Origin of the sequence: Glycomyces buryatensis (assembly GCF_004912275.1) — a bacterium.
Classification (GTDB): domain Bacteria; phylum Actinomycetota; class Actinomycetes; order Mycobacteriales; family Micromonosporaceae; genus Glycomyces; species Glycomyces buryatensis.
In genome coordinates, this window is sequence record NZ_STGY01000057.1 from 56,904 (window position 1) to 111,921 (window position 55,018).

General features: G+C 68.3%; 55 protein-coding genes and 3 pseudogenes (2 of these 58 only partly in view). 31 read left to right on the forward strand and 27 right to left on the reverse strand.

From position 1 onward, the window contains the following. The 3 genes from FAB82_RS15875 to FAB82_RS15885 form a co-directional block, all read left to right on the forward strand. On the forward strand, positions 1-438 hold the 3' portion of the coding sequence (locus tag FAB82_RS15875; protein ID WP_136535519.1) for a MarR family winged helix-turn-helix transcriptional regulator. It extends 48 nt beyond the left edge of the window; the window shows 438 of its 486 coding nt (coding positions 49-486); its start codon lies off the left edge, out of view; its stop codon occupies positions 436-438. After that, the gene (locus FAB82_RS15880; protein WP_136535520.1) at positions 435-1,139 is read left to right on the forward strand and encodes a CE1759 family FMN reductase; all 705 of its coding nucleotides are present in this window, start codon (positions 435-437) and stop codon (positions 1,137-1,139) included. Before FAB82_RS15875 ends, FAB82_RS15880 begins: the two co-directional genes overlap by 4 nt. 454 nt (positions 1,140-1,593) lie before the next feature. Then, complete coding sequence (locus tag FAB82_RS15885; protein WP_136535521.1) at positions 1,594-2,808, forward strand: cytochrome P450; 1,215 nt, start codon at positions 1,594-1,596, stop codon at positions 2,806-2,808. A 114-nt stretch (positions 2,809-2,922) separates the two neighbouring features. Here the strand turns inward: FAB82_RS15885 and FAB82_RS15890 are convergent, their stop codons facing one another. Then, positions 2,923-3,774, reverse strand: a complete 852-nt coding sequence (locus FAB82_RS15890; protein ID WP_136535522.1) for an ABC-2 transporter permease — start codon at positions 3,772-3,774, stop codon at positions 2,923-2,925. Further along, on the reverse strand, positions 3,774-4,679 hold the full coding sequence (locus FAB82_RS15895) for an ABC transporter ATP-binding protein (RefSeq protein WP_136535523.1): 906 nt from the start codon (positions 4,677-4,679) through the stop codon (positions 3,774-3,776). The genes FAB82_RS15890 and FAB82_RS15895 overlap by 1 nt, the downstream gene beginning before the upstream one ends. A 316-nt stretch (positions 4,680-4,995) precedes the next feature. Between FAB82_RS15895 and FAB82_RS15900 the strand changes: the two are divergent. Beyond that, a pseudogene (locus FAB82_RS15900) lies at positions 4,996-5,886 on the forward strand (MFS transporter); the annotation flags it as partial. Between the two features lie 198 nt (positions 5,887-6,084). Here FAB82_RS15900 and FAB82_RS15905 read toward each other — a convergent pair. Together FAB82_RS15905 and FAB82_RS15910 are read right to left on the reverse strand one after the other, a co-directional pair. Then, entirely contained in the window at positions 6,085-7,191 is a 1,107-nt protein-coding gene (locus FAB82_RS15905) for a cellulose binding domain-containing protein (RefSeq protein WP_136535524.1), read from the reverse strand. Between the two features lie 272 nt (positions 7,192-7,463). Then, complete coding sequence (locus FAB82_RS15910) at positions 7,464-8,096, reverse strand: FMN-dependent NADH-azoreductase (protein WP_136535525.1); 633 nt, start codon at positions 8,094-8,096, stop codon at positions 7,464-7,466. A gap of 125 nt (positions 8,097-8,221) precedes the next feature. Here FAB82_RS15910 and FAB82_RS15915 point away from each other — a divergent pair, with 125 nt between their 5' ends. The 3 genes from FAB82_RS15915 to FAB82_RS15930 all read left to right on the forward strand — a co-directional run bounded on the left by FAB82_RS15915 (position 8,222) and on the right by FAB82_RS15930 (position 10,067). Continuing rightward, entirely contained in the window at positions 8,222-8,734 is a 513-nt protein-coding gene (locus FAB82_RS15915) for a MarR family winged helix-turn-helix transcriptional regulator (protein WP_136535526.1), read from the forward strand. 90 nt (positions 8,735-8,824) lie between these two features. Beyond that, positions 8,825-9,343: an acyl-CoA thioesterase gene (locus tag FAB82_RS15920; RefSeq protein ID WP_136535527.1), complete on the forward strand. Its 519-nt coding sequence runs from the start codon at positions 8,825-8,827 to the stop codon at positions 9,341-9,343. A gap of 361 nt (positions 9,344-9,704) precedes the next feature. Further along, entirely contained in the window at positions 9,705-10,067 is a 363-nt protein-coding gene (locus FAB82_RS15930; RefSeq protein ID WP_136535529.1) for a hypothetical protein, read from the forward strand. Between the two features lie 140 nt (positions 10,068-10,207). Here the strand turns inward: FAB82_RS15930 and FAB82_RS15935 are convergent, their stop codons facing one another. The 3 genes and pseudogenes from FAB82_RS15935 to FAB82_RS15945 all read right to left on the reverse strand — a co-directional run bounded on the left by FAB82_RS15935 (position 10,208) and on the right by FAB82_RS15945 (position 13,186). After that, positions 10,208-10,987, reverse strand: a complete 780-nt coding sequence (locus FAB82_RS15935) for a class I SAM-dependent methyltransferase (RefSeq protein ID WP_136535530.1) — start codon at positions 10,985-10,987, stop codon at positions 10,208-10,210. A gap of 88 nt (positions 10,988-11,075) precedes the next feature. Beyond that, a pseudogene (locus FAB82_RS15940) lies at positions 11,076-12,341 on the reverse strand (IS701 family transposase). 164 nt (positions 12,342-12,505) lie between these two features. Beyond that, positions 12,506-13,186 carry a hypothetical protein gene (locus FAB82_RS15945; protein WP_136535531.1) on the reverse strand — a complete coding sequence of 227 codons (681 nt, stop codon included), beginning with the start codon at positions 13,184-13,186 and terminating at the stop codon, positions 12,506-12,508. An 84-nt stretch (positions 13,187-13,270) separates the two neighbouring features. On the opposite strand from FAB82_RS15945, the gene FAB82_RS28910 reads away from it, so the two are divergent. Both FAB82_RS28910 and FAB82_RS15955 read left to right on the forward strand, forming a co-directional pair. After that, complete coding sequence (locus FAB82_RS28910) at positions 13,271-13,507, forward strand: HAD family hydrolase (protein WP_136535584.1); 237 nt, start codon at positions 13,271-13,273, stop codon at positions 13,505-13,507. A 170-nt stretch (positions 13,508-13,677) separates the two neighbouring features. Then, on the forward strand, positions 13,678-14,400 hold the full coding sequence (locus FAB82_RS15955) for a hypothetical protein (RefSeq protein ID WP_136535532.1): 723 nt from the start codon (positions 13,678-13,680) through the stop codon (positions 14,398-14,400). Here the strand turns inward: FAB82_RS15955 and FAB82_RS15960 are convergent. The 3 genes from FAB82_RS15960 to FAB82_RS15970 form a co-directional block, all read right to left on the reverse strand. Then, on the reverse strand, positions 14,366-15,190 hold the full coding sequence (locus FAB82_RS15960; RefSeq protein ID WP_136535533.1) for an alpha/beta fold hydrolase: 825 nt from the start codon (positions 15,188-15,190) through the stop codon (positions 14,366-14,368). The genes FAB82_RS15955 and FAB82_RS15960 overlap by 35 nt on opposite strands. Positions 15,191-15,635: 445 nt before the next feature. Further along, positions 15,636-16,031, reverse strand: coding sequence for a hypothetical protein (locus tag FAB82_RS15965; protein ID WP_136535534.1), 396 nt, complete (start codon positions 16,029-16,031; stop codon positions 15,636-15,638). Positions 16,032-17,226: 1,195 nt separating this feature from the next. Beyond that, positions 17,227-17,616 carry a hypothetical protein gene (locus FAB82_RS15970; RefSeq protein ID WP_136535535.1) on the reverse strand — a complete coding sequence of 130 codons (390 nt, stop codon included), beginning with the start codon at positions 17,614-17,616 and terminating at the stop codon, positions 17,227-17,229. A gap of 247 nt (positions 17,617-17,863) precedes the next feature. Here FAB82_RS15970 and FAB82_RS15975 point away from each other — a divergent pair, with 247 nt between their 5' ends. The 3 genes from FAB82_RS15975 to FAB82_RS15985 are packed head-to-tail and all read left to right on the forward strand — an operon-like array spanning position 17,864 to position 19,211. Next, complete coding sequence (locus FAB82_RS15975; protein ID WP_136535536.1) at positions 17,864-18,727, forward strand: helix-turn-helix domain-containing protein; 864 nt, start codon at positions 17,864-17,866, stop codon at positions 18,725-18,727. Beyond that, complete coding sequence (locus tag FAB82_RS15980; protein WP_136535537.1) at positions 18,724-18,975, forward strand: DUF397 domain-containing protein; 252 nt, start codon at positions 18,724-18,726, stop codon at positions 18,973-18,975. The genes FAB82_RS15975 and FAB82_RS15980 overlap by 4 nt, the downstream gene beginning before the upstream one ends. Then, positions 18,972-19,211: a DUF397 domain-containing protein gene (locus tag FAB82_RS15985; RefSeq protein WP_136535538.1), complete on the forward strand. Its 240-nt coding sequence runs from the start codon at positions 18,972-18,974 to the stop codon at positions 19,209-19,211. Before FAB82_RS15980 ends, FAB82_RS15985 begins: the two co-directional genes overlap by 4 nt. Before the next feature lie 101 nt (positions 19,212-19,312). Here the strand turns inward: FAB82_RS15985 and FAB82_RS15990 are convergent, their stop codons facing one another. From FAB82_RS15990 to FAB82_RS16020, 7 genes are read right to left on the reverse strand one after another with little or no spacing between them, the layout of a single operon-like run. After that, positions 19,313-20,314, reverse strand: coding sequence for a sugar phosphate isomerase/epimerase family protein (locus tag FAB82_RS15990; protein WP_136535539.1), 1,002 nt, complete (start codon positions 20,312-20,314; stop codon positions 19,313-19,315). After that, positions 20,307-21,152: a sugar phosphate isomerase/epimerase family protein gene (locus FAB82_RS15995; protein WP_136535540.1), complete on the reverse strand. Its 846-nt coding sequence runs from the start codon at positions 21,150-21,152 to the stop codon at positions 20,307-20,309. The genes FAB82_RS15990 and FAB82_RS15995 overlap by 8 nt, the downstream gene beginning before the upstream one ends. Then, on the reverse strand, positions 21,149-22,345 hold the full coding sequence (locus FAB82_RS16000; RefSeq protein WP_136535541.1) for a substrate-binding domain-containing protein: 1,197 nt from the start codon (positions 22,343-22,345) through the stop codon (positions 21,149-21,151). Before FAB82_RS16000 ends, FAB82_RS15995 begins: the two co-directional genes overlap by 4 nt. A gap of 17 nt (positions 22,346-22,362) precedes the next feature. After that, entirely contained in the window at positions 22,363-23,358 is a 996-nt protein-coding gene (locus FAB82_RS16005; protein WP_136535542.1) for an ABC transporter permease, read from the reverse strand. Further along, positions 23,355-24,371 (reverse strand): ABC transporter permease, encoded by a 1,017-nt coding sequence (locus FAB82_RS16010; protein ID WP_136535543.1) that lies wholly within the window; start codon positions 24,369-24,371, stop codon positions 23,355-23,357. Before FAB82_RS16010 ends, FAB82_RS16005 begins: the two co-directional genes overlap by 4 nt. Beyond that, on the reverse strand, positions 24,368-25,870 hold the full coding sequence (locus FAB82_RS16015) for a sugar ABC transporter ATP-binding protein (RefSeq protein ID WP_136535544.1): 1,503 nt from the start codon (positions 25,868-25,870) through the stop codon (positions 24,368-24,370). Before FAB82_RS16015 ends, FAB82_RS16010 begins: the two co-directional genes overlap by 4 nt. Further along, positions 25,867-26,964, reverse strand: coding sequence for a Gfo/Idh/MocA family protein (locus FAB82_RS16020; RefSeq protein WP_136535545.1), 1,098 nt, complete (start codon positions 26,962-26,964; stop codon positions 25,867-25,869). Before FAB82_RS16020 ends, FAB82_RS16015 begins: the two co-directional genes overlap by 4 nt. 124 nt (positions 26,965-27,088) lie before the next feature. Here FAB82_RS16020 and FAB82_RS16025 point away from each other — a divergent pair, with 124 nt between their 5' ends. The 3 genes from FAB82_RS16025 to FAB82_RS16035 all read left to right on the forward strand — a co-directional run bounded on the left by FAB82_RS16025 (position 27,089) and on the right by FAB82_RS16035 (position 29,894). Next, positions 27,089-28,285: an ROK family transcriptional regulator gene (locus FAB82_RS16025; protein ID WP_246039671.1), complete on the forward strand. Its 1,197-nt coding sequence runs from the start codon at positions 27,089-27,091 to the stop codon at positions 28,283-28,285. A 2-nt stretch (positions 28,286-28,287) separates the two neighbouring features. Next, positions 28,288-29,214 carry an aldo/keto reductase gene (locus FAB82_RS16030; protein WP_136535547.1) on the forward strand — a complete coding sequence of 309 codons (927 nt, stop codon included), beginning with the start codon at positions 28,288-28,290 and terminating at the stop codon, positions 29,212-29,214. A 71-nt stretch (positions 29,215-29,285) separates the two neighbouring features. Beyond that, positions 29,286-29,894 carry a dihydrofolate reductase family protein gene (locus FAB82_RS16035; protein ID WP_136535548.1) on the forward strand — a complete coding sequence of 203 codons (609 nt, stop codon included), beginning with the start codon at positions 29,286-29,288 and terminating at the stop codon, positions 29,892-29,894. 13 nt (positions 29,895-29,907) lie between these two features. Here the strand turns inward: FAB82_RS16035 and FAB82_RS16040 are convergent. The 5 genes and pseudogenes from FAB82_RS16040 to FAB82_RS16055 form a co-directional block, all read right to left on the reverse strand. Continuing rightward, positions 29,908-30,075: pseudogene (locus FAB82_RS16040) on the reverse strand (nucleotidyltransferase domain-containing protein); the annotation flags it as partial. A 62-nt stretch (positions 30,076-30,137) separates the two neighbouring features. Beyond that, positions 30,138-30,551: a hypothetical protein gene (locus FAB82_RS16045; RefSeq protein ID WP_136535549.1), complete on the reverse strand. Its 414-nt coding sequence runs from the start codon at positions 30,549-30,551 to the stop codon at positions 30,138-30,140. A 140-nt stretch (positions 30,552-30,691) separates the two neighbouring features. Continuing rightward, complete coding sequence (locus tag FAB82_RS27165) at positions 30,692-31,096, reverse strand: peptidase inhibitor family I36 protein (protein WP_168801628.1); 405 nt, start codon at positions 31,094-31,096, stop codon at positions 30,692-30,694. 254 nt (positions 31,097-31,350) lie between these two features. Next, the gene (locus FAB82_RS27170; protein ID WP_168801629.1) at positions 31,351-32,661 is read right to left on the reverse strand and encodes a hypothetical protein; all 1,311 of its coding nucleotides are present in this window, start codon (positions 32,659-32,661) and stop codon (positions 31,351-31,353) included. A gap of 17 nt (positions 32,662-32,678) precedes the next feature. Then, positions 32,679-33,593: a hypothetical protein gene (locus FAB82_RS16055; RefSeq protein WP_136535551.1), complete on the reverse strand. Its 915-nt coding sequence runs from the start codon at positions 33,591-33,593 to the stop codon at positions 32,679-32,681. Between the two features lie 52 nt (positions 33,594-33,645). Here FAB82_RS16055 and FAB82_RS16060 point away from each other — a divergent pair, with 52 nt between their 5' ends. Together FAB82_RS16060 and FAB82_RS16065 are read left to right on the forward strand one after the other, a co-directional pair. After that, complete coding sequence (locus FAB82_RS16060) at positions 33,646-34,482, forward strand: class I SAM-dependent methyltransferase (RefSeq protein ID WP_136535552.1); 837 nt, start codon at positions 33,646-33,648, stop codon at positions 34,480-34,482. A gap of 204 nt (positions 34,483-34,686) precedes the next feature. After that, positions 34,687-35,505: a phage antirepressor KilAC domain-containing protein gene (locus FAB82_RS16065; protein ID WP_136535553.1), complete on the forward strand. Its 819-nt coding sequence runs from the start codon at positions 34,687-34,689 to the stop codon at positions 35,503-35,505. A 59-nt stretch (positions 35,506-35,564) separates the two neighbouring features. Here FAB82_RS16065 and FAB82_RS16070 read toward each other — a convergent pair whose 3' ends face one another. Next, a complete protein-coding gene (locus tag FAB82_RS16070) occupies positions 35,565-35,975 on the reverse strand; it encodes a Rid family hydrolase (protein WP_136535554.1) in 411 nt (136 codons plus the stop codon). Positions 35,976-36,057: 82 nt separating this feature from the next. On the opposite strand from FAB82_RS16070, the gene FAB82_RS16075 reads away from it, so the two are divergent. The 5 genes from FAB82_RS16075 (at position 36,058) to FAB82_RS16095 (ending at position 40,209) form a co-directional block, all read left to right on the forward strand. Beyond that, the gene (locus FAB82_RS16075; protein WP_136535555.1) at positions 36,058-36,438 is read left to right on the forward strand and encodes a winged helix-turn-helix transcriptional regulator; all 381 of its coding nucleotides are present in this window, start codon (positions 36,058-36,060) and stop codon (positions 36,436-36,438) included. Positions 36,439-36,521: 83 nt separating this feature from the next. Then, the gene (locus tag FAB82_RS16080; protein ID WP_136535556.1) at positions 36,522-36,950 is read left to right on the forward strand and encodes an SRPBCC family protein; all 429 of its coding nucleotides are present in this window, start codon (positions 36,522-36,524) and stop codon (positions 36,948-36,950) included. 144 nt (positions 36,951-37,094) lie between these two features. Further along, entirely contained in the window at positions 37,095-38,222 is a 1,128-nt protein-coding gene (locus tag FAB82_RS16085) for an alpha/beta hydrolase (protein ID WP_136535557.1), read from the forward strand. A 90-nt stretch (positions 38,223-38,312) separates the two neighbouring features. Further along, positions 38,313-39,494, forward strand: a complete 1,182-nt coding sequence (locus FAB82_RS16090) for an erythromycin esterase family protein (protein WP_168801630.1) — start codon at positions 38,313-38,315, stop codon at positions 39,492-39,494. A 97-nt stretch (positions 39,495-39,591) separates the two neighbouring features. Then, entirely contained in the window at positions 39,592-40,209 is a 618-nt protein-coding gene (locus FAB82_RS16095) for a class I SAM-dependent methyltransferase (protein WP_136535559.1), read from the forward strand. A 77-nt stretch (positions 40,210-40,286) separates the two neighbouring features. Here FAB82_RS16095 and FAB82_RS16100 read toward each other — a convergent pair whose 3' ends face one another. Continuing rightward, positions 40,287-41,420 carry a sulfite oxidase gene (locus tag FAB82_RS16100; protein ID WP_136535560.1) on the reverse strand — a complete coding sequence of 378 codons (1,134 nt, stop codon included), beginning with the start codon at positions 41,418-41,420 and terminating at the stop codon, positions 40,287-40,289. 278 nt (positions 41,421-41,698) lie between these two features. On the opposite strand from FAB82_RS16100, the gene FAB82_RS16105 reads away from it, so the two are divergent. After that, positions 41,699-43,648 carry an endo-1,4-beta-xylanase gene (locus FAB82_RS16105; protein WP_136535561.1) on the forward strand — a complete coding sequence of 650 codons (1,950 nt, stop codon included), beginning with the start codon at positions 41,699-41,701 and terminating at the stop codon, positions 43,646-43,648. Positions 43,649-43,858: 210 nt separating this feature from the next. Further along, on the forward strand, positions 43,859-44,815 hold the full coding sequence (locus FAB82_RS16110) for an NAD(P)-dependent alcohol dehydrogenase (protein ID WP_136535562.1): 957 nt from the start codon (positions 43,859-43,861) through the stop codon (positions 44,813-44,815). Here FAB82_RS16110 and FAB82_RS16115 read toward each other — a convergent pair. Continuing rightward, entirely contained in the window at positions 44,799-46,028 is a 1,230-nt protein-coding gene (locus FAB82_RS16115; RefSeq protein WP_136535563.1) for an MFS transporter, read from the reverse strand. The genes FAB82_RS16110 and FAB82_RS16115 overlap by 17 nt on opposite strands. A 59-nt stretch (positions 46,029-46,087) precedes the next feature. Between FAB82_RS16115 and FAB82_RS16120 the strand changes: the two genes are divergently transcribed. Further along, positions 46,088-47,251, forward strand: coding sequence for an ROK family transcriptional regulator (locus FAB82_RS16120; protein WP_136535564.1), 1,164 nt, complete (start codon positions 46,088-46,090; stop codon positions 47,249-47,251). Between the two features lie 62 nt (positions 47,252-47,313). Here the strand turns inward: FAB82_RS16120 and FAB82_RS16125 are convergent, their stop codons facing one another. After that, complete coding sequence (locus tag FAB82_RS16125; protein ID WP_281276920.1) at positions 47,314-47,739, reverse strand: winged helix-turn-helix transcriptional regulator; 426 nt, start codon at positions 47,737-47,739, stop codon at positions 47,314-47,316. Positions 47,740-47,956: 217 nt separating this feature from the next. Here FAB82_RS16125 and FAB82_RS16130 point away from each other — a divergent pair, with 217 nt between their 5' ends. Continuing rightward, positions 47,957-49,438 carry a zinc-binding dehydrogenase gene (locus FAB82_RS16130; protein WP_136535565.1) on the forward strand — a complete coding sequence of 494 codons (1,482 nt, stop codon included), beginning with the start codon at positions 47,957-47,959 and terminating at the stop codon, positions 49,436-49,438. Between the two features lie 93 nt (positions 49,439-49,531). Here the strand turns inward: FAB82_RS16130 and FAB82_RS16135 are convergent, their stop codons facing one another. Then, positions 49,532-50,482, reverse strand: a complete 951-nt coding sequence (locus FAB82_RS16135) for a GlxA family transcriptional regulator (RefSeq protein WP_136535566.1) — start codon at positions 50,480-50,482, stop codon at positions 49,532-49,534. Between the two features lie 70 nt (positions 50,483-50,552). On the opposite strand from FAB82_RS16135, the gene FAB82_RS16140 reads away from it, so the two are divergent. From FAB82_RS16140 to FAB82_RS16160, 5 genes are all read left to right on the forward strand, one after another. Beyond that, positions 50,553-51,392, forward strand: coding sequence for an alpha/beta fold hydrolase (locus tag FAB82_RS16140; RefSeq protein WP_136535567.1), 840 nt, complete (start codon positions 50,553-50,555; stop codon positions 51,390-51,392). Between the two features lie 181 nt (positions 51,393-51,573). Next, positions 51,574-52,575, forward strand: a complete 1,002-nt coding sequence (locus FAB82_RS16145) for an ABC transporter substrate-binding protein (RefSeq protein WP_136535568.1) — start codon at positions 51,574-51,576, stop codon at positions 52,573-52,575. Beyond that, positions 52,572-53,642 (forward strand): FecCD family ABC transporter permease, encoded by a 1,071-nt coding sequence (locus FAB82_RS16150; protein WP_246039672.1) that lies wholly within the window; start codon positions 52,572-52,574, stop codon positions 53,640-53,642. Before FAB82_RS16145 ends, FAB82_RS16150 begins: the two co-directional genes overlap by 4 nt. Then, on the forward strand, positions 53,639-54,427 hold the full coding sequence (locus tag FAB82_RS16155) for an ABC transporter ATP-binding protein (protein ID WP_136535569.1): 789 nt from the start codon (positions 53,639-53,641) through the stop codon (positions 54,425-54,427). The genes FAB82_RS16150 and FAB82_RS16155 overlap by 4 nt, the downstream gene beginning before the upstream one ends. A gap of 164 nt (positions 54,428-54,591) precedes the next feature. Next, positions 54,592-55,018: the 5' end (the start) of an extracellular catalytic domain type 1 short-chain-length polyhydroxyalkanoate depolymerase gene (locus FAB82_RS16160; RefSeq protein WP_136535570.1), read on the forward strand. The gene runs 899 nt beyond the window's last position; the window shows 427 of its 1,326 coding nt (coding positions 1-427); it begins with the start codon at positions 54,592-54,594; its stop codon lies beyond the right edge, outside the window.

The window sequence follows — 55,018 nt, forward strand, 5'->3', positions numbered from 1 at the left end:
CTCACCGCCCACGCGCGGCTGATGAAGGGCTTCGCCGCCGAGGACATGTGGGATGACATCTCGATGCGCGAGTACGACGTCCTCTACACGCTGTCCAAACACGACGGACCGATCCGGCCGGTCGAACTGGGCCGCGACGTCCTGCTCAGCCAGCCCGCCTTGTCTCGGATGGTCGAGCGCCTGGTCGACCGGGGCCTGGTGGCGCGGGCCGCCGATCCGGTGGACGGGCGCGGCGTCAGGCTCTCGTTGACCGAGGCCGGACGCGGGGCGCAGCGCCGCATCGGCGGGCGGCACGCCGTCGACGTCTCGCGTGCGGTCAAGCGCGCGCTCACCGAATCCGAGATGCACCAGCTAGAGGCGCTCTGCCGCAAGCTCGCCGCCGGCGAGCGACTCATTCAAGACGACCACTTCAAGTCCGAACAGGAGCCACAACGATGAACGACCCCGCAGGCCAGGCCGCCACCGAACGCTTTCGTCTCGTCGTCGTCTCCGGCGGCACCAGCGATCCGTCCTCCACCCGGCTGCTCGCCGACCGGATCGCCTCTCGCACCGGCGAACTCGCCGCCGACCGCGGCGAGAGCGTCGAGGTCGGCGTGATCGACCTGCGCTCGCTCGCCTCCGAGATCGCCACCGCGATCGTCTCGCAGCACATTGGCCCGGGTCTGACCCGCGCGGTCGAGCTGCTGGGCGCCGCCGACGGCATCGTCGCCAGCGCGCCGGTGTACAAGGCCGCGCCGAGCGGGCTGTTCTCCTCGTTCTTCCATGTGCTGGACAACGATCTGCTCATCGCGAAGCCGGTGGTGTTGGCCGCGACGGCCGGGACGGCGCGGCACGCGCTGGTCGTGGACGAGCAGATGCGGTCCCTGTTCGCCTACATGCGCACGCTGACGGCGCCGACGTCGGTCTTCGCCGCCAGCGAGGACTGGAACGACAAGGCGCTCGGAGGGCACGTGGAGCGGGCCGCGATCGAGCTGCTGCTGCTCATGGAGAGCGGCTTCGCCCGCCAGATCCGGGACGAGTCCTGGAAGAGCTACCAGCACGAGTACGGCAGCGCGGGCGGCACCGAGCTCGACATCGATTTGAGTTCGGACCTGATGCGGCTGGCCACCGGCGGAAAGTCGGTGCCCAGGCAGCGCTGACGCAATGCGCGAATCAGCCCGCCCGTCGCCCGCCACCGTCTGAGCCCGAGCGCGGACTGGTCCGCCCGTCGACATCGCTCCTCGGGGAGCGGATCCTCGGGATCTTCGGCAGAGCGTTTCCCGAAGCGGGATGCGTGAACGCGCTCGCAATTCCTGCCGCTTTCCCGCCGGTCCACCGCCTCGCAATCGCTGCCTTCGACTGCTGTACTTGACTTTCGAACACCGCGGCGGCTTCCGTCGCCCGAATGACTGGAGTGAAAATGGCACTGATCAAGGCATTCATGCTCAACGCTTTCGGTGGGAGCGTCAAGCCCGCCAGCTACCCGCTGCCTTACCCGAAGTAACCATGGATCGCAACGGTCGCGGTGCCGACATGCGGACCTCGCCCGCAGCCCCAGACGGTTCGCGGGAGTCGACAACACTTCCCCCAGGACCGGTGCCGCGACCGTTGGGATTGCCCCCCAAAGACTTCGACCGTGACCCGATCGCATGCCTGGCGCGACTGCGAGACGAGTACGGCGACGTGTGCTCCTTCGCCGCGGGCAGGGTCCTGCTCGCCCGTCCCGAGTGGACAAACTGGGCGATGGCCCGCAGCAACAGCGCGACCGTCGCGGATCAGACCGAGGAACCGCGGCAGTTCAGCCGCCCCGACCTCATCCGTGACCACGTCGAGACCTGGATGGCCGCCCGCCGCACTGCGCAGTGGCACCGGCTCGGCCGCGACGTCGCCGAGCGGACGGCCCCGGCCATCCGCCTGCGCCTCCGGGAGTTCATGGACGCCTCGGGGGATTCCCCGGCCAGTCTGACTGATTGCCAGCTCGCCGTGCTCGACGCCGCCGGAAGCGTGTTCGTCCGGGATCTGGAGGGCCCGCTGCGAAGTGTCCTCATCTCCGCCGCGGACCTGCTCCAGCAGGAGAGCATGGCGTCGTTCACGCTGCCGTACTGGCTCTCCTCCCGGGCGCGCCGCCGCCTGCGCGTCAACACCGTCTGGATCGAAGCCCTCGTCGCGCACGTCGGGGAGCGCCGCGCTGCGCGGGATGCCGCTGAACCGCCCTCGGACCTGCTCGACCTGCTCCTCGACGCCCGCGACGACGACCGTCCGGCGTTCACCGATCTCGAAGTCGCGCAGGCGCTGTCGATCAATCTCGGAAACCTCTACACGGTCGGCGGGACCGGCTTGGCGTGGCTGCTGACGGCCTACGGCGAACACGACATCGTCCGGCCCGAGGCGGTCGGCGCCGAAGACTGGGCGCGCGCCGTAGTGAAGGAGACCCTGCGGCTGTATCCGTCGGTTGCGCTCACCAGCCGAATCCTGACGGAGGACGCCAAGTTCGGGGACGTCACGGTCCCCGCGGGCGACTCGGTCTTCCTCAGTCCGCTGCTGCTCCATACCGACCCGCGCTGGTGGCGCGAGGACCCGAGCCGGTTCGATCCGACGCGGTGGCTCGCCGAGGAGGTCCACGACCCGCACGCGTACCTGCCCTACGGCGCGGGCCCGCGGATCTGCACCGGAGTCCACATCTCGAACGCGGTGCTGGAGAGCGCCGCCGACCTGCTCGCGAACCGAGCGGTGACGGGGAATTCGGGCCTCCCCAGGCGTCGGTGGGGTTCGGTCACTCAGCCCCGAAAGCTCCGCGTCCGCATCGGCCGAGACACCAAGACCGGCTAACTCCCGGCCCCCACACTGGGAACGTGGCGGGCGCTCCCCGGTCGGGAACTCCCACCGCGGCCGGGCGCCCGCCGGCACGTTGCCGACGGGCGGTTCTCAGCGTGTCCAGAAGGGTCAGGCGACGTCGCGGCGCTTGATCAGGATCAGCGTCCCCACCAGGAAGACGACCAGGTAGATCCCCAGCAGGCTCGCGGCGGTCGGTCCGGTGAGCGCGTCGAGCACGCCCGGCGTCGCCTCCGATCCGCTCGACGCCGCGCCCAGTGCCCCGGCGAGCGAACCGGCGCTCGACCCGGGCAGCACGTCCGTCACCGCCGAGAAGCCGTCGATCAGGTTGGCCGCGCCGCGCAGCAGGTTCTCCACCGCCAGCGTCCACAGCAGACCCAGCCCGACGCTCAGCGCCGGTCCGCGAGTCAAGGCGCCCAGGAACAGTCCCGCCGCCGCCCACATGCCCAGCACCAGGCCGGTGCCGCCGACCGCGACGCCCAGGTCGCCCCAGTCGGGCCACACGATGTCGCGCGATTCGATGACGGCGATCAGCGACGACATCCCGAGCGTGACCGCGGTGCTGATCGCGATCAGCCCGGCCAGGCACACCCCGATGGCCGCGGCCATGCCGCCCATGGTGGTGAGGCGCCCCGGGCCCTGCGTCAGGGTGGTCTTCCAGGTGCCCCAGTTGTAGGTGCTGCCCACGGCCAGAGCCGCGAAGATCATGACGATCGCGCCGCCGAACATGGGCGTGCCCTGGATCATGATCGTCGGGGCCTCGGGCGGCAGCATCGAGGCCAGCAGCTGGTCGCTGGGGCCGCCCTGGAACGCGTCCGGGTCGTTCGAGCGGTAGGCGATGAACGGGAACGCGTAGGAGAACATCAGCTGGAGGGTGATCCAGATGCCTCCGAGGACCCAGGTCGCGGGCCACAGCAGGATTCGGCGCAGTTCGGCGCGGGTGGTGTTCAGCAGGGCGGTCATCACTTGGCCTCCGTCATCGTCAGGAATACCTCTTCGAGGGAGCGTTCGTTCACCGAGACCGAGTGGACGTCGACGTCCTCGGCCACCAGTTCCCGGATCAGGGCCGGGATGTCGACGCCGCGGGCGTCGGCGGTGAGTGTGGGCCGCCCGTCCTCGTCGTCGGCCAGGTCGGCCCCCGACGCCGTGGCGCCCTTGAGGACCCGCATGGCCCGGTCGATCGGGTCGGCGTGCAGCCGCAGCACCCGGGAGCCGCGCAGCTCGGACACGGTGCCCTCGTAGGCCATCTTGCCGCCGACGATGACGCCGACGCGGTGGCAGAACTGCTGCACCTCGGCCAGGAGGTGGCTGGAGAGCAGGACGGTCTGGCCGTCGTCGCTCAGGCTCTGGATCAGCGAGCGCATCGACGCCATGCCGGCCGGGTCGAGACCGTTGGTGGGCTCGTCGAGGATCAGCAGGTCAGGGCGCCCCAAGAGTGCGGCGGCGACGCCGAGCCGCTGTTTCATGCCCAGCGAGTAGGTGCGGAAGCGGTCCGAGCCGCGCGAGGTGAGTTCGACCCGTTCCAGCGCCTCGTCGGCGTCGCGGCGGCCCAGGCCCCGGTAGCGGGCGATGACCCGCAGGTTCTCCAGGCCCGACAGGTAGGGGAAGAACCCGGGCCCCTCGATGAGGGATCCGGTGCGCCGCAGGGCATCGGGGCTTCCGGGCGCCAGGCCGTGCACGCTCGCGGTACCGCCGGTGGGCCTCACGAGGCCGAGCAGCATTCGCAGGGTGGTGGTCTTCCCGGCGCCGTTGGGCCCGAGGAATCCGTAGACCTCGCCGCGGCGCACGCTCAGGCTCACCTGATCGACGGCGGGGTGGTCGCCGTAGCGTTTCGTCAACCGGTCGGTCGACACGATGTTGTCATCCATGACTACATCGTCCGAGCCGTAGGCCCTGACTGAATCAGCGTGCGAACGTATCTTCGCCTACTCGCTGGGAGGTACCCCGGGGGAGAGGCCCCCGAATCTACTTGACGCCCGGCAAGCGGTTGACGCAGACTTGGCGGCGGTGCGCGCCCGTCCCGGCCCGCTTCGGCAACACCCCGCTGAGAGGACTCCCCGCGTGTCGACCCTGACGACCCCGGACCGAACATCCCCTGCCGCGTACTCCAAGCGGCGACGCGCCCTCGCGATCGGAGCGCTCGCCTTGGGTGCGTTCGGGATCGGGTTGACCGAGTTCGTCGTCGTGGGCCTGCTCGGCCCGCTCGGCGAGGACCTGGACGTCTCCATCTCCACCGCCGGTCTGCTGGTCACCGGCTACGCCGCATCGGTGGCGATCGGCGCGCCGATCATGACCGCCGCCGGCACCCGCCTGCCGCGCAAGACGATGCTCATCGTCCTGATAGGACTGTTCATCGCCGGGAACGTCGTCGCCGCCGCCGCGACCGGCTACGGCATGCTCATGGTCGGACGCGTCGTCTCGGCCCTGTGCCACGGCGCGTTCATGGGCATCGGCCCGATCATGGCCGCGAGCCTCGTCGCCCCCGAACGGCGCTCGCGTGCCATCGCGCTCATGATGACCGGCCTGACATTGTCCACTGTGGTTGGTGTCCCCTTCGGTACCGCGCTGGGGCAGCAGCTCGGATGGCGTGCCGCGTTCTGGGCCATCGCCATCATCGGCACCGCCGCGCTGGCCGCGATCGTCGCGTTCGTGCCCGCCCGCCCGAACGAGCCGGGCGCCGGTCTCCGCGGCGAGCTGGCGGTGTTCCGCCGCCTCCAGGTGTGGCTGGTCCTGACGGTCACCATGCTCGGCTGGGGCGCCGCATACGCCGCGATCACGTTCCTGGAGCCGATCCTGACGCGCGTCTCCGGCTTCGACGCCGCGGCGGTGCCGTGGCTGCTGCTGCTCTTCGGCGCCGGGCTGACCGTCGGCAACCTGCTCGGCGGCCGGCTCGCCGACCACGGGCTCACGCGCGCGATGTACGGGACGATGATCTGCGCGATCATCGCGCTGATCGTCTTCGCCTTCGCCGCGCAGCAGCAGGTCACGGCCGTGATCATGGTGTTCATCCTCGGCGCGGCCAGCTTCGCGATGGTCCCGGTCTTCCAGACGCGCGTGATGGAGCAGGCGAAGGATGCCCCCTCCCTCGCCTCCTCCACCAACGCGTCGGCCTTCAACGTCGGCATCGCCATGTCCGCCTGGCTGGGCGGGCTCGCGATCGACGGCGGCCTGGGGATGATCGCGCCGGTGTGGATCGGCGTCGCCCTCGGCCTCGCGGCCCTGGGCGTCGCCCTCACCTCCGGCGCGATCGAACGCCGCTCCGGTCCTCGGTCCTTACGAGAGGATCGGGTCCAGGGCCTCGAACCAATTGGCGGCCATCTTGACGTAGCCGTCCTCGTCGGGGTGGACGCCGTCGTAGGTGTCGTCCGCCGGGACCCAGCCGGTGTGCTGGTCCACCACGGTGATCGGCGATTCCTCGGTCGTCTGCTCGGCGGCCCAGGCCGGGATCTCGGCATTGAAGTCGATCGCCCGCTGCGGGCAGTCGGTGCAGCCGCCCGACGGGTCCGGTTCGAGCGGGATGATCTGCGCGACCAGGATGATCGCGTCCGGGTTCAGCTCGCGCAGGTCCGCCACGAGGGTCGTGTAGGCGTCGAGGATCTGGGCCGGCGGAATGTTCGACCAGACGTCATTGGTGGCGAAGTGCATCATCAGCACGTCGGGGGTGTTCTGCTCCAGCCAACTGCGCACGTCGCCGTTCGCGACCGACTGCGTGACCTGGAAGCCGCCGTGGCCCTCGTGATCGGGATCGGAACCGGCCGGGTTGCAGGCCTGGGAGAGCGACCCGACGAAGTCGACCTCGTGGCCGGCCTGGGTCAGCAGGTCCCACAGGTTCCCGCGCCAGCAGCCCGGGCTGCCGGTGATGGAGTCGCCCAGCGGCATGATCGACACCGCCTCGGCGGGTGGATCGGTGGGCTCGTCGGTTGGCGGATCGGTCGGGTCCGTGGGCGGGTCGGTCTGGTCGACCTGGCCCTCGCACAGGTCCCCGTTGACCGTGATGTTCGTGGGTTCATCGGTACTGCCGGAACCGATGAAGCCGAAGACCTCGCGGCTCTGCCCGGAGGAGATGCCGGCGTTCCAACCGACGTCGGCGCCGGTGAAGGTACTGCCGCTCTGGTCCCAGTCGACGTTCCACGCGCTGCTGACGGTGGTGTCGGCACCGAAGTCCCAGCTGATCTCCCAGCCGTCGATGGGTTCGTCCGCGGTGATGGCGACATTGGCCTGGAAACCGCCGCTCCACTCGTTGCCGATGATGTAGTCGACCTGGCAGCCCTCTTCGGCGAAGGCCTGGCCCGCCGACAGGATGGTCGCCGTGCTCGCGGCGAGCGCCACGACTGCGGCCCCGGCTATCGCCAGTCGCCCACGTCTACGAGTTATTTGCATAATTCGATGTCCTTTGTCCGGTTGGGCCGCTGCGCGGACCGCTCGTGAGGGTGCGGTAGGGGACCGTCGATGAAGGCGAGCGCACGGAAGTGGGGAACATTGGGGTGAGCGCTCCCACGGATGGTAGCAAGTTCCGTCTTACATAGTCAAGATGATGAATATGTTTTCGTAAGGCCGCTCAACGAATTCGTGGCCGGGCGCCGCTTTCGTTCGCGGGCAATGGAAGGGGCGAGCCGCCGAGCAAATCGCTCGGCGGCTCGTTCGACCGTGAATTAGGAGGCCAGGGCGCGACCGGCCTTGACCGCCGCCTCTTCGGCGTCCTGCTTCACCTGTGCGGCGACGTCCAGGAAGGCGTCCATGGCGGGGTTGACGCCGGCGAGGGTGAACTCGCGCTCGATGACGGTGAGCTCGGCGCCCCAGACCTCGCCGAGAATGCGGGAGATGTAACCGATGTTGTGGTCCCAGCCCTCCTTCGGCGTGCCCGGGCCGTACGCGCCGCCGCGGGTGGTCAGCAGCACGGTGGGCGTGCCCTCGAGAAGCTTCTCGCCGGGCGCGGTGCCGCCGGCGATCGCGAGGTCGATCCAGGTCTTGACGTGCTGCGAGACACCCCAGTTGTACAGCGGCAGGGCCATGACGGCGTGGTCGGCGCCGCGCAGTTCATCGGCCAGTTCGGCGGCGATCGCGAGGGCGGCGAGCCCTTCGGGGCTGCGCTGGTCCTCGGGCGTGTACGCGGCGCCGATGGCGTTCGGCCAGGCCTCGGACGGCAGCGGCTGCTGGGCGAGGTGGCGGGAGACGATGTCCACGCCCGGCTTTGCGGCGGTGAACTCCGCGACGACCTGGTCGGCCAGCTGAGTGCTGGCCGAGTTGGGGCCCTGGATGCTGGAGTCGATGCGCAGCAGTGTCATGGAAGTGAGCTCCTAGTGGATTGTCCGGCGAGGATCCGCCGCCGGGACGGCTACATGAATGTTCAACTCCGACGGTAGCGCGTTTGATTTGAACATTCAAGTCCATGTTCTGTAGACTTCTCTATATGGCCCGCGAAGCATCGACCGACGACGTCCCGTGGCTCACTCCCGCACAGTTGGAGGAGTGGGTCGCACTGGCGACGCTGATCACCACGCTGCCCTCGGCTCTCGACGCGCAGCTCAAGCGGGATGCCGGGCTCAACTCGTTCGAATACCACGTGCTGGTGCGATTGTCCGACTCCCCGCACGGCGTCGTCCCGATGAGTGACCTCGCGGTCATGGCGCAGGGTTCGCCCTCCCGGCTCTCGCATGCCGTCACCCGGCTCGAACGCGCCGGATACGTCGAGCGGATGGCGTGCAAGGAGGCCGACCGGCGCACCGCCGCGGTCCTCACCGAGGCCGGCCGGAAGAAGCTCGAGGAGGCCGCGCCCGGCCACGTCCGCGAGGTGCGGCGCCTGGTCGTCGACGTATTGACGCCGGAGCAGCTCGCGGCGCTCGGCGACGCCGCCCGCGTCATCGTCAAGATGACGGCCCCCGAGGTCGCCGATGTCATCTTCTCCCGGAAGCGTCCGGGTTAGCCTCCGCGGCACCGTCGCCCCCAGGCCAACTTGCTACTCTCGAGTAACCCCAAGTTCAGGGGCTCGAATCCAACGATCGGAGGCGATTCGGTGAACCTCTACGTCCGATTGCTGGTGTTGTGGTGGCGGTCCCGGAGGCAGGAGCGGGTGGGCCTGTGGGACACCACTCGGACGCCGTTCCGGGTGCTGCCGACCGACCTCGACGTGTTCCGCCACATGACCAACAGCAAGTACTTGGCGATCATGGACCTGGGCCGGATGGACCTGATGATGCGCTCCGGATTCTGGAAGAAGCTGAAGGAGCGCGCCTGGTACCCGGTCGTCGCCGGGCAGACCATCACCTATCGCAAGTCGCTGCAGCTGGGCCAGCGCTTCGACGTCGATACGCGGGTTCTCGGCTTCGACGAACGGTGGATCTACATCGAGCAGACCTTCTGCGTCGGGAAGACCGTGTACGCGCAGGCGTATGTGCGCAGCCGCTTCCTCAAGCGCTCCGGGGGCTCGGTGGAGCACGACGAGCTGGAGGAACTCGCCGGCGGAATCCCCGACACCCTCGAAGTGCCCGAATGGCTTCGCAAATGGACGGTCGAGTCCCGCATCGACTCCTAGGGGTTCTTAATCCGGGACCGCGCGCCAGGTCGTGCCGTTCCAAGTGCGCCAGAGGATCCCGGCGATGATCCGGCGATGGTCGGGCTTCGGAGCCGAGGACTGAAAGTGACACCGCTCAGGAAGTCGTCTTCTCCGTTGGCCGCTCTGGCGATCTCCCTGGCCGGCGGTCTGGCCTTGGGGGTGCTGACGCGAACGGACTGCGGCAATGAGCGCTCCGTGTCCGCGCAGGCGAATGCGCCGGAAGCGCATCCGATGTTGCTGCGGCATTGCCGTTTCGGTTTACGCCCGCGCAACGGGGCGCGCGGTGAACTGGTTCTGTCGGGCCGAATCCCTCCCGGCCGCAACGAAAGGACGAAACCTGATGGACACCCTCAAGAAGATAGCGATGTGGACAGGAATTGTCATCACCGGATTGTGTGGTGTTGTGCTGCTTGGCGGTGGCAAGGTGGGATCAGGAACGCTACTGATTGCTACGACCTTCATCATGGTTCTACCGGTCAGGCAGCACAAGCTCCCCCGTTGGGCTCGCGTCGGACTGATCTGTGCCGTTTTCGGTGTCGTGATATGGAATATATCCACCACCGACCTTCCGGATCCCTCGAATGTCATGGTGGCGGCTTGCGGTAATGAAGCCGCTGATACATACACGCCAACCGGGTTCAAGTTCTGGGACCAGGTGACGTACATCTTCAGCGGCTTTCTAGCTCAAGCGGCGCCTTCCTAAAGCTTGTCCCGTTATTGGCGCTGTTGGTCGCTGCGCGGTTTCGACCGGTGGTTGCGACATCTCGGTCTTGACGGTGTTGATTGGCAGGTCAGCGGATCGTCCGGTACCCGGTCTGCTCAGTGAGCAGCGCGCGTGATGGTTCACAGCCGCCGGACGCGCAGCACGGCGGTCCGCATCGGCAGGGTGAACTCGCCGTCGGTGGTCTCCGGTCGGGTCGCCAGGAACGCGCGGATGCGGCCCAGCGTGGCCTCTCGTTCCGGGTTCGGCATGACCAGCATTCCCGCCCTCGTGGCGAGAGTTGCGACGAGCGACTCGGCAGTGCGGCGCTGTCCGTGCGGGAACTCCGCCTGTTCCGGTGAGCCGAACCGAGCGGCCGCGCCGGTCTTCGGTAGGTGCATATCGGCCGTCTCGGCGCGCCAGCTGGCGGGCGTGTCACGCGGGCCGATGGCCGCGCTTCCGCTGACTCGCGCGAGCCCGGCAACCCACTCGACCTGGTCGTCAATGACGTTCCACAGGCCGGCCAGGATCCCGCCGGGTGCCAGGACCCTGGCGATCTCGGAGCCCGCGACGGCCATGTCGAACCAATGCATGGCGTTGCCGGCCAGCACGACATCGACGGAGGCGTCCGGCAGCGGAATCGCCTCGGCACTGCCCGACTGGGCACCGACAGCTGGCAGCGATCGGCGCAGCTCGGACAGCATCGCCGGATCGGGTTCGACGGCAACGACATCGACGCCCAGCCCAATCAGCGTGGCGGTCAGCTTGCCAGTCCCGGCGCCAAGATCGAGCACGCGTGGTCCGGGCGCGGGCTCAAGCGCCCAACGCACTGCGGCCTGCGCGTAGTCCGGACGATGTTCGGCATACGCGCTCGCCGCTACACCGAACGACAAGGAGTGACGCAGCCGTTCATTCTGGTCCATGCGGTCACCCTATAGGATGTCCGATTATTCTTTGTGTCCCAACGGTTCACGAGACTCGCCCTAGTACTCCAGTTGTAAGTTCGGGTTTTCATGCGGCGAAGGCGTGTTGTCGCTGGTAGTGGAGCTGTTTCGCGGTCGGTTGGTGGCGGCGGCGCCAGGTCGACCAGTGGAGCCGGTGCCGCCAGTCGAGGCTGGGCGTGATCACGGTGACCAGGAGGTGGCGGATCTCGTTGCAGGTCAACGGGATCATGCCGGGCTCGCCCGGTTCGGGTTCACGGGCGCGGGTAACGGCGAGGAAGGCTTAGGCGAGCGTCGCGAGGGTGACCCAGCGGTGCCAGGAGGTCCAGGTCCGGACCTGATGCTCATCGAGCGCAGCGAGCTCCTTGGCGCCTTGGAAGGTCTCTTCGATCCTCCAGCGCATCCCGGCGGCAGTGACCAGTGTCTGGAGCTGGACCGGTGTGGGGGTCCAGGTCAAGTAGTAGGCGAGCTCGCCTGTGCGGCGATTCCGGCGGGCCAGTAGATGCGCGTGTCCTTCGCCCTGGTCGGCCAGGTCGATCCAGGCCCAGTCGTAGCGGCGCAGCCCTTTCGCGCCGTCGCCGGCCGAGCGGGTCTGCCAGGCGACTCCTGCCTGTTCGATCGCGTCGGCGGGGGTGGTCTTGCCCGCTGCGACGGCGATCGGGGTGTTGCAGGAGACGGCCAGGACATAGGGCAGGCCGCGCTCTTCGAGCCGGCGGCGCAGTTCAGGGTTGATGCCGTAGGCCTCGTCGCCGACCGCGAAGTCGGCCACGACGCCGGCATCGAGCGCGGCCTCGATCATGTCGTCGGCCAATGCGGGTTTAGTGCGAAAGCCCACCGGCTCGGGCACCCCTGCGAGCCGGCATCGCTCGGGGTCGTCGGTCCAGACCTTCGGCAGGTAGAGGCGGACATCGACCGGCGCGTGCCCGGCCGCGGTCGCCAGGGCGAGGTAGACGGCGATCTGGCAGTTCTCGATCCGGCCCGCCGTCCCCGAGTACTGCCGTTGGACGCCCACGGTCGAGTCGCCTTTCTTGACATCGCCGGTCTCGTCCACGGCCAGCACTCGCAGGTTCGCTCAGCTGCTCAGCTGCTCGGATGCCCAGGCGCGGATCTCGGATCGGACCTGTGCGTCGTCCCAGCTCGCGCGGGAGAGCAGGTGCTGGAACCGCCACGGCCCGGCCTCGCCCGCGTGCTCGGCCAGGGTCCAGCAGTTGCGCCGTTCCAGATGCGCCATCATCGCCGTCGCCAGGCGCTTCGCGTTTCGCCTGGTCTCGATCCGCCGGAATGCCGGGGCGATGCGCGCCCACAGTGCGTCCAGATCCGACCGCCAGCGGCCCACGTCTACACTCGCCTGAGTGGCCGTTGTGCTCTTCAGTTGCGTCACAACAACAATGATCACAGCGGCTGTCCCGCGTCCAACATCGGCATCCTCGCAGCTCACACCATGAATTCTCCCTGGAGCGCTAATCCTGCTGAATGACGCATGAAAGAGGGTCGATCCGATCAGGACGGTTCTTCGGGTCGTCGCATCGAACGGAAGTAGCGGATCCGGACCACCACGATGACCGCGATGGCCGCCACCGCGGCGGCAATCCCGATGCCGATCGCCCAGCGGATCCATGTTGCCGTCGTCTTGCCTGGGACCGTGACGATCTCGGCCTCATCGGACAGCTCGGTCGGTTCCTTCACGGTGAGGATCCAGTCCCCTTCGCGCAGATACCCGTTGTTAGCCTGGAAGTCGGCGAGCCCGCTATCGTAGGTCTCGCCCAGCCAGTCGATCAGCAGCCGCTCGCCTTCGTTGTTCTCGACGACGTAGAGCGTCATCACTTCAAGCACGCCGTCTCGGTCTTTGACGAGGATGCCCCGCTCGTAGACAGCAGCGTTATCGCCTGCGAAATCACGCGCCGCCTGCCCCTGTGAGGATTTGAGCTCGCAGAACGGCGGTTCCTCCCTGCCGCAGCGCCGGTAGCCGAGCAGACTCGACAAGACGGCATCCGGACCACCGATCGACGCGAGCTGGGCCTGCCGGTCCCGGCAGCATGAGTCCGTGGGGAACGGATCGTTGACCACGTCGGCGGATTCGGCATACTCGGCGAAAAGATCCGGCGGCTCCTCTTCGACAGAGCCGCAACCTCCTGCGATGAACCCGAACAGGACGATGAGCGTGAGCAAGGTGGTTCTCATAGGCGGACTCCTCTGAGGGACTTCCGCCGATGATAAGCCTGAGCAGCCGGGACCGGTCCCGCCGCAACCACTCCCGCCTGACACATCCTCTCCAACTCTTCCGCCGACCACCAACGCCGCAAACTCGACGCCATCGGACTTCTGTCTTACTTCGGCGACCGCCTCGTATGCTCGGATCAGTACGGTGCCGCCAAACCCGCCCCGAGCATCGTCCTCACCGACTGCACCTCGCTCGGCCTCCAGACGCACGAGGTGGCCTACATCGGGGACGAGTACGAGCTCGACGCGATAGGAGCTCAGCCAGCGGGCCCCCACGCCTAGCTCAACTGGGCGAACGACAACGCCACCGCCGCAGTCAGCGCCGGCATCCGCGTCATCAATTCGCTCAACGAACTCCCTGCGGCACATGCGGCACAAGCTTCGGACTTACAACTGGAGTACTAGTCCGCGCCGGGCGTCCGGCCGTGGTGAACGGGCGCAATACTGTGCGGATGGCCGTGGACTTCTTCGACGTGGTCGTCGTCGCGCAGACGACGACGCAGCCCGAGTTCGCCGGAAGGCGGGGCGTGGCTCTCGGCGTGACTGACGTCGGCCGGTACTGGGCGGTGTACATCGAGGACATCGGCGAGGCGGTCGTGTTCCCCGAGCTCGAGCTCGAACCCACCGGGGAACGGACGTCGCAGGAGGAGTTCTACAGCGGCGACTCGATCACGGTCGCCGTCGATGAGCAGGGACGGGGCACCGTCACCGCCGTCCACATTGCCGAGGACGACCTGGGACTCCGCGATGCCGAAACCGAAACAGAAGCCGTGGCCGCTGTCGAAGCCGCTTCGGCCGTCCTTTCCCGAGCGCTGCAAGGCGTCAAGCAGTTCGCCGAGGGTCAGGGAATGGATCACTGGGCTCGGTACTTCACCGCCCCGCATGACATCCTCCACGGCCGTAACGATGCCGCGCTGGATGAGATGGGGGATCTGGGGGACTGGATCGACCAGCTTCCCCGCGAGCGCCGCACAACTGAGGCGCTGCGGCTGTACGCGGCTGCGTCCAGAGCGCGAACCGCGTTCGGCGGGATGGGTTCATGGCTCGATCAATGGTTCCCCGACGATGCGGCGCACGAGGATTACCGGCGATTCACCGACGAGCTGTTCACGGCGATCAACGCCGCCCGCAGTGCGGCCCTCAACCCAGGGCTAGAGCCTCCTCAACGCGGTTGAGCCACTCGCCGATCAGCGCATTGAACAGATCCGGCTGCTCGATCTGGGCATTGTGGCCGGCCCGGTCGAGCACCGCGAACGTCGCCCTCGGGTAGTGGTCGAGAAGAGAGTAGGTGTCGGCGTAGCCGGTGGACGAGTCCTGGCGGCCGGTGATGATCACCGAGGGTCCGGGATATGCCGCACCCGCTTCGGGCGACTCGCGCAGTTCCCACCGCTCCCGGATGCGTTCCATCGCCGCGAGATTGGCGGCATCCAGGCCGGGTTCGACCTCGGTTTGGAAGCGGCGCAATGTTTCAGCGGACTGCACGACCGCCATCGGGCCGAATCTGTCGGCCTGGTCCGCGGAGAGACCCGCCATGAGTTCGGGGTCGGGGGCGATGACCTCGTGGGCCGGGACGTGCCGCTTCGCCGGATCGAGCTCCGTGCCGATAGGGCAGATCAGGGCCAGGCCGATCACCTGATCGCGGCGGGCACCTGCGATCGCGCGGGCGAGGTACCCGCCGTACGACTCACCCGCGAGCGCGAACGGCCGGTCCCCGATCTGTTCGTCAATGAAGTTCTCGAGCGCGGCGAGGATGTCGTCTGAAGAGTTGATCGACTCCGGCGCCGGACTGGAGCCCATGCCCGGCAGGTCGGGGTAGAGGCGGCGCCAGCCGGGACGCGCCGAGAAGAGCGGTTCGAGGCAGCCGGTCATGAGGCGGTGATCGGGCGTCCAACCATGGATCGCGAGCAGCGGTACCCCTTCGCCGTATTCGACGAAATGCAATGAGTCGCTTGAAGCCTGAGACATGCGAGAGTTCTACCATCGTCGCGCGAATCGAGGGTGCTCTGTCCACCTCGGCGGTCTCTTGGGTCCACCAAGCCCGATTCATAGGCCCACCCGATTCGGGCGACTCGCTCAGTTTCCGCCGCTCTCGGCTGCGTTCCATCACGGTGAGATTGGCGGCATCCAGGCCGGGCTCGATCTCGGTTTGGAAGCGGCGGTGAGGGTGTGTTGGCTGGAAGTGCGGAGTGCGGAGTGCGGAGTGCGGGGTGCGGGGTGCGGGGTGCGTCGCAGGGCAGGGCTGGTCGTCGGTCGGTGTTCGGGCGGTCAGCGATGGCGAGGTGGCGAGCATGGCGACGGTGCGTCGCAACACCCGGCGGCGCGTCCCTCACGGTTCAGGCAGGCAGCGATGGAGTGGCGGTGGGCTGGGCCGAGGTGCGTTGCCGGGGCTGGGTGGCGTTTCCCTTGCGGTTCAGGCGGTCAACGATGGGGTGATGGAGAGCGGTGGCTCCTGGGTGCGTTGCCGGGGCTGGGCGGCGTCTCCCTTGAGGTTCAGGCTGGCAGCGACGGAGTGGCGGGGAGTCTTGGTCGCGGTGGTCTGCCGGGGCGGGGTTGGTCGTCGGTGGAGGTTCGGGCCCGCAGCGGTGGAGTGGTGGTGGTCCGGTCCTCGGTGCGTGGCCGGGGCCTGCCCGGCATGCGCCTGGTCGGGTCGGTCCTCGGTCGGGGCGGACCTGCGGTCGACTGCGGCCCTTGGCGGAGCGGGGGTCCGGCCCGGGCCGGTGGCCTCCGCCGTCCAAAGTCCCGTGCGGGACTGCCAGCGAAGGTAAGTGCGGGGTGCGGTCGAGCTCGGGTCCGTCATGGTCGTCATGGTCGTCATGGTCGTCTTGCCTCCCTTCCCTTCCCGTGTCCCGCTTCGGGCATCACACATCGGCCTTCGGCTCTCGGCCCTCGGTCTTCGTGCCGCTCGGTCCTGCTCGCCCCCTCTCTCTTCAGGGGCTTCGAGGCCCGGGCCGGTCCGTTCCGGCCCGGTGAAGTCCACCGAGGCGCCTCCCACTCGCCGGTTCGCCCGGGAGCGCGTGAAGCCCGCTGACGGGGCATCCTGCTCACCGGTCCGTTCCGCTGACCGGCCCTGTGCCGGTGGAACGGTGCCGTTCAACGAGCGTCCCGCTGACCGGTCGGTCCGGTCATGTCCTGGTCGCTTCCCTCCCGTGCTCCGTCTGGTGTGCAGGCGGGTTCGGTCCGGGAGGCTCCCGGGGCCTCGGCCTGGCATGCTCCGCATCCCCCTCCGCAGAGAGGGTGTGTTGCGTATGTAGGTCCGGCACGCTCCGCGGGTCATTCCTTGGAGGGCATGCCTCGCCCCTTAGCCCGGCACCGCTCACACTCCCTGCCGTGCAGGTTGGTGCTTCGCGTGTGCCTGGTAGCGCATGACTCCCGCTATGGTCGGCGTTGCATCGTGTGCGCTGGTGTGCCTCGTTCAGGACACGTGCCGCCAAGTCGAGGTGATCCCGACAAGGCCGTCTCCCACCTGCACCGGCCCAAGGAGGGCGCGGTGGACCGCGGGACCCGATAGCACTAGGAGCTGAGAACAACTGCCCCGGTCAATGAGGCCGGTGTTCTCGGAATCAGTCAGAAGGCGTCTCGGCCAGAGGCTTGGCGTAGTCTGCTTACACCTGCTCGACTGCTGTACCAATTCCATATCTCTGTGCGTACCTCAATGATAACTTTACGTCACAGACCGATCCACTAACGACAAAGAGACGCCGGTCACAATCACCTCGTGGAACGGTTGCGGCACAACACGTCTCGCCACGACCGCCATCGGGACCGCACCGCACCGCACGATCGCACCCCCGCACTCCGCCACCCTTCCGCCCTATGCGGCCTGGTTGCCGGGTACGGAGGCCGCGCCCTTCCCCACCGCTGCCGTCGCCGATGCCTTTAGCGCAGCCCGACCATCCACCGACGCCACTCCCGCCAGCGCCCCGGCCCCCAATGCAGGGCTCCCCAAGCGCCCCCACCCCCGAGACTGCACCCCAACGAAATTCAGTTCTCGTGCCGGAAGTTCACTCGAGAGGTTCGTTTCCGGACTCGCCGGATTCGGGTGCGGAGGACTCCGGTGCGGATTCGAAGAATCCGCCCGGGAGGTCATCCATGGTGAGGACGCGGCCGTCCGCGAAGTGGAGCTCGACGGGGCCGAACATCAGGTAGAAGCGGAGGGCGCTGGTGGCGCACTGGTGTTTGCAGAAGTTGCCGCCGACCGTGGGGTAGACGGTGCTGGAGAACGCGCCGAGTCCGGGCGCGTCGTAGCCCGCAGCGATGACGCCGGGGCAGTGCGACAGGTGGGTGCCGAGGTCATCGCCGCATTCAGCGCAGCGGATGGTGAACGACTGAGCTTCACCGAGCGGAGGGAAGTTGGCCTTCCCCGGTGGGTGGGCGACAATGGGTCCAGACACGGTGGTTACCTCCGTTGTCTCTTGAGACCGGGGCGGGCCCCTAGCGACCAAACTGCGGTCCCGCCCCGGTCGGCTTCTGGTTGAGCGCGCGAAATGCCCCATCCCACGAACTCCGTCACCGGAATCCTGAGTTGGCCTTGTCGTGCTTGTTTGATATCGTGGCACATGGAGTCGGACCGCGCAAGCTTGCGCCAGCCGATTGATGGAATTTTTTCTGTCGGCAAGCTGACTACACCCTGGAGGAACCATGGCAAACATCTCCGGCCCTGGCCCGAGTCTTCGATCTCAATGGCTTGGCGACAAGATCCGTGACCTGCGGAAATCCCGGAAGATGTCGCTGAAGGAGGTCGGCGAGTATCTCCAGCGCGATCAAGGAACGATCAGCCGCTACGAGAACGGCGAGCTGCCGGTGCGGCGCGGCGATCTCACGGTGATGCTCGATCTCTTCGGCGTGTCGGACGAGAAGCTTCGCGAGGACCTCGAGAAGATCCGCAAGGACTCGTGGCAGAAGGACTGGTGGGATCAGCACAGGGAAGACCTCGGCAAGGACTTCATCAACCTGCCCTGGCTCGAGAGCCGAGCGAACCACATCTATGCCTACCAGAACATGGTCATTGACGGACTGCTCCAGACTCGGGCGACCGCCGAGGCGCTGATCCGGAATGTCGAGGAGCGCACGGCGACCGAGGATCAGATCGCACGATGGATCAATGTGCGTATGGATCGCCAAAGGATTCTCGGAGGCGACGAACCTACTGCATTCACGGTGATCCTGGAGGAGTACGTAATCGACCGGAAGGTCGGTGGTCGCGAAGTCTGGCGCGAACAGCTTCGCTTTCTGCATGAAGTGGTGCAGCACCCGCACATCGAGGTCCGTGTAATGCCGGTCGAGTCCGCACCGCACTCCGGGCACCAGGGAAGCTTCAACCTCTTCGAGATGCCTGACCCATATCCGCAGGTCGCATATGTCGACACCCTCGCAGGTCCACTGTTCGTCGAGCAACCGACTGTCGAACGCTACAGCGAGGTGTGGAAGGATTTGGCGAAGGGGGCGCTCGGCCCATCGGAATCAAGTCAGCTCATCGCTGATCGGCTGGAGGACAACAAATGACGACTGAACAACGGCTTTCCAGTGCGGAGCTCGCCGGTGTTCACTGGCGCATCAGCAGCCGCAGCGGGAGCAACGGCGGGCAGTGCGTTGAGGCGGGGCCTCTAGCTGATGGCACAGGTCGGGTCGTAGTGCGCCACTCGCACCACCCGGACGGCTCGCTCATTGTCTACACCCGCGCCGAGTGGGTTGCCTTCCTCGCCGGGGCAAAAAACGGCGAGTTCGACTTCACCGAGCAGGGAGCAGCATGAGCACTGAGCAGGAGCTTTCTGGCGAGGAGCTGGCCGGGATTCGCTGGAAGGTCAGCACCCGCAGCCCCGATAACAGCGGGCAGTGTGTTGAGGCGGGGCCTCTGGCTGATGGCTCTGGTCGGGTCGCGGTGCGCCACTCCCAGCACCCCGATGCCGCCGTAATCGTCTACACCCGAGCGGAATGGGACGCCTTCCTCGCCGGGGCCAAAGACGGCGAGTTTGACTTTTCCGCGTAGAGCGCGGAAAACGGGAGGGGAGCGCCGCGACGCGGCGCTCCCCTCCCGTCGTCTCGTTAGAAGCTGCGCCGGCGATCGCCGATCGCGCCCCAGCCATCGTCCTATTCGGAACTGAACGCCGCGTCGAACGCTGCCTTCGGCTTCTCGAAGTTCAAGCCCCGCACGAACTCCACTGCCTCGGCCGCACCCCTCAACCTATCCATGCCGGCGTCCTCCCACTCGACCGAGATCGGGCCGGTATAACCGATCGAATTCAGCACCCGGAAGCAGTCCTCCCACGGCACATCACCATGCCCGGTCGACACGAAGTCCCACCCGCGCCGCGGGTCGCCCCACGGCAGATGCGAAGACAACCGCCCGTTCCTACCATCGAACCGCTTCCGCGTGTCCTTACAGTCCACGTGGTAGATCCGGTCCCTGAAGTCCCACAGGAACGCGGCCGGATCAAGGTCCTGCCACACGAAATGGCTCGGGTCCCAGTTGAGCCCGAACGCGGTCCGGTGGTCCACAGCCTCCAACGCGCGGTGCGTCGACCAGTAGTCATACGCGATCTCGGACGGGTGCACCTCGTGCGCGAAGCGGACCCCGACCTCGTCGAACACGTCCAGGATCGGGTTCCATCTGGCGGCGAAGTCGTCGTACCCGGCCTCGATCACCGCCTCCGACACCGGCGGGAACATCGCCACGTACTTCCACACCGCCGAGCCGGTGAAGCCCACAACGGTGCCGACGCCGAGCCTCGCGGCGGCCCGCGCGGTCGTCTTCATCTCCTCGGCGGCGCGCCGCCGCACCCCCTCGGGATCGCCGTCGCCCCACACGTGCGAAGGCACGATGGCCTGGTGGCGCTGGTCGATCGGGTCGTCGCAGACCGCCTGGCCCACCAGGTGGTTCGAGATCGTCCACAGCCCCAGGCCATGCGATTCGAGGATCGCCTTGCGATCGGCCACATAGTCGTCGTCGGTCGCGGCGCGACCCACGTCGAGGTGGTCGCCCCAGCAGGCGACTTCGAGCCCGTCGTAGCCCCAGCCGGAGGCGAGGCGGCACACCTCCTCGAAGGGCAGGTCGGCCCATTGGCCGGTGAACAGCGTGACGGGTCTAGTCATCGTGGAGACTCCTCAAGTAGTGCAGGCCGTCTACGGCGATCGCGTCCTGGGTCGGCGCAAGCGGCCGCCAGATCGAGGCGGCGGTCGCGATGGTTGCATTGTGCGCTGTGAACGACTCGATCACAAGGGGTCCCGAGTATCCAGCCTGGTCCAGTGCACGCAGGATCGCGGACCAGTCCAGGTGGTCGCGGCCCGGCGCGCCCCGGTCGTTGGCGCTGACCTGGACGTGGCCGATGCGCCCGGCGGCCCGCGCGATCGCGGCCGGAAGGTCGGTCTCCTCGATGTTCATGTGGTAGACGTCAAGGGCCAGCGCGCATCCGGCCAGACCGTCCAATGCGTCCAGACCCTGATCCACGGTGTTGATCAGGCTCGTCTCGTACCGGTTGAGCGGTTCGACCGCGACGGTGACGCCGCGCTGGGCGGCGTACTCGGTCACCGGCGCGAGGTTCTGCCGCAGCTCGCGGTAGGCCGCGGGCCGGTCCTCGATCCGCCAGGTGCGGCCGACCGAGGCGTAGGCGGGACCGGCGATGACCGCCGAGCCCACCGCGGCGGCCGCGTCCACCACGCGACGCAGATAGTCCTGAGTCGACCCAACGACTTCCCTTGGGGCGTCGACCAGTTCGCGGCCCGGCCCCATGACGAGCACGACCGTGGCGTCCAGGCCGAGCTCCTTCAGCAGGTCGGCGGCGCGTCCGGGATCCCAGTCGCCGGGCGACTCGACTGGCAGTTCGATCGCGTCGAACCCCCAGTCGCGCACGCGGACCGCGAGCCGGGCCAGGGCCTCGTCGTCGAGCGGCGAGGCCCAGACCCAGGTGTTGACTCCGATCCGTCGGCTCAACGGTCCGTCCAGGACTCGGGGAATCCGGGCAGGTCCTCGCCGCCGAACTTGGCGTAGTGCAGCGAGGGCATGTCGACATTGCGTTCCAGGTAGTCGGCGAGTTCGGCCTCGGTGATCGGGTCCTGCGGGAGGACCCACTCGGAGGGGACCTGCTCGCCGGCGAGGATCATCGTGGCCGCGAGAACCGGTGTGCGCCACTGGAAGTTGGAGTAGACGGGGGCGATGGCGGTCATGCCGGTCTCCTCCCACTTGCGCATGAACGAGAGCTCGTCCTCCCCGGCCATGACCGGGTAGGGCTTGCCGGCGTCCTCGAACGCCTCGATGGCGGCGACGGCGCCGTCTCCGGCGTCCATCCAGATGCCGTCGACCTCGCCGCGTTGCAGGTACTGGGTGACGATGTCCTTGATCTCGGCGGCGTCGCCCCCGGTGAACTCGTCGCCGAGGACCTCCAGTTCGGAATCGCCGAAGATCTCCTGCGCCGCGGCCCAGCGATGTTCGAGGACGTCGACGCCGGGCAGGATGCGCAGCGCCAGCACCTTCGAGCCGGGCTCGAGGTTGTCCACGAGGAACTCCGCGGCGTCGGCGCCGTAGGCGTAGCCGCCAATCGGGTGGATGAACGTGACGGCGCAGTCGGTGTTGACGCCGCGGTCGAAGACGATCACCGGTACGCCCGAGTCGCAGGCGGCCTCGACGGCGGGCGTCAGCGTCGCCGTGGTCGACGGGGAGATGAGGAGCGCGTCGCAGTCACCGGAATCGATGAACGCCTGGATGTCGGAGATCTGCTGATCGTCGTCGTCCCCGGCGTCCGAGTGCCGGAACTCGCCGATGTCGCCGGCCTCCTTGAGCACGGCCACTTGCTCCTGCATGGTGATCCAGCCGGTGACGCGCCACGGGTTGGAGATCGAGGCGTTGGAGAAGCACACGGTCGCGTCGCCGCCCTCGCGGGCGTACTCGGTCGTGTCGATCCATTCGGGTTCGATGGCCTGGAGCCATGGGGTTTCCGGGTCGCCTTCGGGTTCGATATCGCGTTGGGCCAGCTGCTCGTCGTATTCGGCCTGGACGAACCACTCGTCGCCGGATTCGGCGCTGGTCTCCTCGTCCGGGGTGTCTGCGGGTGTGTCGGTCGTGCAGCCGGTCGCCAGCAGCAGCCCGAGGGCGGCGACCGACGCGGCGGCGAGGCGCGTTGTCTGCATGGTGCGGGACCTTCTTTTCATGAGGGAGTGACGGTGGCGGGTGTGGCAGCGGGCCGGGTCCGCTGCCTGGCGGCGTAGGCGACGGCGGCGATGATGATGGCGCCCTGGACGGTCGGCCGGAGCGTCGCGGGGAGCGCCAGCTGGTTGAAGAGCGTGAACAGGGCCTCGATGGCGAGCGCGCCGGCCATGGCGGCGATGACCGTTCCCCGTCCGCCCCCGAGGACGACGCCGCCGAGGACGACCGCGGTGATGACGGTGAACTCCAGTCCCTCGCCGACCTGGGCGCTGACCCCGGCGAAGCCGCCGATGAGGACCCCGGCGACGGTCGCGGAGAGTCCCGATAGGACGAACGCGGCGGTGCGGACGGTGTCGACGCGGGCGCCCGAGAGTGCGGCGGCCCGGTCATTGTCGCCGGAGGCCATGAGGATGCGGCCGAAGCGGGTCCGCATGAGCACGATCGCGCCCGCGCCGAGCGCGAGCATGATGAGCAGCGCCCACGGGAGCTGGCCGAGGATCGGGACGCCCTCGATGCCGAGGCGCCCGGGCGTGCGGAAGGCCTCGGACAGGCTTCCGGTCGGCGCGCCGCCGGTCCACAACCGGATGGCGCCGTACAGCACCAGCAGCATTCCGAGGGTGGTGATGAACGACTGGACCTTCAGCGCGGTGGTGATGAGGCCGTTGACCAGGCCCACGGCCAGGCCGAAGAAGAGCATCACCGCGAGCACCGGCAGCGTGCGGGACTCCTCGCCGTCGATGAGGCGGGCGGCGATGACGACCTGGGCGCCGACGAGCGCGCCGACGGAGAGGTCGAAGTTGCCCGAGACGATGACGAAGTACTGGCCGGCCGCGAGGATCACCAGGGGTGCGGCCTGCTTGAGGAACGCCATGAGCGACGGGCCCGCGAAGAAGTCGGCGTTCTTGACGAAGATGCCCGCGAGGATGAGTGCGAGCAGGATGAACACGGTCCCCGTCGGATTCGTGAGGCGGCCTGCCAGCGCGCGGAGCCGGGTCATGACGCCCTCCCTTCGAGCGCGAACCGGGGCCTGCGGGCGGTCCGGTCGAGCTGGCGGCGGGCGTAGATCGCGACGGCGGCGATGATGACCGCGCCGCGCAGCACGTCCTTGGCGAACGGGTCGATCTGCATGACGTTGAAGACGGTGTCGAGGACGGCCAGGATCGCCACGCCCGCAACGGTTCCGGCCACGCCGCCCTTGCCGCCGAGCAGGAGCGTGCCCCCCAGGACGACGGCGGCGATCGCGTCGAGTTCGTACAGGTTGGTGTAGGCCTCGGCCGAGCCGGTCCCGAAGCGGGCCGCCAGGAGGAGCCCGGCGACCCCGGCGCACATGGCGCACAGGACATGCGCGGCGATGAGCACCCGCCCCGTACGGATGCCGGACATGCGGGCCACGTCGAGATCGCCTCCCACGGCGTACATGTGGTGGCCCGTGCGGGTCGAGCGCAGGAACCAGATCGCGGCCGCCGCGACCGCGAGCATGACCACTGTGGAGATCGGAATGAACGCGATCCTGGTGTAGCCGAACTGCTGGAACACGGCGGGCACGTCCCCGGCCGGGCCCTTGTACTCGGTATCGAGGTAGCCCTTGAGGATCAGCCCGGTGCCGAGGGTGGCGATGAAGGGGTTGACGCCCAGGACGGTGACGAACACGCCATTGGCCCCACCGATAAGCCCCGACACCAGGAGGACCGCGCCGATGGCGAGCGGGATGCGGCCGACGTCTCCGTCCATGGTGGTCGCGGCGACGAGGCTGGAGAGGGCCGCGACGTAGCCGACCGACAGGTCCAGGGACCGGCACAGGATGACCAGGGTCATGCCGATGGCGAGGAACCCGGTGAGGCTGGTGCGGGTGAACATGTCGACCAGGTTCGCGGTGGCGAAGAGGTTGCCGCCGCCGGTGGCGACGGCCGCGCCGCCGATGACGAGGACCCCGGCGAGGGCCAGGTAGATGAGGACGGTTGAGCTGAGGGTCGTTGAGCTGAGGGCGGCGGGGGAGAGGCGGCGGGTCATGCCGGCCCCGCTTCTGCCGAGCGTCGCCCGGTGGCGTAGGCCATGACGTCCTGTTCGGTTGCGCCGCCGGGGAGTTCGCCCGCAATGCTTCCGTCGTGGAGCACCACGATCCGATCCGCCAGGCCGATGACCTCGATGAGTTCGGAGGCGATGAGGAGGACCGCGAGTCCCTCGGCGGCGAGGGAGCGGATGACCGAGTAGAGCTTGTGCTTGGCGCCCACGTCGATGCCGCGAGTGGGCTCGTCCAATACGATCACGCCCGGCTCGGCGGCGAGCCACTTGGCGACGACGACCTTCTGCTGGTTCCCGCCCGAGAGGAACCGGACCTCCTGGTCATCGCCGCGCGAGACGAGGTCGAGGCTGGAGAGCAGGCCGGGGATCCGGTCGAGGCGGCGCCCGGAGTGGACGCGGGCATTGGCGTCGAGCACCATGCGGGCATTGGCCCGCACCGACTGGCGCAGCGCCAGTCCCTGGGCCTTGCGGTCCTCGGTGACGAGGGCGATTCCGGCGCCGATGGCCTTGCGGGGACCGGTGATCCGGACCGGGCCGCCGTCCAGCTCGATGGTGCCGCGGGTGAAGGGCGCGATCCCGAAGACCGCCTCGGCGATCTCGGTGCGGCCCGAGCCCTGGAGCCCGGCGAGGCCGACGATCTCCCCGGCGCGCACGTCGAGATCGATCCCGTCGATCCAGGCGTTCCCGCCGCCCCGGACCCGCAGCCGGACCTCGCCGGTCTCCGTGCCGGGCAAGCGATCGGGGAAGGCGGCCTCGATGCGCCGCCCGACCATGGCCGTCACCAGCTCGTCGGGAGTGATGTCGGTCGTGTCGACGCACTTGACGAGGCGGCCGTCCTTGAGGACGGTGATGCGGTCGCACAGGTCGAAGATCTCGCGGATCCGGTGGGAGACATAGAGAACCGAGACGCCGCGTTCGCGCAGGCGACCGATGAGCCGGTAAAGCAGCTCCACCTCGGCGTCGGCGAGGGAGGCGGTCGGCTCGTCCATGCAGAGGAGATCCGCGCCCTGGGACAGGGCCTTGGCGATCTCGGTGATCTGCTGGTGCGCCACCGAGAGCGAGCCGGCCTTCGCGGACGGGGACAGGTGCTCGACCCCGAGGTCGGACAGGACCTCGGCGGTCCGCTCCGTCATGGCGCGGCGGTCGATGAGGCCGCGCCGCCTCGGTTCGCGTCCGAGGTGGACGTTCTCGGAGACGGTGAGCTCGGGCAGGAGGTTGAACTCCTGGAAGACCGAGGCGACCCCGGCGTGCTGGGCCTGGAGCGGGTGGCCGAAGGAGACGGCGCGGCCGTCCAGCTCGACGGTGCCGGCGTCGGCGCTGTGGACGCCGGCGAGGATCTTCATCAAGGTGGACTTGCCTGCGCCGTTCTCCCCGACCAGGGCGTGGACCTCCCCCCGTTCAATGGTGAGGTCCACTTCGGAGAGCACGGGGGCGCCGAGGAACGCTTTGCCGATGCCGCGCATGGCGAGCAGCGGGGATCGGGTCATTTCGGCACCTCCACCCAGTCGCGGGTGCGGGCCGAGGCGGCGACGGCTTCGGCCAGGCGGGCGGCCCGCAGTCCGTCGGCGAAGACCGGCAGGCCATCAGGCGCCTGGCCGGTGATGGCGGCGCGGGTGTCGGCGACGAAGCCGTTGAAGCAGTCCTGGTAGCCCTGCGCGTGCCCGGCCGGGACGCCCGCGAGGCGGGCGGCTGCGGGACTGAGCGACTCGGGGTCGCGCATCAGCTCCGCATTGGCCGCCCGGCCGCCGACCCACAGCGTCTCGGGCCGCTCCTGATCGAACGCCACCGACGCCTCGGTTCCCGAGATCTCAAGCAGGAGGCGGTTCTTGCGTCCGGCCGAGACCTGACTGATAACGGTGGAGCCGATCATGCCGCCGTCCGTGGCGAACTGGAGCGTCACGATGTCCTCAGTGGATACCGGGCGTCCGGCGCGGCGGCGATTGGCGGTGGACAGCTGCGCCGAGACGGCCGTGATCCGGTCACCGGTCACGAACTCGAGCAGGTCGCACCAGTGCGAGCCGATATCGCCGAACGCCCGGAGCGCGCCGCCCTTGTCGGCGTCGACCCGCCAGTTGTCATCTCCCGGGTGCAGCAGCCAGTCCTGGAGATAGGACCCGTGCGCGAGGGTGAGGCGGCCGAGCTTCCCGGCGGCGACGCGGGCGCGGGCCTCGCGGGCCATCGGGTGGAAGCGGTAGACGAAGGGGACGGCGGCGACCACGCCGGCCTCGGCGGCGGCCTCCGTCATGGCGCGGGCGGAGTCCACATCGGTGGACAGGGGCTTCTCGCAGACCACGTGCTTCCCGGCCGCTATGGCGGCCAAGGCGATCGGCGCGTGGAGGTGGTTGGGGACGCAGACGTGGACGACGTCGGCCGCGTCGATGAGGGCAGCCATGTCCTCGTAGACCGCTTCGGCCCGAAGGGAAGCGGCGGCTTCGCGGGCCCGTTCGGGGGACGAGCCGCAGATCCCCGCGACCGAGCCCCCCGCGACCGCGATCGCGTGGGAGTGCACCCGCCCCATGAACCCAGTGCCGATGATCGCGGCCCGGTAGGTCTGGGGTCGAGTGTCCGTGACGTAAGCCATACGTCGACGGTAGGGCAGACTTATAACGGAGCACAAGCAAAAGTTGTCTCCTTTATGAAACAGTTATGTCGCCGACGCAATAAAAAGGGTGTGCTTCACTGTAGGAGTGACGGATGGTTCGCCAGTGCAACGCAAGCCGGTAGCCGGGGCCGCGACCGGCGCCGGGACGCTGCTCCAGCTGCTGCGAGACGGCCTACCGCGCACCAGATCCGAACTGTCCGCGATCACCGGCCTGGCCCGTTCCACCGTCACCGGACGCGTCGACGCCCTCCTGGCCGCCGGACTCATCGCGCCCAGCGGGGAGACCGCCTCGACCGGCGGCAGGCCCCCGGCGACCTTCGCGTTCAACCCCGCCGCGCGCATCGTCCTCGGCGCCGACCTCGGCGCCACCCACGCCCGCCTCGCCGTCACCGACCTCGCCGGGAACGTCCTCGCCGCCGTCAATGCCGACCTGGATATCGCCTTGGGCCCAAAAGCCGTGCTCGACTGGACCGTCGAGCACGGCCGCAAACTCCTGGACGAGGTCGACCGGCCCCTCGGCGACCTCCTCGGCATCGGCATCGGACTGCCCGGCCCCGTCGAGCACTCGACCGGCCGCGCCGTGAACCCGCCGATCATGCCCGGCTGGGACGGCTTCGACGTGCCCGCCTACGTGAGCGAAGGACTCCCGGTTCCCGTCCTGGTCGACAACGACGTGAATATCATGGCCCTCGGCGAGCACTTCACCGCCTGGCCCGAATACGAGCACCTGCTCTTCATCAAGGCCGCCACCGGCATCGGCTGCGGCATCATCGCCTCCGGACAGGTCTACAGAGGAGCCCAGGGCGCGGCGGGAGACATGGGGCACATCCAGGTCGCCGGCGCCGGGGACACCCACTGCCGCTGCGGCAACACCGGCTGCCTCGAAGCGGTCGCCTCCGGCGCCGCCATCGCCGCCAAGCTCACCGAGCGCGGCGTGGCGGCGCGCGGCTCGCTCGACGTCGTCGAACTCGCGCGCTCGGGGAACGTCCCGGCCCTGCGGCTCATCCGCCAGGCCGGACGCGACATCGGCGAGGTCCTGGCCGGGGCCGTCAACTTCTTCAACCCGTCGATCATCGTCATCGGCGGCTCCCTCGCGCTGGCGGGCGACCACCTCATCGCGGGCGTCCGCGAGGTGATCTACCAGCGCTCGCTCCCCTTGGCCACCAGGCATCTGCGCATCGCCGCCGCCCGCACCGGGGAGAGCAGCGGCGCGATCGGCGCGGGTGTCATGGTCATCGAGCACGCCCTCGACCCGGCCCGCCTGGACTCGGACTCGTCATTTTTCGGAACGAACGGATAATCATGCAGCGCAATACCCTCGGCACCACGGGCATTGAAGTCAGCCCCCTGTGCGTCGGCACCAGTCCGATCTCCAACATGGCCCACTACGGCTACGCGGTCTCGGATGAGCAGGCGATCGCCATGATCGAGGCGGTCTTCGACAGCGAGGTGAATTTCCTCGACACCTCGAACGGTTACGGCGAGAACGGCCTCGCCGAGAAGCGCGTCGGCGCCGCGATCCGCGAGCACGGGGGACTGCCGGAGGGCTTCATCCTCCAGACCAAGGTGGACCCCGACCCGCAGACGCGCGACTACTCGGGCGCCCGCGTGCGGGCCTCCGTCGAGGAGAGCCTGGAACGCCTCGGGGTCAACCACCTGCCGATCCTGGCCCTGCACGACCCCGAGTTCATGTCCCAGGACGGCTTTGCGGCCGGCGGCGCGCTGGAGGCCCTGGTGGGACTCCGCGACGCGGGCGTGGCCGACCACCTGGCGGTGGCGGCGGGCGACATCGCCGTCATCGGGAAGTACCTGGACACGGGCGAGTTCGACGTGGTCCTCAACCACAACCGCTTCACACTCCTCAACCGTGACGCCCAGGGGCTCTACGAGCGGGCCCGCGCCGACGGCCTCGGCGTGCTGAACGCCGCTCCGTACGGCGGCGGCATGCTCGCCAAAGGCCCTGCGCAGCAACCGAAGTACTGCTACGGCGACCGTGACGAGGCGATCGGCGCCGCAGCCTTCGCCATGGCCGAGGCCTGTGAACGAGCGGGCGTCCCGCTGGCCGCGGCGGCCCTCCAGTTCTCGGTGAACTCCCCGCTGGTCGACTCCACGGTCATCGGCGTCTCCCGCCCCGAGCGCGTCCAGCAGACCCTCGATCTCCTCGATATCGAGATCCCCGCAGCGCTCTGGGAGGAACTCGAATCCCTGGTTCCCAACGCGGAAATCTGATCCGAGAGGGGGACCAGGCCGATCGCCTGCCGGTAACGTGACATGGACAAGCGACCTATGAGGAGGCATCCATGGGCAAGGTGACCTGCGGAATCACGATCTCGGCCGACGGGTTCTCGGCCGGACACAACCAGACCGAGGACCGCCCCTTCGGCGATGACGGCGGCGACGGCTGGGCCAGCCTGCTCCACGCCTGGTTCACCGAAACTCCCGAGGAGAATCGGGCCGAGATCGACCAGATGACCGCCGCGAAGGCATTCATCATGGGACGCAATATGTTCGGTCCCGTACGCGGCGAGTGGGATCGGGAGTGGAACGGCTGGTGGGGCGACGATCCGCCCTACCACGCCCCGGTCTTCGTGCTCACCCACCATCCGCGCGACCCGCAGCCGATGGAGGGCGGCACCACGTTCAACTTCGTCACCGACGGCATCGAGTCGGCACTGACGCAGGCGCGAGAGGCAGCGGGGGATGGTGATGTCGCGATCATGGGCGGGGCGACCACGATCAACCAGTACCTCGCCGCCGGCCTGATCGAGGAGCTGCGGCTGCACATTTCACCGATGACGCTCGGAGCCGGCACGCGACTCTTCGACGGCGTTCCGCAGCTGAAACTGGAGCAGGTGTCAGCGCGGGCGGCACGTCTGGTCACGCACGTGACCTATCGCGTGCTGCCCTGAGCCTTCGCGAACGTCAGAAATGGGTGCGGATGCCGAAGGCCTCGCGCAGCCGCGCCATGTCGGCCAGATCGCGCTCGGCCGGCTCGTAGCCCTGGTGGAAGTAGACCTGCTGCTCGGCCGATAGGCAGGGGACGGCGGCGCCGTCGATGGTGCCGGTGACGAAACACGAAGCGGGATAGGAGAGGCCGGCGTCCCGGATCGCGGCGAGCAACGCCAGCGCGTAGTCGAAGGGCGGTTCCGTCATCAGCGGAGGACGATCTTCGGATACCGCTCCTCGAGCTGCTTCCAATCGCGCCCGTTCACGACCCACTTGCCGACCCACAACCTCGTCACGGTGTGGTCCGGCCGCATGATGCATAGCCGGTCGCCGCCGATCACCCACTGGTCGCCTTCCTCGAGGGTCTTCGCGAGGACGAAGCCATAGCGACCGCGGCGGGCGAGGCCGTCCTCCTGGACGATCAGGGTGGGGAAGAGGAACATGATCGCTGCGTAGAGCGTGAGGGCGCCCGCGATGGCGGCCGCCAGGGAGAAGAAGGCGGGATGCCTGACGTAGACCTCGGGTTCGACCATCACCAGGACGAGGGCGACCAGTAGACCGAGGACGAAGGCGGCGACCGCCACGATCGGCAGCATCCGAAAGGAGAAGCGGAGCTTCATTCGAAAGTCCTTCTATCGAGGGAGGCCCAATCTTCCCCCAATAGCGGGTCGGGCGACAAGCGCCTCTGCGGCGAGTGACTCGGCGACCACGAAAACGGCCCCCGCCGGGGCGGGGGCCGCCGTACCGAAGTTGCCTTCGGCTAGCAGGTGCGCCGGTTGAGGCTCTTCGCGCTCTCGGCATCGTTATCGAGGTAGTACACCAAGTCGCCCTCGTAGCTGTCCGCCGGGATGCAGATCAGGAAGTCCGTGTAGTCGTCGTTGGCGTACAGGTAGACGGCGTAGTTCGACATGTTGGCCACCGAGCTGATCTCGTTGTCGCCGTCCCAGCCGTCGATCTGGTACTTGCCTGCGCCGGTGGGCTTCCAGTTGCTGTACTTGCTGCCGGTGTAGTGGTTGTCCTCGAACATGCACACCCGGCCCTGGTCGCAGTTGATCGCGGCCTGTGCCGGGGAGGCGCTGAGGGTCACGACCGCGGCGGTCGCGGCGAAGCCGAGGGCCGCGATGCGCGCGATGCGCTTCTTGGCGGTGGACTTGGTTCCGAACATGTCGTTCTCCTTCTGGTGCAGGGGTACCGGTGTGCACCCGCAACCTGTGTGACGCGACGGGTGATTGGGAACGTTGTCCGACTTGTTCCATGTCACAAAACGAGCCGATTGCCTTGCCGCCGGCGGTAACCGGACGAACCCGCGCTCACGATGAAGACCGCCAACGGCCCCGACCGGTGGCCCGGCCTCCAAGCCCACTGGCCAGCGCCAAATTGCGGCGCTGGCCAGATTTGCGGGTGTCTCGCTCGGTTCGGTCAGAGCGCGCCGCTGATGTAGCTCGCGATCTCGCCCTTCAGGCTTTCGTAATCGGTTCCCAGGAACTCCTCGGTGGCCGCCGCCGTGTCCCCCTGCTGGTGGTGGACGGCCTGGAACCAGTTCAGGAACGTCTCGATGCCGTATTCGTCGACCATGTACCTGACTCCCAGGTAGGCGCATCCGTACTTGCCCGAGGCGGTATCGGCGGAGTCGGCCGCGGTCTGGGCCTCGATGCCGTCGGAACAGCCGCCGCCGGCGACGAGCACCTTGGTCTGGTCGGTTCGGTGACCGGGCATCTGGTCGCCGTTGGCGATGTACTCGGCGATGCCCTCATACATCCACCAGTTCTCCTCGTTCTCGGCCGCACGCAGGTCCGCGCCCTGGAGCGTGGCGGCGTGGCCGAGTTCGTGGCGGAGAGTGTTCTCCATGGTGGACGAATCGTGGCGGTTGAAGGGAACCATGACGTGGACCGGTCCGGCGACGTCACTCGCCTCGACGTCGGCGACGGTCGCCGGGGCGTTCCCGAGCGCGACCTCGTTCTCGTAGCCGCCGTACCAGGTGTTGAACTCGTCGTCGGTGGCGAGCATGACCAGATAGGAGTCGACGGGGGCCAGCAGCGCGTACTCGTCGGCGTTCTGGGCCGCCGATTCGGCGACGTCGAGATAGTCGGCAGGGTCGATTCCCGCATCGGCGGAAGCGGCGACCGTCACGCGATCACCCACGGCCACTTGGAGTTCGCCCTCCTCCCAGCCCTGGGGGCGGTAGAACCCTGAGTCGACGTCCTGGAACAGGTCGATGGCCATGCCGTCGTCGCCTCGACTCCACATGACGTGGTAGTCGACCTCGGAGTGGGTGCAGTTCTCGGCGTCGGCGGGATTGAGGCAGAAGCTCAGGCCGAGCTGGCTCGAATAGCTCTTGCGAGTGCCGGTGCCGGACTCGGTGACCTCCCCGATGGTGCGGAGTTTGACCGAAGTCGCCTCCAGCGCTTGCAGGTTGTCGAAGTAGAGGGCGCCGCGATCGGCCGCGTCGCCGGAGAACATGGCAGTCCAGGCGTCGCGGTCGTCCTCGGCGAAGGCGGTCTGGAGCTTTAGGAGCTCGGCGGCCAGGGGACCGGTCGGCTCTTCTTGCTCCGATTCCTCGGAGGTGGTGTCATCCGGCGCGGCGTCGACGCCGCCGGCGGGCTCGTCCCGGGTCAGCACAACGGTGGTGGCGCTGGCGGCGATGATGCACCAGGACGCCACGATCACGGTGATCAGGAGTGGTTTCCTGCGGCTCGGACGCGGGGGCTGGGGCGGGGGTTCGAAGTTCAATGGATGTCCTTAAAGGTCTATTCGAGCCAGAGGCGGATGCCGCGGAGCACTTCGAGGCCTGCTTCATAGCGGGCCGTCTCGGGGGAGACCGCGAGGAGTTGGCAACGGGCCGGGGTCACCGGATTGTCCGCGGTCGCGGCGTCCGTCGGCAGGTCGATGTAGAGGTAGGCGCTGCGCGCGTCCCAGTCCACTTCCTCGACGACGCCTTCGGAGTCCTCGGATGAGGTCCAGTGCTTCTCGAACTCGACCAGCAGGGCGTCGCGGCCGTCGATCACATAGTGCGTGTAGGTGGGATCGCCGACCAGCTCGTATTCGTCCCCTTCGGTGTCGAACTCGGCGTCCCGGTCGAGTTCCGCCTGGTACCAGGCCTCCGGGTCTTCGAGCGTGTCCGGGTAGATGTCCGTGTTGTTGCGGGTGTCGCCGCAACTGAGATAGCCCCGGTCGTCGGCCTCGGTGCCTGTACTCCAGTCGACCGCCCGCGACTCCTCCTGGTAGTAGACGTCCCATTCGGAGTCGAGAGTGTTCGGCACCCAGACGAGGTCGTGCCAGGTGACGCCGTAGTAGTCGTCGGAGGGCTCGAACGGGTCGAGGCCCTCGGTCAGGTCGGTCACCTCGACCTCGGGTTCGGTGTCGATGTTCTCGTCACCGGCCGGGGCGTCGCCGTCCGAGGCGGCCCCGACCTCGTCGGTTCCGAAGGGGTTCACCACGATGACGGCGGCGGCGCCGATGGAGAGCACGGCCAGGACGGCCGAGGAGACCGCCGCGATGGTCAGTCCCCGGAATCCCGGCTCGCTCGGGGGAGGAGGCGGCGGAGTCTGAAAGGGCGGTGGCTGAAGCGGGGGACCGGGCGGCTGGAGCGGGGGACCGGGCGGCGGCATTTGGCCTTGCTGCCAAGGCTGCTGCGGCGGAGGGGTCCCGGGGTGAAAAGACATGCCCTGATATTGACACCCCCTCGCTACCCTTATCCGGACGAAGGGAGCGGGTGTGACAAACAAAGACTTTCTCGACCGAAGCTATGAGGTGTTTGCCGAGGTAGAGGAGGAATTCAAGGGCTTCCTCGACGAGGGGCTCGAGCCTCGCGGGCCCGAGATGCTCTACGAGTTGGCAAGCGGACTCGGGATTCGGGGCGGCGGCTCCGCGCTCGACATAGGGTGCGGGGAGGGACGGCATTCGATTGCACTGGCTTCGCGATTCGGCTTGCGGGTCAAAGGCATCGATCCGGTTCCGCGCCACATCGAACTCGCCAGACGGGACCTTTCCGCACGGGCCCAAGCGGATCCGGGCGTGAGCGATGCGGTCTCGTTCGAGAGTGGACGGGCCGAGGCGATTCCGGCGGGCGACGCCTCGGTGGACTTGATCTGGTGCCGGGACGTCCTGGTCCACGTCGAGGAATTGTCCGCGGCATACGCCGAATTCCGGCGGGTGCTCGCTCCCGGCGGGCGAGTGCTCGTCTACCAGATGTTCTGCACCGAACTCATGGAGCCGCGAGAGGCCGACCGGCTGCTGCCGACCATGGGCTGCGTGGAGGCGAACATGCGCCCCGACTACGCCGAGGCCGCGATGCGGACCGCCGGGCTGCGGATCGACGAGTGCATCGTGCTCGGCACCGAGTGGGGCCAATACGGCCAGGAGCACTCGGGGAAGGGCGGCCGCAACCTGCTGCACGCCGCGCGGCTGATCCAGAACCCCGACCGATACATCGAACGATTCGGCCGCGAGAACTACGACATCGCCCTCGGCGACTGCCTGTGGCATGTCTACCGCCTCATCGGCAAACTCAGCGACCGCGTCTACGTGCTCTCGGCCGCCGACCGGGCCTGAACGCACCTTCCTCGAGTGCCTTGGACCGGCGGTGAAGAGCGGATTGAATTGCCTGCGGGGCAGTGAATTCAGGCCCGGAAAGTGTCATACCCGGGCGATAGATTTAGGGTGCCTGATCGGGTTGAGAGCCAGGTCAGGCGCCCTGAACCTGGCGGGCGAACCCGGCCCGGCAGGTGATGCCGCGAGACAGGATGGAGTCTGCCCATGCACCCGCAGCCTATCGAGGGAAGCACCTCCCCGTTCGACCGAATCAGCCGCATCGACGAGCACGGGGAGTACTGGTCGGCCCGAGACCTCATGCCGCTGTTGGACTACCAGCGGTGGGAGGAGTTCGAGCGCATTGTCGCGCGCGCGGCGCTCGCCGCCCACAACTCCGGCCACAATGCCGAAGCCGCATTCGTGCCGATCACCGAGACCTCCGCGAACCGGGAGGACGCTCCGGAGTGGACGCGCGAGAGCTACCGGCTGACCCGCTTCGCCGCCTACCTGGTGGCCATGAACGGCGACCCGAGAAAGCCCGAAGTGGCGGCCGCGCAGACCTACTTCGCCGCCCGGATGCGTGAGGCCAAGGCCCGGCTCCCGTTGCCGCGCCGCGAATTGTCGCCGCGCGCGATCGCCGAGCTCGTCATCCAGGAATCCAATCGGGCCGACGCGGCGGAGGCCGAGGTCGCCGACCTCGCGCTGGACGCGACCGCGTGGCAGGTCTTCGCCTCGGCGGAGGGCGACTACTCGGTGTCGGACGCGGCCAAGCTGCTCGCGCGGGACCCGAGCATCGACATCGGCGAGATCCGCCTGTTCACCCTGCTCGCCGAGGAGGGGTGGATCTACCGCGACCGGGGCGACAACGCTTGGCGGGCATACCAGTCCGCGATCAACGCCCGGCGCCTGACCGAGCGCGCCCAATCCCACCAGCACCCGAGGACGGGGGAGCTCATCCTCGACCCGCCGCAGGTGCGGGTGACGGCCGAGGGCGCCAAGACGCTGTACCGGCTCCTCGCCGACCGGCTCGCCCTCGCGAGCTGAAGTAGCCGGGACTTGCGGTGAAGGCAGTGCACCTGCCTTCACCGCGGGCCCCGATGCGCTCAGTCGAGGACGGCGAACGCCTCGACCTCGACGAGCACGTCCGGCTCGAAGAGGTAGTCGATGCCGATGAGCGACAAAGGCGGCAGCGGCTTCGGCAGGTCCAGTTCGTCGGCGACCCGCTCGAGGCCCGCCATGAAGTCGTCCGCCTTCTCGGGGCTCCAGTCGGTGACGAAGAACCGCAGGCGTACGACGTCGGCGAAGCTCGCACCGGCCCCGGCCAGGCCCAGGGCGGTGTTCCGCATGGCCTGCACGACCTGACCCGTGAGATCGCCGGTCGCAATGTGATTGGCCTCGGCGTCGCGGGCGATCTGACCGGCCACGTGCACCTGGCGGGTGCCCGTGCCGATCGCGACGTGATGGTAGGGAACGGGCTGGAACATGCCGTCGGGGGTCAGCAACTGGACTGCCATGAATGGTCCCTTTCGGTGGAGTTTCACTAGGTATCTCATGTATACCTAGGAGACAAAGGGAACTTCAACTAGACTAGGTTTCATGCCGGAAACCACCCACAGCACCCCCGAACACCCCCAGCTCACCGCTCCGCACCGCGAACTGCTCGACCAGGTCCTCGACAAATGGTCTCTGCTGGTGCTCGACCGACTGTGCGGCCAGGCCCTGCGCTTCAACGAGCTTCGCCGCGAGATCCCCGTCGTGACGCAGAAATCGCTCACCGCGACCCTGCGGCGCCTCGAGCGCAACGGGATGGTCGAACGTGTAGTCACGAGCACGCGGCCCATCGCCGTCGAATACCGCATCACGGCGCTCGGCAACACGCTCCAGGGCCTCATCGACTCGCTTCTGAACTGGTCCACCACCAACCTGCCCGGGGTCCAGCGCGCCCGAGTCCGGTTCGACGACGAGGCGGCAAAATAAAAAATATCGGCGGGCGATGATTCGCGCCGCCGCCTCGCGTCTACACCAATGCAAGCACAGGAACACGAGACCGAGGAGCAACAATGACCGCCAACGAGAACACCCACCACTACCACCTCACCGCCGACGTCGACGCCCCCGTGGCGACGGTGTGGCAGGCCTGGACCAATGACAAGCAGTACGAGGCCTGGAGCCGCTCGGTTCCCGGATCGGTCGCTCAGGACGTCCAGCCGGGCGGCAAATGGCAGGCCTCCGTCGCCCTCCCCGACGGCCAGGAATTCCCGATCACCGGCACGTACCTCAACGTGGTCGAGAACGAGCGCCTGGACATGACCATGGACGTCCCCGGCTCCGAGCCCGAGGTCATGCACCTCGAACTGACCGACCTCGGCGAGGGCCGCACCCGCGTCGCGCTCTCCCAGACCTGCGCCACCCAGGAGGGCCACGACCAGGCCAAGCAGGGCAGCCAGATGCTGCTCGACTGGTGCGCCGAGTACGTCACCGGATCTTGACCACCGCAGCGGCGGCGCTGCCCGGCCCAGCTCGGCCTGGCATCGCCGCCGCACGGATACGGCATCCACCAGTTCACCGGCACTTCACCTGCCGCCATAGGATCAAATGAGTGACCCTCCCTTCGATCCTCGAGGAACGCCCGCATGACGACCATCCACACCCGCCGTCGATGGAAACTCATGTCCCTGATCGCCGCGGGAACGATCCTCCTGCTGGCCCTCGGTGCGCTCGGCGGCGCCGGATGGTACTTCTCCGGCGAGGTCATCGACGTCGACCACGGGCCCAGCGAGTTCCCGCTCTCCGTCACCGCCGTCGACGATGAGACCGTCACCCTCACCCGGGACGAGGACACCGAGAAGGCCGGCACCTGGGGACTGGCGTGGGAGGACGGCCAGGCCGTGATCGGCGACGTCCTCACCTCCGACGACGAGACCGTCACCCGATCCCTCGACACCGTGCTCTTCGGCGACCTCGCCGAGGGCACCCCCGCCCGCATCGACACCTGGGTCTACCGCGACGACCCCAGCGCGATCGGCCTCGATTTCGAGACCGTCGACGTCCCGACCGAACTCGGAGACGCGCCCGCCTGGCTCCTCTCGGGCGAGAACCCCACCTGGGTCATCACCGTCCACGGCCGCAACGCCTCTCCTGCCGAAACGCTCCGCGCCATCGGAACCTACAACGAGCTCGGCTACCCCGTCCTCGCCGTCACCCACCGCAATGACGAGGGCGCCCCCGCCGCGCCGAACGGGGTGCACAGTCTCGGCGAACACGAGAGCGACGACGTCGCCGACGCCGTCCGGTACGCGCTCGACAACGGCGCGGAGGACGTCATCCTGCACGGCTGGTCCATGGGAGGCGCGGTCGCCTCCACCGCCGCGCGCGCCCTCTCAGGTACCGACCAGGTCAAGGGCCTGATCCTCGACTCACCGGTCATGGACTGGAACTCGACGCTCGACATGCAGGCCGACGCCCGCGACGTCATCCCCCCGATCACCTGGGCCGCAAAGCGAATCGTCGAACTCCGCGCCGATATCGACCTCGACGATCTCGACCAGCGGGGCTTCGCCGCCGAGTTCGACATGCCGATCCTGCTGTTCGTCGACACCGCAGACGAGACCGTCGACCACACCGCAACCCTCGAATTCGCCGAACTCCTGGAACCCGACCAGGCCACCGTCGTCACCTCCGCCTCCGGGCACACCTCCACCTGGAACGAGGACCCGGACGCCTACGCCCAGGCCCTGGAGGCCTACCTGACCACGCTCTGACCGGGCTCCAGTCGGTCGACGGATGCCACCCCAGTCATGCCGTCCGTAGCTTGGCTCGTGGAAACACCGCCACATGACTTGGAGGCCTTCATGACCACGGCACAGGCTTGGATCCGCGACCACGCGCAGTCCCTGAACGACAAGCGACCCGTATACGCGGCAGCGAAAGACGCCGTCATCGTCGCCATCGGCGAGAACACCCGCGAGTCGGCCGAGATCGACCGGCACCGCATCGACCTCACGAAGAACCTGGTGGAAGCGGCCGGCTTCCGGATCATCGTGATCCCCGACAGCGCCAACGTCGCCGAACGCATGGACGAGTACGTGCTCGGGAAGCGCTCCGACCTGCACGACGTGGTGCTGTCGGGCTGGCTGCCCAACCGGACCGAAGCGACGGCGGACCTGCTCCAGTGGGCCCGCGGATTCAACGAACAGCAGGTGGAGTCGCCCGTCCGCATCATCGGCAACGGTCCGAGGCAGATCGAACCGCCCGACTACGACCAGATCGCCGCGTATGCCGACCAGGTCGATCCGGCAGCGGCCCGACGCATCCGCGAACACTACGACGTCATCCGCACGGCGCACGAGGTCAACGAGCACATTCAGACGCACCAGGGAATCCACCCCGGACGCCCGTTCGCCGAACTGGCACACGAGGCCCTCGACCTGGTGCGGGGACTCCCCGACGGGGAGTCGAAAGCGGCGACCCTCGCCCTGGCCGAAGCGACCAGGGACTTCCACGGGAACTCGTTCGCGGCCAAGCCCGATCTCGGGGAGTTGTCGCAGGGCATTGCCGACCGGATCGTCACCGCGCATGAGGAGACCGGGCAGAAGGTCATCTACTTCGACGGCTTCGCGCTGACGGGCGTCATGTCCAACGTGGACGTGGCAGTGAACGCGGGGAATCCGTTCGCCACCCCGGGACACCTGCTGCGGGAGCGATACGGGAACGCGTACGTCTCGGTGCTCCTGGCGTTCGGGCACGGGACCATCCGCGACGGCCTGGTCATCCCGGAACCGAGTGAGGGATACGTGGAGCGAGCGCTGGCCGACAGCGGCGCCGGCGAAGTCCTATTGCCCTTCAGGGACAGTGGAGGCGAATGGCCCGATACGGCAAGCAGACTGCGGATCATCGCCGGCGTGTACGACCCGGACGAGGACGACAAGCACGGCATCGACCTCCCGTCCCTGCGGCAGTCGGCGGACTTCCTCGGCTCCATCGAGGTCATCAGCCAGACGCGGCCCTTCGCCATCGCGAGGCCGCTCGCTTAGAGGTCGAGCGCATCACGCCAACCGGAATTTGCCGTTTCCGCAAGAATCTTGGCGTGGGGCCGACCCGAGGGGCAGGCTGGCCAAGGAGGTGGTCGCCTTGGGCGAACAGACAGAGACGAATGAGGAAGCGGACGCCCGGCAGTGGGAGGAGCGGTACCGCGGCCAGGACCGGCTCTTCAGTGGCGAGCCGAACGGCACGCTGGTGGCCGAGGTGTCCGGGATGTCGCCGGGAAGCGCGCTCGACGTGGGCTGCGGCGAGGGCGCGGATGCGCTGTGGCTCGCCGGCCGCGGCTGGCGGACCACCGGGATCGACGTGTCCGAGACCGCGCTGCGGCGCGCGGACGAGTCGGACCCGAACCGCGGCGTGACCTGGACGCGCACCAACGTGCTCGCCACACCGCCGGTCGGCCGCTACGACCTCGTGTCCGTCCACTATTTCCCGCTCCGGCACCCGCGCGACGAGGCCGCAGTGCGCGGACTGCTCGACGCCGTCGCGCCCGGCGGCACGCTGCTGTTCGTCGGCCACGCCTCGGCCGACCTGGTAAAGCACACCGACATCGACCCCGGCGACTACTACCAGCCCGACGACGTGGCGGGACTGCTCGGCGACGGCTGGACCGTCCTCGTCAACGAGACGCGGCCACGCACCCGGCCCGGACCGCCGGGAACCCACCACACCCGCGACGCCGTCCTGCGCGTGGTTCGCGCGCGATGACGCCACCGCGATCGGCGACGGCGGCCGTGGACGCGCCAGGGCCGGCCTTGCCTGTCCGCCGACACCCTGATGGGGGATTACCGATGCGGAGTGCCGTCTGAGGTCAAGCAGAGGACCGGGATCCGTTGGACCAGGTTATTGGCGAAGCCGCCCCGGTTCCAGGGTTGGCTCAGCGGTTGCGTATTGCCATCGGCGTCGGTGGCTCGTGCGCTCAGGTGGTGTTCGCCGGGCTCGGCCGTCCACTCGAATCGCCACCGGGTCCATCCCCAGCGGTGGGTCGTGCCGTCCAGGTCGGTCTCGTGCCGGGTGCGCCCGTCGTCCGTGGTGATCTCGACCGACTCCACCGGTGCCGTACCGGACCAGGCGCGCCCTTCCAGGCTCACGGGACCAGGCCGAACCACTCGTGCCCGGGACATGAAGTCGGGGAAGCCGGGAGGGATCACCAGGGCGCGCGGCGCGATCGCAGTGACCGGCTCGCCGGCCTCCTCTGGTTCCTGTCTGATTCGATAGGCCACTGCCTGTTGGAAACCGGTGAACGGGGTGGCGGTGACGGTGATCTCGTGAAGCCACTTGACGTGCGCCATGCCGTACCAACCGGGGACGATCAGGCGCAGTGGTCGTCCGTGCTGCGGTGGCAGCGGGGCACCGTTCATGGCATAGGCGACTAGGATTTCGGGTTCTTCGCCCGCCGCCACCCCGAGCGGGAGTGCCCGCTGGTAGTCCTGCTCGACGCCCCGCTCCACGCCGTGGTCAGCGCCGGTGAAGACCACGTCGACGGCGCCGTCCTCGATCCCGGCCTCGGCGAGCAGAACGCGCAGCGGCACCCCCGTCCAGTCAGCGGTGCCGACGGCCTCCACCAGCCACGGCTGGCTCACCGGCCGAGGCTCCAGCCTGGCCCGCCCGTTGCCGGCGCACTCCATGGTGACGCGAGTGGTCACGGCCGGAAATGCCCGAAGATCGTCCATTCCCCACCGAAGCGGCCTATGGACATGGCCGCCCATCGTCAACGCCCAGGAGGTGTCCTCGGGGACGTAGGGGATGTCGTAGTGGGTGAGGACGTAGTGAAGTCCCGGCGGGGTGACGTCATAGCGCAGCGCCTCCAGCGGAAGGCCGTGGTTGCGGGTCGCGAGTGCCAGTTCGTCCCGGCCGATGCCTTCCCCTGCCTGGGCCAGCCGAGCAGGCGTGCTCACGTCCTCTAGTTCACGACTCATGCTCGGATTTTAACGTCGGGCGGCATTGCGCGTGTCGAGGTTGACGCCCACGGGAAGATCGGGGTTCCGGCGAACCGGCTCGATCAGCAGGCGCAACGTCTTCGGCTGGGGTCGTACCGACGAACGGAACCGCGTACCGAGATCCCCTGCCGGCACCCCGCGATTGACAGATGTTGATATGACCCATACCATGGCACCACTCTCATTCGGAAGTTTCATGAAATCCTCGAAACTTTCGGAACCCCGTGATCCCTCCTCCTCAATGGAGCTGCAAAGCCATGGAACGTCAACCCCGAGCGCGGCATCGGCGCCTGCGCGCCCTCGCCGCCGGAACCGGAGTACTGCTCCTGTCAGCGGTACTAGCCTTCGCCCAGCCCGCTTCGGCCCAGGACGACGGCACCGAACTCGTCCCGCCGGGCGTAGAACCGGACATCCCCTCACTCCAGGACGTCCTCGCCGACGACTTCCGCATCGGCGCCGCGATCGACGCCCGCGACATCGCCGACCCCTCGGCACAGCTGCTCGGCAAGCACTTCAACCAGATCACCGCCGAGAACCACATGAAGCCCGACGCGATCCAACCGACCGAGGGCGACTTCACCTTCGACGCGGCCGACGAGCTCGTCGACTACGCCGAAGCGAACGGCATGGAGACCTACGGCCACACCATCCTGTGGCACAGCCAGGTCCCCGATTGGTGGTTCCAGTACCCCGAAGGGCACGCCGAAGCCGGCGAACCGCTCGGCAGCTCCGATGAGGACCGCCAGATCATGCTCGACCGCCTCGAAGCGCACGCCGGAGCCCTCGCCGAGCACTACGGCGACCGCATCTGGGCCTGGGACGTGGTCAACGAGGTCATCAGCGACAACAACGCCGAGATCCACCGCCACAGCCGCTGGTACGAGATCTTCGAAGGCCCCGAATACGTCTCGCACGCCTTCCGCATCGCCCGCGAGCAGTTCGACGCCGTCGGCGCCACCGACGTCAAGCTGTTCATCAACGACTACGGCACCGAGAACCCCGGCAAGCGCGACAACCTGTACAACCTGGTCGCGGACATGATCGCCGACGGCGTCCCCGTCGACGGCGTCGGCCACCAGACCCACATCAGTCTCAACACCTCCATCGACCATGTCGAGCAGAGCATCGAGAAGTTCGCCGGACTCGGCGTCCTCCAATCGGTGACCGAACTCGACGTCGCCATCGGCGCCCCCGGCGAGGGCGAGGAGTTCCCGCAGTACGAGGCCCGCCTCATCGAACAGGGCCACTACTACCGCGACCTGTTCGCGATGTACCGCGAACACGCCGACCAGCTCGAATCGGTGACCGTCTGGGGCCTGCACGACGGCCGCTCCTGGCTGCGGAGCCTCACCGAGCCCCGGCCACTGGAGAGCCCCTTGCCCTTCAGCGACCAACTCCGGTCCAAATGGGCCTACTGGGGCATCGTCGACCCCGGCCGCCTCCCCGAAATCCCCGAGGAAGAGGAACCCGACTACGCCCGAGTGCAAGTGCCGCTGGCCGACACGGCACCCGAGATCGACGGGGACAAGGACACGGCCTGGGACGAAGCCTCCACGGTCGCAACCGAAGTCAATGTGGAGGGCGGCGAGGACGGCGCCAAGGCCGAGGTGTCCCTGCTCTGGGACGAGACGGCGCTCTACGCCCTGTTCGAGGTGACCGACCCGCAGCTCGACGAGAGCAGCGCGAACCCCTGGGAGCAGGACTCGGTCGAACTGTTCCTCAACCCCGGCAACGCCAAAGAGGGCGGCTACGGCGTGGCAGACGGCCAGTACCGCGTCAGCTTCACCAACGTGGTCTCCCTGGGAGGCAACGGACCCGACGCGGGCGAGATCACCAGTGCCGCCGCGACCACGAGCACCGGTTACCGGGTGGAGATCGCGATCGCGCTGGCCGGGGAGCATGCCGAGGTCGGTGCCGAGCATGGACTGGAGCTCCAGGTCAACGACGGCACCGATGGGGTCCGCACCGCCGTGCACTCCTGGTACGACCCGACCGGCCAGTCCTGGAGCACCAACGCGAACTGGGGCATCGCCGAGCTGGTCGAGGAGGTTGAGGACGGCAACGGCAACGGCAACGGTGACGGAAAACTGCCGACCACCGGCGCCGGCCTGACCATCGCCATCGCCTCGGCGGCGGTCCTGGCCGCGGCCGGCGTGACGGCCCTCATGCTCGTGCGCCGCCGCGCGGCCGCGAACTGGGGCGAATGAGTGGTGACAGGCCCCGCCTGAACCACAACTGAGGTGACGGGACCGCAGCGACAACGCGGTCCCGTTCGCCCCGTCCTGCCTCAGCCGCTTCGCGATCGTCCCGCCGGACCGTTCCCGCCGCTGTGCACGGTCTCGCGGCAACCCCTGTCGTGCCTCGTCGGAGGTACACTGTCGACACTCATCCCTTGCCGCGAGACAGGAAATCCCCTCATGAGAGCCGTCTTCCAAGATCGGTACGGGTCAGCCGATCTCATCACCGTCCGCGACCTCCCGGACCCGGTCCCCGCAGACGACGAGATCCTGATCCAGGTCCGGGCCTCCTCCCTGAACGGATCGGATCGCGAGAACCTCGCCGGTCGGCCCTTCTACGCGCGCAGCCACGGTCTGCGGCGCCCCCACAACCCCGTGCCGGGATCGGACGTCGCCGGAGTCGTGGCGGCGGTCGGGAGTTCGGTGACAGAGTACGAGCCGGGCGACGAGGTGTTCGGTGAACTGGCCGGCTACCGCGGCGCCCTCGCCGAGTACGTCGCGACCTCGCCGAAGCTCCTCGCCCGCAAGCCGCCCAGTCTGTCCTTCCTGGATGCGGCCGCGATCCCCCAGGCCGGTTGCATCGCGTTGCGGGCCACGCAGGGCGTTCGCCAAGGTGACCGGGTGCTGGTCAATGGCGGGGGCGGAACCGGCGGCGCACTCGTGATCGCACTCGCTAAACACTTCGGCGCCGAGGTCACGGCGGTGGACCGCGCGGACAAGGCGGGCCACCTGCTGCGAGTCGGCGCCGATGAGACGATCGCCTTCGAGGACCAGGACTGGGCCGATCAGCGCGACCGCTACGACCGCATCATCGACCTCGTGGCACACCGCTCGCCTCTTCGCGTCCACCGCGCGCTGCGCCCAGATGGGAGCTACTTCATGGTCGGTGGGCACACTCGGGTGCTGGTCGGGACGCTCACCGCCCGACCGTGGATCCGCTTGACGACCAGGAAACTGGTCAAGGTGCTGGTGGTGTGGCAGTCCCGCGCCGACCTGGAGGCGGTCACCGCCCTGATCGCCGACGCCGCCGCCCTTCCCGTAATCGACCGGATCTACCCCTTGGAGGAGGCGCCCGCGGCGTTCGCGAGGCTCGCCGCCGAGCACCATCAGGGAAAGATCGTCATCGAGGTCTCGTAGCAGTGAGCATGACGTCGGGGGCTTCGTCGGTGTCGCGTCGGCGGGCGGCCAGTGCCAGCAGGAGCAGCATCAGCGGGATCGGCAGCAGGAACGCCTCGCGCAGCCCGATCCCGCTGTCCAACCAGCCGAGCGCGGTCGGTGCGGTGAGGACCGCCGCTCCGGACGCCAGCGACCCGATCGAGGCAGAGTGCCGCGCCGTCAGCCCGGGCGTGGATACCAAGCGCGCCAGCATGACCGGATAGAGCGGGGCGATGCCGACGCTCGCGATCGCGATGCCCGCGGCCACCGTGGCCGCGTCCTGACCGATATAGACGAGCGCCGTCCCGACCATCGTCGTCACCGCGGCGGCCGCCACCGCCCAGGAACGGTCCACGAACCGTGGCGCGATGAACCGGCCCGCGGCCATGCCGATGCCGAACACCGCCCCGAGCGCCGACGCGGTGCCAAGGGCGACACCGGTATCGGCCAGCCGGGCCACCGCCCAGACCACGAAGCAGAATTCGCACCCCACCGCCAGCACGATGCGCAGCCAGCCCAGAAACGACGGCCCGAACGACGGACGCGAACGCGCCGCGGGCCCCTCGCCCGACGAGGCCACCGACCGCCAGGCGAACCCCGCGAGCAGCACCGGGACCGGAAGCAGCAGAGCTAGCCGACCCGGCTGGCCCAGCGATTCGAGCGCCCCGTACGCCAGCGGTGCCGCCACCCCGGCGGCACTGGCCACACCCACGGCGATCGACAGCCGCCGTGCCGCACCGGGACCGCGCAGCAGCGCCGGGGTCGTCAGCGCGACCACCGCACTGCCGAGGCCGACCAGGACCGAGCCGGCCCCGGCGATCGGCAGGGCCGGAGTGAGGGCCATAGCGGTGGCCCCGATGCACATGGCCAGCAGGGCGACCCGAAGTATTCGCCCGGCGCCGAGCCTGAGCACGGCCGGTCCGGCGATGGCGGCGAGCACCAGGCCGATGCCGAACGTGGAGGTCACCCACACCAGCCCGCCGCGCGGCCGACCGAGCTCGGCGGCCAGCCCGGCCAGGTAGGGCCCGAAGCAGGCCACCGAGTAGCCGAGCCCGATCTGGGCGACGGTGACGATGCGGCGCGTCCGCGGATCGGGCTCGGGGGATGACTCCAGTACCGGCGTAGCGGGACTGGTGGTCTCCCCGTCTGCGTCCACATCCAGCAGGACGGTTTCGGGGTTGTTGTAGCTTCGCATGAAGCCCTCCGGGGGAATATTAAACTCGTAAGACGAGAATAATAGGTGGAGGCACCCCGATGCAACCTGAGACCAAGGTCGGCCGGGCCGAGGCCGCCCGATGGAGCGGCGCGCTGGACTTGTTGCGGCTATTGCGGACCGAGCCTGGGATCACCCGGACCGAGGCGGCGCGCGTGCTGCAGCTCACCAGCGGTTCGGCCACGGAGATCTGCGCCCGGCTGCGCGCCCTCGGCCTGCTTTCCGAACGCCCGGCCCGGCCCGGCGGACGCGGCCGCCCCACCTTCACGCTCCACGCCCACCCAGAGGGTCCACTCGCGGTGGCAGTCGACCTCCGGCACGCCGAATGGTGCGTCGCCGTGGGCGATCTGGAGGGGCGACTATCCGATGTGCGCACCGAGGCTCACCGGGACCGGAGCCCGGAGGCCGTGCTCGCCGCGATCGGCGGGGCCGTCAAGCGATTGAGCCGGCGTTACGGCCCACGGGTCCGCGCGGTGTCGGTGTCGGTGATCGCCACCGTCCAGCACCACCGCATCGCTCAGGCCAGCGGCCTGGGCTGGGAGGACGTCGAAGTCGCGCCGCTGATACCGGGCGTTTTGCAGCTGACGGGCAATAACGCCAATCTCGCGGGCCTGGCCGAGGCGCGGCGCGTCCACCCGGACAAGACCCTGCTGTTCCTCACCGTCGAGGCCGGGGTCGGCGGGGTCTTCGTCGACCGCGGCCGGGCGATTACCGGGGCCACTGGGGCGGGCGGCGAATTCGGACACCTGCCCTTCGGTGACCCGTCGGTCACCTGCGGGTGCGGGGCCCAGGGCTGTTGGGAGACGGCCGTGGACGGCAGGTTCCTGGCCCGCCGTCTCGGCCGGGCCGAACCCGACGACCCGGGGGCCTTCCTTGCGTCGGTGCTCGCTGAGGACTCGCCGGAATCGCAAGCGGCCGTGAAGGAGAGCGCCGCCGCGTTCGGGCGTGGAACCGCGGGCCTGGTCAATGCCCTGGACCCCGAGATCATAGCCATCGGCGGAGCCGCCCCGGACCTCCGGCGAACCACCGGGCCGGTCCTCGACGAGGCCTATGGAGCGGCCCTCATGCACTTCCGCCGGAGCGATCCACCAGAGCTCCAGCGCGCCACGCTAGGAGAGGACGCCGCCCTGCTGGGGGCGGCCGACGCCGCCTTCGACGAGATCCTCACCGAATACGGCCTGAACACTTGGTCCGATTCCCATTGAGCAGTATGGGGATCCGAATCGTCTGCTTCACCAGGCCGAACGCCGACCCGAGCCGACTTTGCTCACGCCGTGATCACGCCGTCATGCGATCCCGAACTTCCGCTGTCGTCATAGGCCTGCCGGGACCGCGCAATTTCGTCCGCGTTGTCCCGACTCCACGCTTTCAATTGCCTCAATGGAATCGCGGCACTGCGGCCCAGATCGGTAAGAGAATATTCAACTCGCAATGGAACCTCGGGATAAACCTTGCGATTGACGAGGCCATCGGCTTCTAGCGCGCGCAAGGTCTGCGTGAGCATTTTGCGGCTTATTCCCTTTAGTCGCTGGCGCAATTCGCCGAACCGATGCGTGCGCACCTCCAGGGCGTCGATGATCAGGGCCGTCCACTTGTTCGCGAGCAGGTCGAGCACGCTTCGGCACTGGCACATCTCGTCGTAGAAATCGGTATCGGTACATTCCGGGGTAGCAGATTCAGCGATGTCAGCCATGGTTGCATTTCCTCGTCGATTGTGGCTCTTGTCTCGCGCCGTAATTCGGGGGATGGATGCGTATTCGATTAGCTGCATGGTCACCTCCGGGTGACCAGGTTCCGCGAAAGTTCCCACTGTTCGGCGTGCCCCTAAGCATATACGTTCGAAGCACCAGTCGACCCCACCAAGGAAGCCGGTCGACTGCTTGCAACAACCTTCGCAAGATGGGAATCGCATGAACTCCACAGCGTCAACACCACCCGCGGCCCGTACCTTCACCACCGGTACTCTGCGCCGCGCTGTCATCGAGTACGCGATCGACCTGTGCGCCTGGCAAAGGACGGAGCTGTCCAAACGCCACCGCGCCGATGAAAACTACGTGCAGCGGCGGCCTTTCGCCGTGCACGGCAGCGATGACGTCTCCGGCCTCTGTGCCCGCATCGGGGCCCTCACCACCGGCCTGCTCGACGACTTCCCGGCCGCGGCAAGGGAATTCGTCGAACGCATGACGACGGCGATCCCGACGCTGCGCGATCACCGCGCCGACGAGGCCGTCCTGCGCGAGCAGTTCGGGCGACTGTTCGCATTCCAATACCCGGCCGCGCCGCCCCGGTCCGGCGGCCTCACCGTCGAGCCGGCCGAGGGCGGGATCCGGGTGCGCACCGGCGGCGGGGACTTCCTCGAAGCCATCGCCCGCCACCTGGCCGATGCCCGCGAACACGGACACCGGCCCACCGCCGACGAGACCCTCGCGGTGTACCTGGCCTACACGCTCATCAACGACGGCGACCGGTTGCCGATCCCCGCGAAGCCCTGGGGCAGCCCGGGATTCAGGGACATCCAGACCTACATGTCCGTCACCGACCCCGGCGAAGGCCACCTCCTCGGCACCACCCGCGACGCCACCTACCTCAACGGCGTCATCGTCCATGTCGAACACCTCGAACGCGGCATCACACAGAGCCGCGAGGACGTCGAGCCCTACCGCATCCCCAACCCCCCCCGGGTGATCTCCAGGGTCCGCCTCCACACCGGCACCATCGCGCCCGTCTCCTCCTATGTGGGCCGTCCCATGTTCGAAGGCAGTGTTCGCGATTCGATGCTCAAGACCGTCCACACCACCGCGGCGGCCTGCTCGTCGCTGTTCGGCGACGGTCTCACCGAGTGCAAGCTCGCCATCGAGCGCATGACGGCCACCGAGGCCGTCGAGTTCATGAGCGCCATCGTCGGCAACGTCAGGCGCGATCGCCACCGCCAGGTGCTCTCGGCCGCGTTCAACCTGAACACGCCGATACTCGATGACCGGGTGGAGACCCTGCGCGCCAACGGAGGACGGCCGCAGCTCGCCGCCGACCGCTACTCGATCGGCCTGCTCGGCATCGAACTGGCCGCCGCCGGCGGCTTCGACAAGGTCACCTGGGACGGCACCGCCGACACCTACCCGAGCCGCTGCGTCATCGAGCAGCTCGCGTTCGAGCAGGCCGTCGCGCTCGTCCACCGCGCCCACGAGGCCGGACTGCTCACCTACTTCTCGGCCGGATTCCGCTTCGTGCACCCGGACCGCCACCAGCTGGAACTGATCGCCCAGCTCATCGACGCGGGCCAAATGATGCCCAATGTGGACCGAGTGTTCGGCTTCGGCGAGATCGCAGCGGCCCACCGCTACGGCGAACAGGGCCACGTCCGCGGCAAGCTGCTGGTGGACCTGACCCGGTAAGCGAATACGACGGCATCACCAAATCACCAAGTCGGCCCGGGCCCCTATCGGCCCGGGCCCCTATCGGCCCGGGCCGACGCCGGTTCCACTTCGTCAGGTTTCGCCGAAGGTCCGGCGGTAGGCGCCGGGGGTGGTGCCCAGATGCGCCCGGAAGCGGCGACGCAGGTTGACCGCCGAGGCGAGTCCGACCCGGGTGGCGATGGATTCCACCGGCAGGTCGGTCTGCTCCAGCAATACCCGTGCCGCGTCGAGGCGCTGGCCGAGCAGCCACTGCCCCGGGCTGGTGCCGAGCTGTTCGGTGAATCGCCGGGCGAGGGTCCGGCTGGACAGTCCGGCGTGTTCGGCGAGGCGATCGAGGGTCAGTCGGGTGTCGAGGCGGGAGGCGGCCCACTCCAGCAGCGGCGCCAGCGACTCGTCCGCCCTGACCGGTGCGGGCTGCGCGGCGTACTGGAGCTGGCTGCCCTCCCGGTGCGGCGGCAGCACCATGTTCCGGGCGATCTGCGCGGCGTAGGCCGCGCCGTGATCGGACCGCACCAGATGCAGGCACAGGTCGATGCCCGCGCCGGTTCCGGCGCTGGTCGCCACGTCGCCGTGATCCACGAACAGCACGTCCGGGTCCGCCTGCACCGCAGGGAAGGTGGCGGCGAACCGGTCTGCGTGGCGCCAGTGGGTGGTGGCGCGGCGGCCGTCGAGCAGCCCGGCCTGCGCGAGGACGAACGCCCCCGTACAGATGGCGACGATCCTCGTCCCGCGATCGTGGGCGGCCCGCAGCGCCTCGATGACGGCTGGCGACGCCGACGCACCGTGCGGCTGCCAGCCGGGGACGACCACGGTGTCCGCCTCCCGCAACGCCTCCAGGCCCGCATCGACGAGCATTGCGAAGCCGACGGTGGTCTGCACGGCGCCGGGGCGCACGGCGCAGGTTCGGAAGCTGTAGCGCACCGGCACGTCCGTGTGGACCGTGCCGAAGACTTCAGCGGCGCAGGCGAGTTCGAAAGGCGGCTGGGGCGGGTTGAGTAGGGCCACCACCCGGTGAAGGCTCATGGCAGGAATATACCTGTAGATGTCTTTCCAGACTCTTGGCCGGGAGGTCGATTCCGGTCACCGTTGTCCCATGAGTGAAACCGCAGAAACGAGAGTGTCGAGGACCGAGGTCCAGGTCGACGGCGAGACGGCCAGCTACCTGACCGCAGGGCAGGACGGTCCGGTCGTGCTGCTGCTGCACGGAACGTATTGGAGCCGGGTGTGGCTCCCGGTGATGGGCCGCCTCGCGGAGGCGGGGCTGCGGCCCATCGCGGTCGACCTGCCCGGGCTGGGGCGCTCGGGAGGCGAGCTCACCCTGGAGACGGCCACGGTCCCGGCGCTCGCGGACTGGGTGACGCGGTTCGCCTCCGCGCTGGGGCTCTCCGGGTCGATCGCCGTGGCAGGTCATGACATCGGCGGCGGTGTCGCCCAGCATCTCCTCGTCCACGGTGGAGTGGAGGTGCACGGGCTGGCCTTGGTCAACTCGGTCACCTACGACTCCTGGCCGGTGCCCGGCGTGGCCCGGTTCCGGGATCCGGAGGTCGTCGCGGCGACCACCGCCGAGGAGATGCTCGCAGCCCGCCGACAGGCGGTGGCGACGGCGCTCGCCGGCGCCGCCACCGAACAGCGGATCGCCGACTATCTGGACCCGTGGACCGATGCGCGCGTTCGCCGCTCCTGGATGGCCATGGCCGGCGCGGCCGACAGCCGCTACACCCTCGATCTCGTTCCCGCGCTGCGGCGGTCCCAGGCGCCCAAGCTGCTGATCTGGGGCGAGGACGACGGCTTCCAGAAGGTGGAGTACGCCGAGAAATTCACCTCGGAGATCCCGCACTCGACACTCATGCGCATCCCGGACGCAGGACACATCCCCACGGAGAACGCCCCCGGCCGGATCGCCCGCGCACTCATCGACTTCTTCACGGCGTAGGGGGTCATTCGGACAAGTTGTGGTGCCGACCTCAAGGACGAGGCCGGCTCGGGTTAATGAGGTCAGGCTAACCTAAGGTTCGAGTCGGAAAGCGGTCTTGGCAGCCGCATCGGCCCGGATCAAAGGAACGAATCAGGTGAATATCGGCGCGCGCGCAATCCCCGCTGCTGTAGGGGCATCAATGTTGTTGGCGGTCCTGACCGGTTGCGGCGCATCCGAACCGGTACCAGAGCAGACCACCGTCGCCGGCGAGGGTGCGACGACCTATCCGCTGGTGGTCGAGAACTGCGGCGAGGAGGTCACCTTTGACGCCGCGCCGCAGCAGGTCGTCTCACTCGACCAGGGCTCGACCGAGATCCTCCTGTCGCTCGGCCTGCAAGACCGCATGGTCGGCACGGCGTCCTGGACCGACCCGGTGCGGGAGAACCTGGAGCAGGCCAACGCCGACGTACCCCGCCTGGCCGAGGAAGCCCCGACCTACGAGGTCGTCATGGGCACCGACCCCGACTTCGTGACCGCCTCCTTCGGACGCCACTTCGCCCAAGGCGGCGTGGCCGAGCGAAGCCGGTTCGCCGAGACGGGCATCGAGTCATACCTCTCGCCGACCGACTGTGACAATGGAATGAGCATCAACGGCGGCGGCACCCGCACCAACGCGCTGACCGTCGACGCGCTCTACCAGGAGATCCGCGAACTCGCCCAGATCTTCGACGTTTCGAGCCGCGGCGAGGCGCTCATCGAAGAGCTCGAAGCCCGCCGCCAGGCGGCACTGGAAGACATCGAGGCCTCGGGCCTGTCGGTCGCGTTCTGGTTCTCCGATCTGAAGACGCCCTACATCGCCGGTGGGCTCGGCTCGGCGAACCTGCTGGCCACCGAGGTCGGCGCCGTGAACGTGTTCGCCGACCTCGACGACGACTGGCCGGCGACCACCTGGGAGACCTTCGTCGACCGGGACCCCGACGTCCTCGTCCTGGGGGACCTCAGCCGCGAGCGCTGGCCCGGCGATCAGCTGCAGGAGAAGATCGACTTCCTCCAGACCGACCCGGTCACCGAAAACCTCACGGCGGTCACCGACGAACGGTTCATCGCCCTGCACGGGGCCGAGATGAACCCGTCGATCCAGATGATCGACGGTCTCGAAGCCCTCGCCGAAGGACTCCAGTCCTTCGAAGGAGCGCAGTGATCCTCAGCCCCACGCGGCCGGCGTCCGTCTCGGGGCAGTCGCCCCGGAGCGGAACGCGGCTGCGATTCCTCGGCATCGGCCTCGGCGCATTCACGCTGCTGCTGGTATCGGTCGGCGTGGCGATCACGCTCGGCCCCGCGGACGTGTCACTGGTCAATGTGCGCGACATCCTCCTCAACCACCTTGCGGGCGCGGACATCCCGATCCGGGTGTCGAAGGAGGCGATCGTCTGGGACGACCGCCTGCCGCGCGCCCTGGTGGCCGCGACCTGCGGCGCCGGCCTCGGCGTGTGCGGGGTGATCCTGCAATCGCTGCTGCGCAACCCCCTGGCCGACCCGTACGTCCTGGGCATCTCGTCGGGCGCCTCGACCGGTGCCGTCGTCGTCGCGATCCTCGGAGTCGGCCCGGCCGCCCTCGGCATCCCCGGCGGTGCGTTCATCGGCTCCATCGCCTCCTTCGCCGTCGTGCTGCTGATCGCCCGCCTGGCCGGAGGGAGCGACGACAAGGTGATCCTGGCCGGAATCGCGGTGACCCAGTTGTTCTCCGCACTGACCTCGTTCGTCGTCTTCGCCTTCGCCGATTCGGACGCGACCCGCGGCGTGATGTTCTGGCTGCTCGGCTCGCTCGAAGGCGTGCGGTGGGACGACGTAGCGCTGTGCGGACTCGCCGTTCTCGGCGGGATCGGGTTCTGCCTCTTGCGAGCCCAGGTCCTGGACGCGTTCGCGTTCGGCGACGATGTCGCGTCCTCACTAGGGGTCTCCGTCCGGCGAGAGCGCATCATGTTCATGACCGTCACCGCGCTGCTGACCGCGACACTCGTCAGCGTCGCCGGGGCCATCGGATTCGTCGGTCTCGTGCTTCCGCACGCGGCCCGGTTCTTCACCGGACCGCTCCACGTCCGCCTCGTGCCGGTGACCGCGCTCATCGGGGCGACCTTCATGGTCTGGGTCGACGCGATATCGCGCGTCGCCTTCTCGCCGTCGCCACTGCCCGTCGGCGTCGCCACCGCCCTGATCGGCGTGCCGGTGTTCATCGCCATCATGTTCCGCCGCAGGAGGGCCCAGTGACACTCCAGACCCGCGACGTCACCTGGAATCGCGGCGGCCGGCTCGTCGTCGACGGGATCACCTTGGATCCCCGGCCCGGCGAGACCATCGGCCTGCTCGGCCCCAACGGCTCGGGCAAGTCCTCCCTCATCAGGCTGCTCTCCGGCGCCGTACGGCCCACCGCGGGCCTTGTCACCCTTGACGACACGTCGCTCGCGGCGATCTCCCGCCGAGAGGCCGCGCGCGCGATCGCCACCGTCACCCAACACGCCGACACGGTCGTCGACATCACCGTGTGCGACATCGTCGCCCTCGGCCGAATCCCGCACCGAGGCGTCTTCGGCGGCAGCCGGCAAGCGGACACCGAAGCGGTATCGGACGCGTTGGAGCGCACCGGACTTCAGGGCAAAGCAGGGGAGTTGTGGCATCGCCTCTCCGGCGGCGAGCGGCAGCGCGTCCACATCGCTCGCGCGCTGGCTCAGCAGCCGCGGGAACTCCTGCTCGACGAGCCCACCAACCACCTCGACATCCGCTACCAGCTCGATCTGCTGCAGCTCATCACCGAACTGCCGGTCACCACGGTGGTGGCGCTCCACGACCTCAACCTCGCGGCGATGTTCTGCGACGCGCTCCTGGTCCTCAAGGACGGTCGCGCGGTCGCGGCCGGATCCCCGAACGACGTCCTGACGCCGGAGCTCATCGCTCTCGTCTACGACGTCGATGCCACCGTCACCATCGACGACAAGACGAACCGCCCGCGCATCGTGTTCAACCCCTCGAACCGAAACGACCGACTCAAGGCCTGAAATCCCCACGATGGAACCTGCGTTCGCAGCGTACATCCCTGCGGGCCTTCCCATATCGGCATATTGGTGATTCAATGTATTTGAATACTTAGTCGTCTCAATTAAGTGGCCGCTGGTCGGTGGAGGCGACTCGATCTGCCACCCTCCAGACAAGGAACATCTTCATGGCATCAACCACCCGATTGCGCCGAGGCGCGATCACGGCCCTGGCTGCGATCATCGCGGTCACGGCCGCGCTCGTCGTGCTGGTCGGACCGAAGCCCGCGTACGCCGCGCAGCTGACGCAGATCAGCGACTTCGGCGACAACCCCGGCAACCTCGGGATGTACCTGTACGTGCCCGACAATGTCACCGCGAACCCGGCAATCGTGGTGGGCAATCACTGGTGCGGCGGCTCCGGACCGGACTTCTACAACGGCAGCCAGTTCGACGAGCAGGCGGACCAGCACGGCTTCATCGTCATCTACCCGTCGGTGACCCGCGCCAGCAAGTGCTTCGACGTCGCCTCGCAGGCCTCGCTCAGCGGAACCGGCGGCGATTCGGTCAGCATCAAGTCGATGGTCGACCACGTGCTCGCCAACTACGGGGCCG

Excerpts from the sequence above, each read along its gene's own strand:
- FAB82_RS16070 (WP_136535554.1), bottom strand. The coding sequence starts at position 35,975 with ATGGCAGTCCAGTTGCTGACCCCCGACGGCATGTTCCAGCCCGTTCCC.
- FAB82_RS15955 (WP_136535532.1), top strand. The coding sequence starts at position 13,678 with ATGGCCGTGGACTTCTTCGACGTGGTCGTCGTCGCGCAGACGACGACG.
- FAB82_RS16080 (WP_136535556.1), top strand. The coding sequence starts at position 36,522 with ATGACCGCCAACGAGAACACCCACCACTACCACCTCACCGCCGACGTC.
- FAB82_RS16085 (WP_136535557.1), top strand. The coding sequence starts at position 37,095 with ATGACGACCATCCACACCCGCCGTCGATGGAAACTCATGTCCCTGATC.
- FAB82_RS16140 (WP_136535567.1), top strand. The coding sequence starts at position 50,553 with ATGAGTGAAACCGCAGAAACGAGAGTGTCGAGGACCGAGGTCCAGGTC.
- FAB82_RS15945 (WP_136535531.1), bottom strand. The coding sequence starts at position 13,186 with ATGAGAACCACCTTGCTCACGCTCATCGTCCTGTTCGGGTTCATCGCA.
- FAB82_RS16010 (WP_136535543.1), bottom strand. The coding sequence starts at position 24,371 with ATGACCCGCCGCCTCTCCCCCGCCGCCCTCAGCTCAACGACCCTCAGC.
- FAB82_RS16090 (WP_168801630.1), top strand. The coding sequence starts at position 38,313 with ATGACCACGGCACAGGCTTGGATCCGCGACCACGCGCAGTCCCTGAAC.
- FAB82_RS15895 (WP_136535523.1), bottom strand. The coding sequence starts at position 4,679 with ATGGATGACAACATCGTGTCGACCGACCGGTTGACGAAACGCTACGGC.
- FAB82_RS15985 (WP_136535538.1), top strand. The coding sequence starts at position 18,972 with ATGAGCACTGAGCAGGAGCTTTCTGGCGAGGAGCTGGCCGGGATTCGC.
- FAB82_RS16055 (WP_136535551.1), bottom strand. The coding sequence starts at position 33,593 with ATGTCTTTTCACCCCGGGACCCCTCCGCCGCAGCAGCCTTGGCAGCAA.
- FAB82_RS16120 (WP_136535564.1), top strand. The coding sequence starts at position 46,088 with ATGCAACCTGAGACCAAGGTCGGCCGGGCCGAGGCCGCCCGATGGAGC.
- FAB82_RS16115 (WP_136535563.1), bottom strand. The coding sequence starts at position 46,028 with ATGCGAAGCTACAACAACCCCGAAACCGTCCTGCTGGATGTGGACGCA.
- FAB82_RS16110 (WP_136535562.1), top strand. The coding sequence starts at position 43,859 with ATGAGAGCCGTCTTCCAAGATCGGTACGGGTCAGCCGATCTCATCACC.
- FAB82_RS16075 (WP_136535555.1), top strand. The coding sequence starts at position 36,058 with ATGCCGGAAACCACCCACAGCACCCCCGAACACCCCCAGCTCACCGCT.
- FAB82_RS15910 (WP_136535525.1), bottom strand. The coding sequence starts at position 8,096 with ATGACACTGCTGCGCATCGACTCCAGCATCCAGGGCCCCAACTCGGCC.
- FAB82_RS16035 (WP_136535548.1), top strand. The coding sequence starts at position 29,286 with ATGGGCAAGGTGACCTGCGGAATCACGATCTCGGCCGACGGGTTCTCG.
- FAB82_RS15905 (WP_136535524.1), bottom strand. The coding sequence starts at position 7,191 with ATGCAAATAACTCGTAGACGTGGGCGACTGGCGATAGCCGGGGCCGCA.
- FAB82_RS15880 (WP_136535520.1), top strand. The coding sequence starts at position 435 with ATGAACGACCCCGCAGGCCAGGCCGCCACCGAACGCTTTCGTCTCGTC.
- FAB82_RS27165 (WP_168801628.1), bottom strand. The coding sequence starts at position 31,096 with ATGTTCGGAACCAAGTCCACCGCCAAGAAGCGCATCGCGCGCATCGCG.
- FAB82_RS15990 (WP_136535539.1), bottom strand. The coding sequence starts at position 20,314 with ATGACTAGACCCGTCACGCTGTTCACCGGCCAATGGGCCGACCTGCCC.
- FAB82_RS16005 (WP_136535542.1), bottom strand. The coding sequence starts at position 23,358 with ATGACCCGGCTCCGCGCGCTGGCAGGCCGCCTCACGAATCCGACGGGG.
- FAB82_RS15915 (WP_136535526.1), top strand. The coding sequence starts at position 8,222 with ATGGCCCGCGAAGCATCGACCGACGACGTCCCGTGGCTCACTCCCGCA.
- FAB82_RS16045 (WP_136535549.1), bottom strand. The coding sequence starts at position 30,551 with ATGAAGCTCCGCTTCTCCTTTCGGATGCTGCCGATCGTGGCGGTCGCC.
- FAB82_RS15980 (WP_136535537.1), top strand. The coding sequence starts at position 18,724 with ATGACGACTGAACAACGGCTTTCCAGTGCGGAGCTCGCCGGTGTTCAC.
- FAB82_RS15965 (WP_136535534.1), bottom strand. The coding sequence starts at position 16,031 with ATGACGACCATGACGGACCCGAGCTCGACCGCACCCCGCACTTACCTT.
- FAB82_RS16030 (WP_136535547.1), top strand. The coding sequence starts at position 28,288 with ATGCAGCGCAATACCCTCGGCACCACGGGCATTGAAGTCAGCCCCCTG.
- FAB82_RS16135 (WP_136535566.1), bottom strand. The coding sequence starts at position 50,482 with ATGAGCCTTCACCGGGTGGTGGCCCTACTCAACCCGCCCCAGCCGCCT.
- FAB82_RS16065 (WP_136535553.1), top strand. The coding sequence starts at position 34,687 with ATGCACCCGCAGCCTATCGAGGGAAGCACCTCCCCGTTCGACCGAATC.
- FAB82_RS16000 (WP_136535541.1), bottom strand. The coding sequence starts at position 22,345 with ATGCAGACAACGCGCCTCGCCGCCGCGTCGGTCGCCGCCCTCGGGCTG.
- FAB82_RS16125 (WP_281276920.1), bottom strand. The coding sequence starts at position 47,739 with ATGGCTGACATCGCTGAATCTGCTACCCCGGAATGTACCGATACCGAT.
- FAB82_RS15890 (WP_136535522.1), bottom strand. The coding sequence starts at position 3,774 with ATGACCGCCCTGCTGAACACCACCCGCGCCGAACTGCGCCGAATCCTG.
- FAB82_RS16130 (WP_136535565.1), top strand. The coding sequence starts at position 47,957 with ATGAACTCCACAGCGTCAACACCACCCGCGGCCCGTACCTTCACCACC.
- FAB82_RS15935 (WP_136535530.1), bottom strand. The coding sequence starts at position 10,987 with ATGGACCAGAATGAACGGCTGCGTCACTCCTTGTCGTTCGGTGTAGCG.
- FAB82_RS15975 (WP_136535536.1), top strand. The coding sequence starts at position 17,864 with ATGGCAAACATCTCCGGCCCTGGCCCGAGTCTTCGATCTCAATGGCTT.
- FAB82_RS16105 (WP_136535561.1), top strand. The coding sequence starts at position 41,699 with ATGGAACGTCAACCCCGAGCGCGGCATCGGCGCCTGCGCGCCCTCGCC.
- FAB82_RS16100 (WP_136535560.1), bottom strand. The coding sequence starts at position 41,420 with ATGAGTCGTGAACTAGAGGACGTGAGCACGCCTGCTCGGCTGGCCCAG.
- FAB82_RS15930 (WP_136535529.1), top strand. The coding sequence starts at position 9,705 with ATGGACACCCTCAAGAAGATAGCGATGTGGACAGGAATTGTCATCACC.
- FAB82_RS16015 (WP_136535544.1), bottom strand. The coding sequence starts at position 25,870 with ATGACCCGATCCCCGCTGCTCGCCATGCGCGGCATCGGCAAAGCGTTC.
- FAB82_RS16145 (WP_136535568.1), top strand. The coding sequence starts at position 51,574 with ATGTTGTTGGCGGTCCTGACCGGTTGCGGCGCATCCGAACCGGTACCA.
- FAB82_RS15960 (WP_136535533.1), bottom strand. The coding sequence starts at position 15,190 with ATGTCTCAGGCTTCAAGCGACTCATTGCATTTCGTCGAATACGGCGAA.
- FAB82_RS16020 (WP_136535545.1), bottom strand. The coding sequence starts at position 26,964 with ATGGCTTACGTCACGGACACTCGACCCCAGACCTACCGGGCCGCGATC.